Here is a 56,909-nt window from a genome sequence, read left to right as displayed (position 1 = left end):
GGCCCGCAGTGCCCGACTCACACGGCGCACCCGCGGCGGGGTGGGGTCGACCCGGCCGCCTGTCGCCTTCGGCGCTCCCGCGGGCGTGCGGACAGCAGAAGTGGTCTGCGTCGAGGACGTCATGCCGGGGCCCCTTTCAGGGACGTCGGGCGGAGCAGCAGGACGAGGGCCAGGAGGAGCACGACCGACAGGTCCCCCACCCCGCTGGCCGCGTAGTAGTTCGCGAGCTGCTGGACCAGGCCCACGACCACAGCGGCCACTGCTGTTCCGGGCAGCGAGCCCATGCCACCGATGACGACGACGATGAAGGCGAAGATCAGCAGCGAGCCGCCCTGGCCCGGTGAGACCGCCCCCGCGTACTGCGAGTAGAGGACTCCGGCCAGGCCCGCGGCGGCTCCGCCGATCGCGAAGACCACGGTGAAGGTGCGCCGGACGTTGAGGCCGAGGGCTTCGACCATGGTGCGGTTCTCGACTCCCGCGCGGATGACGAGGCCGAGCCGGGTCAGGTGGAGCAGGGCCATCAAGCCGGCGAACAGGGCCACCGCCACAACGACATAGACGAGGCGGTCGTTGGGCAGCCGCGCACCCAGGACGTCACTCGTCGCGCTCATCCACGAGGGCTTCTCCACGGGGCGGGGATCAGATCCCCAGATGCCCTGTGCCGCAGCGACGCCCGCAAGGGAGAGGCCGACGGTGACGAGTACCTGCTGGATGTGGTGGCGGTAGAGGGGCCGGATCAGCACGACCTCGACGCCCAGGCCGATCACGGCTCCGACGGCCACTGCCGCGAGCAGGGCCAGCCCGAGCCGCGACACCGTGGGCCAGGCGGCCGGGAGCGCGTCCATCGTGGTCCAGCCTGCGTAGGCACCCGCCGTCATGAACGCGCCGTGCGCGAAGTTGAGCACACCCATCAGCCCGTAGATGAGGCTGAGGCCGCTCGCTGCGATGAAGTAGAGGGCCCCGAGGCCGAGGCCGGTGACGAGAAGTAGGACGAGGTCGCTCATGCCGCCCCCTCGCGTCGCATCGAGACGCCGAGCAGCTCACGGGTGAGGTCGACGTCCGCGACGAGATCGGCTGCGGGTCCTCGGTGTACGACGCGGCCGGCATCAAGGACCACGACCCGGTCGGCGATGCGCCGCACGAGCGGGAGGTTCTGCTCGACGAGCAGTAGCGGGGTCGTGCGCGCCACCTCGGCGAGAACGTCGGCGACCTCGGTGACGAGCTTCGGCGCGAGACCCTTCGTGGGCTCGTCGACGAGGAGCAGCACATTGTCCCGAAGGAGCACCCGCGCGAGCGAGACCATCTGCTGCTGGCCGCCGGAAAGGGTGCCGGCACGTTGCCCGCGCCGCCTCACGAGGTCGGGGAACAGCCTGCCGACCACGGGGGCGTCGACGCCGAGGTCGGGGTCGACCAGGCGGAGGTTCTCGTCGACGGTCAGGCCGGCGAAGACCTCGCGGTCCTCGGGCACGTAACCGACACCGCCGCGCACGATCCGTGAGGTCGACTGCTGCTGGATCTCTCTGCCGTGCAGCAGGATCCGCCCCGACGTCGGTGCCAGACCGATGACCGACTTGAGCGTCGTCGTCTTGCCGACCCCGTTGCGTCCGAGCAATGCCGTGACCCCTGTCGCGGGCACCGCGAACGACACGCCCTGCAGCACGTGCGACCCGCCGTAGCGGACGTGCACGTCGTCGAGCTCCAGCACCGGCGGTGCGTCGGCGCCCGGCGCCCGGTCGGTCATGTCTCTCTCGTCGGTCACAGTGCTTCTCCCAGGTAGGCCTGCTGGACCCGCTCGTCGGACGTAACGTCCGTCGGTGCTCCCACGGCCAACAGCTCCCCGTGGTGCAGCACCGCCACCCGGTCGGCGAGCCCGAGCACCACGTGCATGTGGTGCTCGACCATGGCGACCGCCACCCCCGCGTCACGCACCCCACCGATGATCTCCGTCAGCCCGTCGACGTCCTCGGCGGAGACCCCGGCCATCGGCTCGTCGAGCAGGAGCACGGTCGGCTCTGACGCGAGCGACATCGCGAGCTCGAGCTTGCGACGTTCGCCGTGCGAGAGGTCGCGGGCCAAGGTGCGCCCGCGCCCCGGCATACGGACTCGGGCCAGGAGCGCATCGATGACGTCGCTCGACGCCGATCCCGCGCCACGCAGGGGCGAGAACGGTGCCGGTCCCGCTGCCTGGATGGCGAGGCGGACGTTCTCGCCCGCCGTGAGCCCGTCGAAGAGCGCGGAGGTCTGGAACGACCGGGCCAGACCGAGCCGGGCCCGGCGAGTGGCACTGGCCCGGGTGACGTCGTTGTCGCCCAGGGTGATCCGACCGGTCGTCGGTCTCGTCACGCCGCTCAGGACGTTGACGAACGACGACTTGCCTGCCCCGTTGGGGCCGATGATGCCGAGCAGCTCACCGGCCCCAACGGACAGCGACACGTCGTCGAGGATCTGGGCACCGCCGACCTTCCAGCCGACCGCTTCAGCACTGATCACGACGGAAGAGGTCCGATCACTTGAAGGGCGTGACGGGCGGGGCGACCGCCGCGGCGTCGAGCGTGTCGACGAGCTGCGGCACGACGTTGCTGCCGTCCTTCTTCAGCGTGGCGGTGAACATCGGCTGCAGCAGCGCGTGGTCGTCGGCGCGGATCTCGAGCTTGCCCTTGGGGCCCTCGAACGACCATCCCTCCAGAGAGGTCACCATCTTCTCGACGTCGTCCCCACCACCCTCGAGGGCGTGCACGATCATCTGCCCGGCGACGAAGCCGTCGTTGGTGAACAGGTCGACGGTGGCGCCCAGCTTCTTCATCCCGGCGTCGAGGGCCTGGTAGGCCGGGTTCTGGGCGGCACCCTCGAAGAAGTGCGACAGGAAGTTGATCTTGGTCGCCGCCTCGCCGAACAGGGGGTGCGTCGGCTTGATGTCGAGGCCAGTGACGACCTTGGTCTGGTCGAAGACGCCCTGCTGGCCGAGGGTGGTCCACATGAACGTGGCGTTCGCGCCGGCCCAGGCGACGAAGAGCAGGTCGGGCGCCGCACCCTTGACCTTGGTGGCGAACGGCGTGAGGTCGGTCGCGGCGGCCGGTACCTCGACGGATCCGACCGTCGCTCCCTTGGCCCCGAGGATGGCCGTGACCGCAGCCACGTTCGCCTTGCCGAACGCGCTGTCCTGCGCCAGCACGGTCACCTTCTTGCCCTTGACGTCACCGAGCATGCTGCCCGCCGTGGCAACGTCCTGGTAGGTCTGCCGGCCGGAGCGGAAGGTGTAGCGGTTGGCGCCGGTGACGGCGTCCACCGCGGCGGGGCCCGACACGAAGAGGATCTTGTTGTCCTTGGCGAGCGGTGCCACCTGGAGGGCCACGCCACTCGACGTCGAACCTGCGATGATCTTGTTGCCCTTCCCGATGAGGTCGGTCGCGGAGGCCACGGCCTTTGCGGGATCTCCGGCGTCGTCCTGCTCCGAGAGCTCGATGGAGCGGCCGGCCACCTTGCCAGTCCCCTTCGTGGCGTAGTCGATCCCGGCGGTTAGGCCTTGGCGGTACTGCGCGCCGTAGCTGGCGAGCGGACCCGACTTCGAGTAGACGAGACCGACCTTGAACGGCGCGCCACCGCCAGCGGCGGCGCCGCCCGACGCGTCGCCGGCGGCAGGGGCGCCTGGCTGACCCGGCGACCCGCAGGCCGCGACCGACAGGGTGATCATGGCGCTCGCGAGCGCGAGACTCCACCGCTTGGACACCGACGTCCTCCACCTCTGGCGGGCGCTCGCGCCTTTGCTGCAACGAGATCCGTTGACGCCCAACCGTTTCGGCGAACCTAGGTCAGGCAGAACCCGGCGGCGGTGGGACCCGCCCCCACAAACGGGTGAGACGCATGTGGCATCCCGCCACCTCTGTCATGTCGGGAACAGGACACTCGACTCGTGCGGCGCCCGGCTCACCCCATCGAGTGCGCACTTCCCGACGCGAGTACCCGTCGGAAAGTGAGCACTCGACCCATCCCCACCAACGAGTGCTCACTTCCCGACGCGAGTACCCGTCGGAAAGTGAGCACTCGACCCATCCCCACCAACGAGTGCTCACTTCCCGACGCGAGTGCCCGTCGGGAGGTGAGCACTCGACTGGGTCGGGCCGTCGCTGCTCGGGGTGGGTCAGTGCAGTCGTGGCTCGAGGTCGGCGACGACCTGGTCGGCGGTCAGGCCGAGCTCCTCGAGGATCTGCCCGCGTGACGCGTGCTCGAGGAACTGCTTCGGGACGCCGTAGGCGTGCACCGGCACGTCGACCCCGGCCGCACGAAGCGCGAGGGTGACGGCAGAGCCCACCCCGCCGCTGACGAGGTTGTCCTCGATGACGGTGACCGCCTTGGCTTGACGGGCGAGCTCGACGAGGTTGTCGCTCACGGGCACGACCCAGCGGGGGTCGACGACGCGCACGGCGCGACCGTGGGCCGCGATCTTCTCGCCGGCCTCGATCGCGAGGCCGGCGAAGGCACCGACCCCGACGACGAGCAGGTCGACGTCCGTGCCGGAGTTCTCGAAGAGCACGTCGACGTCGCCGCTCGTGCGCACAGCGGTGAGCGGGTCGGCGACGTCACCCTTGGGAAAGCGGATGACCGTCGGCCCGTCGGAGACGTCGAGGGCCTCGCGGAGCTGTCGCTTGACCTGCTCGCCGTCGCGGGGGGCCGCGAGGCGCAGGCCGGGGACGATCGAGGTGAGCGTCATGTCCCACATGCCGTTGTGCGAGGCGCCGTCGCTGCCCGTGACGCCCGCCCGGTCGAGGATGAAGGTCACCCCGGCCTTGTGGAGCGCGCAGTCCATGAGCAACTGGTCGAAGGCGCGGTTGAGGAACGTCGCGTAGACGGCGACGACCGGGTGCAGGCCCGAGTATGCGAGCCCGGACGCCATGGTGACTGCGTGCTGCTCCGCGATGCCGACGTCGAAGACGCGGTCGGGATGGGCCGCGGCGAAGCCGTCGAGGCCGACGGGGATGAGCATCGCTGCCGTGAGGGCGACGACGTCGGGACGCTCGGCCCCGATCGCCACCATCTCCTCGTTGAACTCGTCGGTCCAGATGCGGCCTGACACCTCGAACGGCAGGCCGGTCTCGGGGTTGAACTTGCCGACGCCGTGGAACTGGTCGGCCTCGTCGTCGATCGCCGGCTGGTAGCCACGGCCCTTCTGGGTGATGACGTGGACGATGACCGGGCCGCCGAAGTCCTTGGCCTTGCGAAGGGCCCGCTCGACGGCCGGCTCGTCGTGGCCGTCGACGGGGCCGATGTACTTCAGGCCGAGGTCCTCGAACATGCCCTGCGGCGCGATGATGTCCTTGATGCCCTTCTTGACCCCGTGGAGGGTCTCGAACATCGCGCCACCGACGACCGGTGTGCGGGCAAGGGAGCGCTTGCCCCAGTCGAGGAACCGCTCGTAGCCACGGGTCGTGCGCAGGGTCGCCAGGTGGTCGGCGAGTCCCCCGATGGTCGGTGCGTAGGAGCGCTCGTTGTCGTTGACGACGATGGTGAGCGGGAGCGTCTTGTCGACGGCGATGTTGTTGATCGCCTCCCAGGCCATGCCACCGGTGAGGGCGCCGTCGCCGATGAGTGCGACCGTGTGTCGGTCGGTCTCGCCACGGAGCCGGCGCCCCTTGGCGATGCCGTCGGCCCACGACAGCGCGGTGGACGCGTGGGAGTTCTCCACGACGTCGTGCTCGGACTCAGCCCGGCTCGGGTAGCCGGAGAGGCCCCCCTGCTTCTTCAGCTTGCTGAAGTCGTGGCGCCCCGTGAGCAGCTTGTGCACGTACGACTGGTGCCCGGTGTCGAAGATGAACGTGTCGCGCGGCGAGTCGAAGACCCGGTGCATGGCGATCGTCAGCTCGACGACACCGAGGTTCGGACCGAGGTGACCGCCGGTCTTGGACACCTCGGTGACGAGGAACGTGCGGATCTCCTCCGCGAGCTCCGGCAGCTGGTCAGCCCGCAGCGCCTTGAGCGCCGCAGGGCTCGTGATGGTCTCCAGCAGGGCCACGCTGCCTCGTCCTCTCGGGTGTTCGGTGAAGTCGATCGAGTCTACGGGTCGACGCGCGGGGTCTCCCGCACGCGCACGCACGCCACTGTCACGACCGTCACACCATCCTCACAACCGCGGGGCGAAGACCTTGCCCTGAAGTGCCTCCTGCAGCAGCTTGACCGACCGCGACGTGGCCATCAGGCGGATGCCTTCGGCCTCGATCTGCCCAAGGATCTCGGTGAGGGCCTCGGCAGGCACGTGCGGCCCGACCGCGACCCGAGCTTCGCGCCAGGCATCGCGCATCGCGACCGCCTGGCCGTCGACGTGCCGGCCGGCCAGCCAGGCGAGCGCGATGGGATGGCGCCGCCACCCGGCATACGCCCGGTAGTCGGGCGGGCACTGGTCGAGCAGCCACAGGACGGCGCGGTCCTCCCACCCGGGCGTGTGGGCCGGTGGGACGCCATGGGGCCACCCGGGCGGGGTGTGTCCGGTCGGCGTGGGCATGCCCCCAAGTGTGCCTCCCCTACTCTTCGGGCATGACGACGGTCAGCTGGATGACGGCTTTCCTCGACCTGCCGCCCGACGCCCACGAGACCGGAACCCGCTTCTGGACGGGTGTCACGGGGTATGCCGTCTCGCCGCCGCGAGGCGCAGACGCCGCGTTCACGACGTTCCTGCCACCTCAGGGCGACCCGTTCCTGAAGGTCCAGCGCACGGGTGCAGGAGGTAGCGCCCCGACGGGCCCCTCGGTCCACCTCGACGTCCACGTGGTCTCGGCGGAGGAGGCGTCGGCTCGCGCCCGGTCCTTCGGAGCCACGGTGACGCACTCCGAGCCGGACGGCTACATCGTGATGCGCTCCCCGGGCGGTTTCACGTTCTGCTTCGTCCACGAGCAGCTCGGAACCCGTCCGGGGCCCGCCCGGTGGTCGCAGCAGCACGAGAGCATCGTCGACCAGGTGTGCCTCGACATCCCGGCGCGCACGTACGAGGCCGAGTGCACGTTCTGGTCGGAGCTGACCCGCTGGCCTCAGCGGAACTCGCTCCGGCGCAGCGAGTTCCGCTACCTCGAGAGGCCGGACGGCATGCCGATCCGCCTGTTGCTCCAGCGCCTCGACGTCGACGTGCCGAGCGTGACCGGCCACCTCGACCTCGCTTGCGACGACCGGCAGGTCGAGGTGGCTCGGCACGAGCAGCTCGGGGCCTCCGTCGTCGCCGACCACGGCGGTGGCTGGACGACGTTGCGCGATCCGGCAGGCTCGCTCTACTGCGTCACCGACCGCACTCCCTGATCGGTCACCAGTTGGCCTCGGGGCGCGGCGCCCTGGGCAGCGGGTGCCGCTCGGGGTGGATGACGTAGACGATGCCGCCGCTGTGCGGCACCCAGACGTTCTCGAACTGCTCGCGGTCGTAGGTGACGCGCACCTCGGCGTTGTCGCGAATGAGGTGCGAGGCAGGGTCGTTGCACACGACGTCACCGTCGGGTGTGAAGCCGACGACGACCATGAGGTGGCCGTTCGTGCCGTAGCCGGCACCGTCGAGCTCGCCCTTCACGAACGACACAGACGTCACCAGCGGTATTCCGGCGGCGATGAACTCCTCGGCCTCGGTCAGCGATCGCAGGCGGGTGACGAAGCCCCGCATGCCCGGCCGCGTGGCCGCGTACGCAGCGTTGAACGGCCAGTTGCCGCCGCCGTCGTAGGTGTAGTCGTAGACGTTGCGGGCCGCGAAGTCGACCTGGGGATCGTGCTCGTCGGGCATCGCGTCCGTGACCCAGGCCGTCTCGTCGCTGCGCGGACCGGCGCCCCAGTACGCGAGCACCATCGACGTCGAGGTGGGCGAGCACCAGGCCTCACCGCCGTTGTCCCACTGCGGGAAGTGACCGATGTGGGTCTCCTGCGAGAACGTCGGGACGTCGAGGACGCGGCCGCAGGCCTGCCCGTTCGCGCTGCGAGGCACGCGCTCGACGTCGGGCAGCGCCGACGCCATGGCGCCGATGGAGCGCATCCGTGGTGCGTGCACGGTGCCCTCGGGACGCATGAGGCGCACGACGAGCTGCCACGCGACGAACGTCACGCCCGTGCGGGTGGCCAGGGTGTCGGTGTAGACCGTCGCGACGGGGTCGCCCTGGCCTTTGAGCGACGTGCGGTGGATGCCGCCGCCGTCTGCCGGGTCCCAGCGGGCCCAGCGCCCGAGGACGTACTCCTTGCTCCAGGTCCCGTCCACGCCGTGACCGCGCACGCAGACCTCGACCCACGAGCGGCCCGGGGTGTCGGCGTTCCACGACGCCACCAGCTCGGTCAGGCCGAAGCCCGGCCGGACGACGGGCGAGGTCCACGTCGCCACGTCGAAGCGCTGACTCACGGCGCCGGGCTCGTGCGGGTCGACGTAGTCGCGGGTGCCGGTGAAGCGGGCGACGCCGAGCTGCTCACCGCTCCACTCGCGATAGGAGACGTGGCGCGCCGGGTCGACGCCGGTCGGCACCGTCCCAGCCGCACCCGCCGGCCGGGCTTCGACGACGCCGAGCAGCGCTGCGCCGGCAGCGGACCCGATGACGGCGCGACGTCCGGGCGCTCCTGCGTGGACGATCCGGGAGCTGGTGGTGGGACGCGACATGGGGACACCTTCCGACGGAGGGACGGCCGGCCCGACCGGCACGCCGAAACGCGGTCAGTCAACACCGCGTGGAGCCGCCACGGGGCCTAGTGCGACTAGTTTTTCGCGCTGAAGCCCCAGATTCCGCAGGAAATTTACGTCCCGTTGACCCTGGGGCCCTTGTCCCCGCCGGTCAGGCCCAGTTGGCCTCGGCTGGTGGCGTCGGCAGCCGCACGCCTCGCGGGTGCACGACGTAGGCGAGCCCGCCGTTGTCGCCGAGCCAGACGCGCTCGAACTGGTCGCGCCGGTAGACCCGCCGCACCTCGTCGTTGCTCGCGATCCGGCCGGAGTTGGGGTCGTTGGACACGACGTCGCCGCCGGGAGTGAAGCCGACGATCGTCAGCAGGTGGCCGTTCGTGTCGTAGCCAGCCCCCTCGAGCTCGTGCTCGTCGAACGCCACGGAGACGACGAGGGGCACTCCAGCGGCGACGAAGGCCTCCGCCTCGGTGAGGTCACGCAGGCGCGTGACGTAGGCCCGCAGTCCGCGGGCGCCCGCGTATGCCGCGTTGAAGGCCCAGTTGCCCGCGCCACCGTAGGCGCGGTCGAAGACGCGCCGCACCCCGTGCACGACCTGGGGGTCCGTCCCGTGGCCGACCCACGCGAACTCCTCGGCGCCGGGCGCGACGCCCCAGTGCTCGAGCAGCATGGTCACCGACGTCGGCGAGCACCACGACTGGCCGCCGCGGTCCCAGTCGGGGAAGGTGTCGAGGTGCAGCCGCTGCGAGTGTGGCGGCACGGGGATCTCGTGGCCTCGCCCGACCCCGGGCTCACTCGTCGGCGCGTCCTCGGCGATGGTCATGCGCTGCGCGGCCCCTGCCACCAGCGACAGCGCCACCTGGTCGGGAGTCGTGGCGCCTCCGAGCGAGGTGAGGCGCAGCTGCCAGCGCTCGAACCCGCGCCCGGGCGCGGAGAGCCACGTGTCGGTGGACACGCGGCCGGCCGCGAGCTCCTGGCCACGCACCGTCGTGCGGGTGATCGGCGACTCCCCCGCCGGGTCGTCCTCGGCCCATCGGGCGAAGGTGAACCATGGGGTCCAGCCACCGGCGTCGCCCACCCGGCCCTCGACGTGGAGCCAGGTGCCCTGCGGGGTGCGGGCGTTCCACGACGGGATGAGCTCCGTTGCCGCAAAAGGCAGTTCGACGACAGGCGACTCCCATGTCCGGGCCGAGTACGTGATCTCCCCGGCGTCGTCGACGTGGGCGTCGGCGTAGGTCAGGTCGGCGGCCGGCCTCCAGTCGAACCCGGATTCCCAGACCGTCAGGACGGCGTGTCGCTCGCTCACCGGACGAGCATGCCACCCGGAACATCTGCCCGCCGACCCGGGTGGTGGGCGATCCACACGGCATACGTCGACGGGCGCTGTGGCGCCGGCACGCCGACGGGCCCGGCCCCCGCGAGTGCGGTGACCGGGCCCGGCGTACGGCAGTGCGTCAGCTCGCGACGAGCGAGCGCAGGACGTACTGGAGGATGCCGCCGTTGCGGTAGTAGTCGGCCTCACCCGGGGTGTCGATGCGCACGACCGCATCGAAGGTGACAGCACCCGACTCCTGGCCTTCCTTGGTGGCGACGACCTTGACGGTCTTCGGCGTCGTGCCCTCGTTGAGGGCGGTGATGCCGGTGATCGAGAAGGTCTCGGTGCCGTCGAGGCCGAGCGAGTCGGCGTTCTGGCCTGCAGGGTACTGCAGCGGGATGACGCCCATGCCGATGAGGTTGGAGCGGTGGATGCGCTCGTAGCTCTCGGCGATGACGGCCTTGACCCCGAGCAGGCTCGTGCCCTTGGCGGCCCAGTCGCGCGAGCTGCCGGAGCCGTACTCCTTGCCCGACAGGATGACGAGCGGCGTGCCGGCCTCTGCGTAGCTCTGCGCGGCGTCGTAGATGGTGGTCTGCTCGCCGTCCTTGGTGAAGTCGCGCGTGAAGCCGCCCTCGACGCCGTCGAGGAGGAGGTTCTTCAGCCGGATGTTGGCGAACGTGCCACGGATCATGACCTCGTGGTTGCCGCGGCGCGAGCCGTAGGAGTTGAAGTCCTTGCGCTCGATGCCGTGCTCGGCGAGGTACTTGCCGGCCGGGCTGTCGTTCTTGATCGCACCGGCCGGGCTGATGTGGTCGGTCGTCACCGAGTCGCCCAGCTTGGCGAGCACGCGGGCGCCCTCGATGTCGGCGACCGGCGTCGTCTCCATCGACATGCCGTCGAAGTACGGGGGCTTGCGCACGTAGGTCGACTCGCCGTCCCACGCGAACGTGTCGCCCTCGGGGGTCGGCAGCGACTGCCACCGCTGGTCGCCGGCGAAGACGTCGGCGTAGTCCTCGGTGAACATGTCCTGGTTGATGCTCGCGGCGATCGTCGACTCGACGTCCTCCGGGGCCGGCCAGATCTCCTTGAGGAAGACGTCGTTGCCGTCGGAGTCCTTGCCGAGCGGCTCGGACTCGAAGTCGAAGTCCATCGTGCCGGCGAGGGCGTACGCGATGACGAGCGGCGGGCTCGCCAGGTAGTTCATCTTGACGTCGGGGTTGATGCGGCCCTCGAAGTTGCGGTTGCCCGACAGCACCGAGGTGACGGCGAGGTCGGCGTCGTTGATCGCCTGCGAGATCTCCTCGTTGAGCGGGCCCGAGTTGCCGATGCACGTCGTGCAGCCGTAGCCCACGAGGTGGAAGCCGAGCTTCTCGAGGTAGGGCCACATGCCGGCCTTGTCGTAGTAGCCCGTGACGACCTTGGAGCCCGGCGCCATCGAGGTCTTGACCCACGGGGCGACCGAGAGGCCCTTCTCGACGGCGTTCTTCGCCAACATCGCGGCGGCCATCATGACCGACGGGTTCGACGTGTTGGTGCAGCTGGTGATCGAGGCGATCGAGACGATGCCGTGGTCGATGTCGAAGGTGCGGCCCTCGGCGTCGGTCACGGAGACCTTCTTCGAGGGGCGGCCGTTGGTGGCCCCGTCGGCGGGCTTGTCGCCGCCGTCGTCGACACCCGGGTCGCTCGCCGGGAACGACTCGGCCTCGCCGGCGTCGCCCTCGTCGTGCGCGACGTAGGTCGGCAGCACCTTGCGGAACGACTCCTTGGCAGCGGACAGCTCGATGCGGTCCTGGGGGCGCTTCGGGCCGGCGATCGAGGGGACGACGGTCGACAGGTCGAGCTCGAGGTACTCGCTGTAGCGGGCCTGGGCCGTGTCGGTGCCGAGCCACATGCCCTGCTCCTTGGCGTACGCCTCGACGAGCGCGACGCTCTCGTCGGAGCGGCCCGTCAGGCGCAGATAGTCGAGCGTGACGTCGTCGATCGGGAAGATCGCGCAGGTGGAGCCGAACTCGGGGCTCATGTTGCCGATGGTCGCGCGGTTCGCGAGCGGCACCTGGGCGACGCCCTCGCCGTAGAACTCGACGAACTTGCCGACGACGCCGTGCTTGCGCAGCATCTCGGTGATCGTGAGGACGACGTCGGTGGCCGTGGCGCCCGAGGGGATCGAACCCTTGAGCTTGAAGCCGACGACGCGCGGGATGAGCATCGAGACGGGCTGGCCGAGCATGGCCGCCTCGGCCTCGATGCCACCGACGCCCCAGCCGAGCACGCCGAGGCCGTTGACCATCGTCGTGTGCGAGTCGGTGCCGACGCAGGTGTCGGGGTAGGCCACGCGCTCGCCGTCGATCTCGCGGACCATGACGGTGCGGGCGAGGTGCTCGATGTTGACCTGGTGGACGATGCCGGTGCCCGGCGGGACGACCTTGAAGTCGTCGAACGCGGTCTGGCCCCAGCGCAGGAACTGGTAGCGCTCACGGTTGCGCTGGTACTCGATCTCGACGTTGCGCTCGAAGGCGTCGGCGCGGCCGAAGACGTCGATGATGACGGAGTGGTCGATGACGAGCTCGGCCGGGGCGAGCGGGTTGATCTTGGCCGGGTCGCCGCCGAGGTCGGCGACGGCCTCACGCATCGTGGCGAGGTCGACGACGCAGGGCACGCCGGTGAAGTCCTGCATGATCACGCGTGCGGGCGTGAACTGGATCTCGGTGTCGGGCTCGGCGTTCTCGTCCCACGAGCCGACCGCGTTGATGTGGTCGGCGGTGATGTTCGCGCCGTCCTCGGTGCGCAGGAGGTTCTCGAGGAGGACCTTGAGGCTGTACGGCAGGGTCTCCTGCCCCTCGACGCCTGCGAGGCGGTAGATCTCGTAGGACTGGCCACCGACCTCGAGGGTCCCCTTGGCCTTGAAGCTGTCAACACTGCCCACGACGGGCTCCTTCCAGCAACTGAAGATGTCACGGTGCTCGATTTATCTTGACGTCAAGATATATCTAACCACACGGGGTGGTCGTTGTCAGTCCACCCCTACCCGCCCATCCTGTCCCGAGCGCGGGACGTTGTCTGCCCGTGGAGCGCCCCGTCCCGTATGCCGGGTGCGGGGGTGGGTGCGGTCCCCTCAGTCGGCGACGGGCTCGAGCACGGCGATGCACTCGACGTGATGGGTCATCGGGAACGCGTCCCACGCCTCCAGCGACACGAGGCCGTAGCCGTGCTCGCCGGCCGTCTTGACGTCGCGGGCCAGCGCGGACGGGTCGCACGCGACGTAGACGACGCGGCGTGGAGAGAGCAGGGCGAGCTGGGCCATGACGTCCTTGCCGGCGCCCGTGCGGGGCGGGTCCAGGACGGCGAGGTCGGCCGAGATGCCCTGTGAGACCAGCGACCTCAGCTCGCGGTCGACCCGGTTGGCGCGCCACTCGACGTTCTCGAGGTGCTCGGTGTTGCCGATGCCGTTCTCGACCGCACGTGCGTCGCCCTCGACACCCAGCACGAAGCCGTCCGGAGCCACCACCTCGCCCAGGCGCATGGTGAACAGCCCCGCGCCGGCATACAGGTCGAGCACGCGGTCGCCCGGCTCGGCACCGAGGAGCGCCACGACCCGCGAGAGGAAGGTGGAGGCGGCCCCGGGGTGCACCTGCCAGAAGCCGCGCGCGTCCACGACGTACTCGCCCTCCCAGTCGCCGTCACGGGCCCGCTCACCGACCAGGCCGCCCGTGCTCTCGCGGTCGGGCTTGCCCTTGGTGGCGGGCGAAGGGACCGACGAACGGACCGACGCGGGGACCGGCACGAGGACAGGCTCGTCGGGGTGGGCCGCGTCGACGACGTCGACCGACTCGACGTCGGGCCACTCGGTGTCGAGCACTCCCGAGTCGATGACGCCGCGCGTGGCGATGAGGCAGTCGTCGACAGGGACGATGTCGCGCGACCGGTGACCGCGCAGCCCGGCGCGGCCGGACGCGTCGACCGCGAACTCGACCCGGGTGCGCCAGCGCAGCCCCTCGTCGTCGCCGGGGACCGGGCGGACCTCGACGGCCACGTCGGTCTTCGCGATGCGCGCGAACTGCTCGCGGACCACATCGGCCTTGAGCGCCCTCTGGGTCTCGAGGGTGGCGTGCTGGAAGTCGCAGCCGCCGCACAGGCCGGGGGCGGCATACGGGCACGGGGGCGTGACCCGTCCGGGGGGAGCCTCGAGCACCTCGACGGCGTCGGCACGCACGAAGCTGTCGCCGACCCGTCCCTCGGTGACCCGGGCGACGACGCGCTCGCCGGGGAGGGTGTGCCGAACGAAGACGACCTGCCCCTCATGGCGCGCGACGCAGTGGCCGCCGTGGGCGACGGGCCCGACGTCGACGGTCCACTGCTGCCCGACGAGCGACTCTCCGCCCGCGGCGCGCTCGCGGTTTTGGCGAGCGCTCACAGCGCTCCGCCACGCACCGAGCCGCTGATGGGCGGCTCGTCGATCCAGTCACGCTCGGCGCCCTCGGACGACTGCAACTGCCACGGGACGCTCACGACCATGACCCCAGGAGTGAAGAGCAGGCGCGCCTTGAGCCGCAACGCGCTCTGGTTGTGGAGCACCTGCTCCCACCACTTCCCGAGGACGTACTCGGGCAGGTAGACGGTCACGATGTCGCGGGGGTTGCCGCTGCGGATCGACCGGACGTAGTCGAGGATCGGCTTGGTGATCTGGCGGTAGGGCGAGGCCAGCACCTTGAGCGGGACGGGGATGTCACGCTTGTCCCACTCGCCGAGCAGCGCCTGGGTCTCGTCGGGGTCGACGTCGACCGTGACCGCCTCGAGGATCGAGGGCCGGCTGGCCCGGGCATAGGCCAAAGCCCGCATCGTCGGCTTGTGGATCTTCGAGATGCACACGATCGCGTGCACGTGGCTGGGCAGCATCGGCCGGTCGACGTCCCAGTCGATCGCGAGCTCGTCGCGCACCCGGTTGTAGTGCTTGCGGATGCCGAGCATGAGGGCGAAGAGCAGCACCATGGCGAGGATGGCGTACTTGGCGCCGGCCTGGAACTTCGTCGCGAGCACGACGGCGAGGACGGTCGCCGACATGGCCGCACCGATCGCGTTGATGACCCGCGAGCGCTGCATCCGGCTGCGCTCCTTGGCGTTCCGCTCGAGCCGCAGGTGCCGGGTCCAGTGCCGCACCATGCCGACCTGGCTCGTCGTGAACGACACGAAGACGCCCACGATGTAGAGCTGGATGAGCGCGGTGACCTCGGCCTTGAAGACGATGACGAGCAGGATCGCCGCGCCGGCCAGCATCAGGATGCCGTTGGAGAACGCGAGCCGGTCGCCGCGGGTGTGCATCTGCCGTGGCAGGTAGCCGTCGCGGGCGAGGATCGAGCCGAGCACCGGGAACCCGTTGAAGGCCGTGTTGGCGGCGAGTACGAGGATCAGGCCCGTGACGATCGAGACGAAGATGACGCCGACGTGGAAGTTGGCGAAGACCGCCTCGGCCAGCTGCCCGATCGCGGTGTGCTGCACGTAGCCGTCGCCGACCGGCTGGCCGTTGCGCAGCAGCTGGTTCGCGGGGTCCTCGGCGATCTTGACGCCGGTCCACTGGCCGAGCGCGATGATCGAGCTCAGCATCACGATGGAGAGCGTGCCCATCAGCAGGAGGGTGCTCGCMGCGTTGTCGCTCTTGGGCTTGCGGAAGGCCGGCACCCCGTTGCTGATCGCCTCGACACCCGTGAGGGCCGCGCAACCCGAGGAGAAGGCCCGCAGCAGCAGGAAGGCGGCCGCGATCCCCGTCATCTCGTCGCCGTGCTGCGACACGAGGGTCAGGGACGAGCTCTCCGCCGGGGTGAGGGTGCCGGTGAAGTGCTGGATGAACCCGTAGAGGCCCATGCCGATGATGGCCACCATGAAGGCGTAGACGGGCACCGCGAAGGCCTTGCCCGACTCGCGCACGCCGCGCAGGTTCATCGCCGTGAGGAAGAGGATCAGCGCGACCGCGACCAGCACCTCCCGCCCGCGCACGAAGCCGAGCACCGTGGCGGCGTTCTGGACACCCGACGAGATCGAGACGGCGACGGTGAGCACGTAGTCGACGAGCAGCGCGCTGGCCACGGTGAGGCCGGCCTTCGGCCCGAGGTTCACGGTCGCGACCTCGTAGTCGCCACCGCCGGAGGGGTAGGCGTGGACGTTCTGGCGGTACGAGGCGACGACGACGACCATGACGAGCACGACGGCGACGGTCACCTGCCAGCTGTGCGTGACCGCGAAGGCGCCGCCGGCGAGGCCGAGCATGAGCAGGATCTCGTCGGGCGCGTAGGCCACCGACGACAGCGCGTCGCTCGCGAAGATGGGCAGCGCCAGGCGCTTGGGCAACAGCGTCTCGCCCAGCTTGTCGCTGCGCATCGCGCGACCGAGGAGAAGGCGCTTGAACAGCGAACCGGTACCGGGCACGACGCAACTGTATGACGGATCGCCGAGCCGCACTCACCGCTCGCGGCCGGCCTGTTCCACAGGCTGGGCGACGCGTCACGCCTGCCGGGTGAGCGGCCTCGTCACGGTGTAGCGTCGCGTCCGTGCACTTCGTCATCATGGGATGTGGCCGCGTCGGGTCGACCCTCGCCCGCACCCTCGGCCGCGGCGGTCATGACGTCGCGATCATCGACGTCGACGCCTCGGCATTCCGCCGGCTCGGCACCTCCTTCGAGGGCCAGACCGTGACCGGTGTCGGCTTCGACCGCGACACCCTCGTCGCCGCCGGCATCCGTGACGCGTACGCCTTCGCGGCGGTCAGCAGCGGCGACAACTCCAACATCCTCGCGGCCCGCGTGGCGCGCGAGACCTTCGGCGTCGAGCACGTCGCGGCACGCATCTACGACCCCCAGCGCGCCATGGTCTACCAGCGCCTCGGCATCCCGACGGTGGCCACCGTGCGCTGGACCGCCGACCAGATGATCCAGCGGCTGCTCCCCCAGGGGTCCGTGCCCGAGCTCACCGACCCGAGCGGCAAGATCGTCATCGCCGAGGTGCCGCTCGCCGAGACCTGGGTCGGTCGCCCGCTCACCGACGTCGAGCAGCAGACCGGCGCACGCGTCGCCTACGTCACCCGGCTCGGCGAGGGCACCCTCCCCCGCCCCGAGATGGTCGTGCAGCAGGGCGACCTCGTGCACCTCGCCGTGCAGCGTGAAGAGCTCGCGCGCGTCGAGAGACTCTGCGACTCGGCCCCCGTCGCCCACTGAACGGCCCAGGAGAAGAGAGAGCATGCGCGTCGTCATCGCCGGGGCCGGGAGCGTCGGCCGGTCCATCGCCCGTGAGCTGCTCGGCAACGGGCACCAGGTGCTGCTCATCGACAAGGACGCCGACGACGTCCAGGCCTCCCGCGTGCCCGAGGCGTCCTGGCTGCTGGCCGACGCCTGCGAGCTCGCCGCGCTCGAGGAGGCCCGGCTCGAGGAGTCCGACGTGTGCGTGGCCGCCACCGGTGACGACAAGGCCAACCTCGTGCTGTCACTGCTGGCCAAGACCGAGTTCGGCGTGCCGCGCACGGTGGCGCGCGTCAACAACCCGAAGAACGAGTGGATGTTCGACGAGTCGTGGGGGGTCGACGTCGCGGTGTCGACGCCGCGCCTCATGACGGCCCTCATCGAGGAGGCCGTCAGCATCGGCGACCTCGTGCGCATCTTCGAGTTCCAGCAGGGTCGCGCCTCGATGGTCGAGATCACCCTCCCGGAGGGCAGCCGCTTCGCCGGTCGCCGCGTCGGCGACGTCGAGTGGCCCGTCGACACCGTGCTCGTCGCCATCATCCGTGACGAGCGCCCCCTGGCCCCGACGCCCGACGACGCGATCGAGGCCGGCGACGAGCTGCTCTTCATCACCACGCCCGAGCAGGAGGACCGCCTGCAGGACCTCGTCGCCCCCGACGAGCGCCACCGCAGCATCGACGCGCGCTGAGCCTCAGGCGGTCGCGCGGTTCGGGTCGATCGGCGTGTGACCGCGCAGCAGGATCGCACCCATCGCAGTCACCGCGAGCAGGTATGCCGGCCAGCCGAGCACCACCTTCGCGACGCCGAGCGCTGCGACCTGCTCGGCGAGGTAGAGCGGCACCATGATCGCCAGGCGGACGACGTTGAGGGCGATGAGCACCCACGCGAGGCGTGCCGCGACGGTCACGATGCCGGCGTGACGCCGCCACCACGTGGGGTTCTCGGCGAAGGCCTCAGGCTCTGCCACCCCGACGACGAAGCCGAAGAGGGGCCACCGCGTCAGGTTCGTGACGAGCAGCAGCACGAGCAGGCCGGCGTTCTGGAGCATGCCGGGCAGGAACGCGTCTTCCGCACGCCCCGACCGGAGCGCGAAGAACGCCGAGATGCCCACTCCCACAGCGGCATACATGATGAAGCGAGGGTCTTGACGCTGGACGAGGCGGACCAGCAGCAAGGCGGCCACGCAGGCGCCGGCGACGATGAGCGCGGTCCGGAGGTCCTGCGTGCGCGACCACGTGAGCGCGAAGGCGAGAGTCGGCACGGCCGACTCGACGGCCCCGCGCCAGCCCCCGATGGCCTCTGACAGCTTGTCGCGGAGCAGCTCCTCCACCGTCTCGTAGCGGCGCAGGTCTGCCTCGGATCGGGTGACGCCGTCGCCCTCCCGTTGGCCCGACATCGCGGCCTCGCGCTCGGCCTCAGCCATGCTGCTGCCCCGCGCGGGCGACTATCTCGTAGGCCGGGTTGAACATCGTCGTGACCTTCCGGCGGGTGGTGATGCGGCCCGTGGCCTGGATCTTGATGCCCGGCACGATGCCGGCGATGCGGCGACGGCCCAGCCAGACGAGGTGCAGCGACTCGGTGCCGTCCCAGACCTCGACGTCGAGGGCGGGCGTCTCGTCGCGCGGGCGCAGCGTCACCGAGCGGACCTCGCCGAGCACGGTGACCTTGGTGCGCTGGCGAGCGTCGCTGATGTGCACCACCCCGAGGTCGATCGACTCACGGCGCAGCTCGTCCGCCTCGATCTCGTGCGACGAACGGGTGAGGCGGTGGCTGAGGCGGCGCAGCGCGCCCGGCTGGCCCGTGCTCACTAGGGGGTCCCGGTGGGACACTGCGCGGGAGGGCACGGGCCCGACATCAACGGACCTCGGTGATCTCGGGGCCGCGCTCGAACGGATTGAGGTCGCTGTCGTCGGAACCCTGCGTGGGCTCCTCGGCCTGGGTCGCACCGTCGGCGTCGGGAAGACGCAGCGGCAGCAGCTCGCGAGGCGGCATCGCCTCGTCGCCGCGGTCGATGACGGCGGTCCGGATGACCGCGTGGACCGCCTCGGCGGCAGCCGGCTCGATCGCCGCGCGCCCGGACACCACGGCGCGCAGGAACCACCGAGGGCCGTCGACGCCGACGAAACGAGCGGGCATGAAGACGGTGCGACCGTCGGGGCCCGCCTGCGGCATACGGGTCAACAGCTCCTCGCCGAACTCACCCGTCAGCACCTCGGCGGTGCCGCCCGAGTCGACGATGCTCGCGGCGATCTCGTTGCGGATGTCGATCCAGACACCCTCGGTGCGCGGCGCGGCGAAGGCCTGCAGCTGCACGGCGGACTCGCCGATGACGGCCGTCACGCCGGTGATCTGCTGCTCCTGCTCGTTGATCTCGAGGCGCAGCTCCATGCCCTGCTGGCCACGCAGCCAGATGGCACCGAGGTTGAGGTAGTCGCTGTCATCGTCGACCACGGCACGATCGAGCGGACCGGTGGTGCCGTCACGACTCACGTCGCCCGAGGCGCCGTCGAGCTCGTCCTGACCGTCCTGGTCGTCGGGAAGGTCGTCGACCTCGGTGTCCAGCGCGTCGGTGTCCACGGCATCGGTGTCCGGGCGGTCCTTCGACTTGCCCCGGCTGAAGAGTCCCACGTCATTCCGTCCTTTGAAGTCCTGCGGCCCCGCGGGGCGTCGTGCCCGGCCGTGTCGTCGCGGCGCTGACGCAGCGCCCGGCGAACCGTATCCGATGATCACGCCCCGGTGGGCGACTCCCCCGCCTTCGGCGAGGTGGCGGCCCCCGGACCGAACCCACCGGTGGATCCGTGTCCAGTGTCCCCCCGACTGGTGCGGTCGAGCGAATCGACCTCGACGAAACGCACGCGCTCGACACGCTGCACGACGAGCTGGGCGATGCGGTCGCCCCGTCGCACGGTGAACGCGAGGCGCGGGTCGAGGTTGACGAGGTTGACGAGGATCTCGCCGCGGTAGCCCTCGTCGACCGTGCCCGGCGCATTGACGATCGAGATGCCGTGTCGGGCAGCGAGCCCCGACCGAGGGTGCACGAACCCGGCGTGGCCGGGCGGCAGGGCGAGGGCGACCCCCGTGGGCACGATGACCCGCTCCCCCGGCTCGATGGTCACGTCGACCCGCGCGCAGAGGTCTGCGCCGGCGTCACCGGGATGCGCGTAGCCGGGCAGCGGCAGGTCTGCGTCGAGGCGCCGGACGGCCACGTCGGTGAGGGACTCGGACGGGGCGACGGCCGGGACGGCCGGGGTCTCGGGGGAGCCCGGGACAGCACAAGGGTCGGTCACGAGGACCGACCCTACTTGCCCGACGTGATGCGGACGCTGCTGCCCGGTGGGCTCGGAGACGCTCAGGCGGCGCACTCCGTGCAGATCATCATGCCGTTGCTCTCCGTGGCGAGCTGGCTGCGGTGGTGGACCAGGAAACAGCGGCCACACGTGAACTCGTCGGCCTGCTTCGGCAGGACCCGCACCGACAGCTCCTCGCCGGAGAGGTCGGCACCCGGGAGCTCGAAGCCCTCGGCCTGCTCGGTCTCGTCGACGTCCACACTCGACGACGTCTTGTCGACCCGACGCGACTTCAGCTCCTCGATGGAGTCCTCGTTCAGGTCGTCGTCAGTTTTGCGTGGCGCGTCGTAATCGGTTGCCATGTGTCGTCTCGCTTCTACTCGTGCTGCGCCTTGCGGTCTTGTGAGGCGGTGAACGCTCGTGGTCCCGTGCTTGTTCCCGAGGGAAAGGGGGTCGTCAACGCCGTTGTCACAACCACGAAACATGTCCGCGTGCGCGTATGGTGCCCGATCCCCGCGGCAATGTCACGTCGGGGCCGCCACCGGCTGAGACGAGCCCCTCCCGACCTCGGACACACCTACCCTTTCCGGACCAACCATTCACCTGCGCTTTGCCATCCGCCTACGCGGTCGGGTGCACATTGGTGGTCCTACGGCGCGGTAGGGTCTCCGGACCCGACCGATCGACTACCAGGCCCGGAGGTGGCACCATGACCGAGTTCGTCGACCAGATCAGGCAACGTGTCAACGACGCGCTGGGCGACCTCGCCGACGCCCGCACAGCGGGCGACGACTACCGCATCCAGGTGCACACCGGAGAGCTCGAGTCGTTCGCGCGGCTCGCAGCCGAGAACGGCATTCGCGTCCCCGAGCTCGAGCCGTTCCGCGCGGCCTGAGCCCGTCGCCCCGCGGGCGTATGCCGGCCGCTGCGTCACACGACGAACGCCCCGCCCGGTCCTCCCGGGTGGGGCGTTCGTCATGCGGGGACGGCTGGTCGGGTCAGTCGCCTTGGTCGGGACCCGCGAGGAACAGCTCGCGCACCTGCTCGACGAGCGCCGGGCCGGCCGCGACGGTCAGGGCCTTGCCGGGGTGCTCGCCCACTCCGCACACGACCGCCCCCGCCTCCTCGGCGATGAGCCAGCCGGCGGCGAGGTCCCAGGCGTTGAGCCCGCTCTCGGCGTACGCGTCGACGGAGCCGTCGGCGACCCGCACGAGGTCGAGGGCGGCGCTGCCGATGCGACGGATGTCGCGCACCAGGGGGAGCACCCGACGCAGCACCTCGGCCTGCCTGGCCCGCACCTCGGGTGCGTAGCCGAAGCCGGTGGCGAGGAGGGTGCGGCCGAGCCGGTCCTCCCCCGACGCGGCGAGGCGCCTGACCTCCGCCGGGCTGGCCCCGGGTGCCCGGTCCGGCGTCGCGGTTGCGGCCTCGGGGCGGGTCCATGCGCCGGTGCCGAGGCCGGCGTGGTGGACGAGCCGCAGGCACGGGTCGGCGACGGCGCCGGCCACCGGCGTCCAACCATCCTGGGAACGGGCGTCGCCCACGACGACGGCGACCGAGACGGCATACGCGGGCACCTCGTAGAGGTAGTTGACGGTGCCATCGATGGGGTCGATGACCCACGTGAGGCCCGACGTGCCGTGGACGTCGGCGCCCTCCTCGCCGAGGATGCCGTCGTCGGGGCGTGCCTGCTGGATGAGCCGGTGCAACAGCTCCTCGGAGCGGCGGTCCATGACGGTGACGACGTCGGTGTCGGTGGACTTCGTGGCGGCGACCCCGATGCGCGCCGGACGCTCGTCGCGGATGAAGCGGGCCGCCTCGGTCGCGACCTCGATGGAGAGCCGCTCGAGCTCCGCGACGGTGACGCCGTCGGGCAGGGTGGGGACGGTGCGAGTGGTGCTCATCTGGACCTCTCAGTCGCTGCCGCACAGGGCGGGTCGGGCCTGCCGGAGGTTGGGGCAGCACCCCGGTTCGCAGACCGACGGCCGACGGCCCTCGAAGTGCGGGACGGCCTCGCCACGGGCCTCCGCGGCCCGCTCGAGCAGGGCGTCGGCGAGGTCGCTGACGAAGGTCGGCGACGTGCCGACGGTGGGGACGCGCACGAGGCGGAGCCCGAGCTCGTCGGCCGTCTGCTGGGCCTCCGTGTCGAGGTCGTAGACGACCTCCATGTGGTCGCTGACGAAGCCGATCGGCGCGACCACTGCGGTGCGCACACCCTCGGCGGCGAGCTCGCGCAGCCGGTCGTTGACGTCGGGTTCGAGCCACGGGTGCGTGGGCGGCCCGGAGCGCGAGCAGAAGACGAGCTCGCCGGTGAGCTCGCGGCCGAGCAGCCGGCCCGCCTCCTCCGCCAGTCGTGACGCGACGGCGAGGTGCTGGCGCTGGTAGAGGTTGCCCTCGCCGTCGCCCGGCCCGGACGTGTCGTCCATCGCATCCGGGATCGAGTGCGTGACGAAGAGCAGCGCGATCTCGTGGTCGGGGGCCCCGTCGAGGGCCCGCAGCGAACGAACCAGCTCGTCGAGGTTCGCGGCTGCGAAGCCGGGGCGGGGCGCGTACTGGGCGACCTTGTCGATCGACAGCTCGATGCCCTCGTCGGCGACGCTCGCGGCGGCGTCGGCGAGGTTCTCGCGGTACTGGCGGCACGACGAGTAGCAGGAGTACGCGCTCGTCGTCAGCACCACGACCCGACGGTGCCCGGCGGCGTGGATCTCGCGGAAGGCGTCGTCGATGAAGGGCGCGCTGTTGCGGTTCCCCCAGACGATCGGAGTCTCGATGCTGCGGCTGTCGAGCTCGCCGCGCAGCGCCGCGATGAGGGCACGGTTCTGGTCGTTGATCGGGCTGCGGCCGCCGAAGTGGTCGTAGTGCGCCCCCACCTGGGCGAGACGCTCGTCGGGGATGCCTCGCCCGGCGGTGACGCGCCGCAGGAACGGCATGACCTCGTCGGGGCCCTCAGGGCCGCCGAACCCGAGCAGCAGCACTGCGTCGTAGGGGGCAAGGCCCTGCTCCTCGGCGGTGGCCGACTGCGGTTCAGCGGGCGTTGGTTCAGCCGGCGTGGGTTCGGTGGGCTGGCCGGGGGTCCGGGGTGTCTCTGTCATGTCTCCGCCATCGAAGGGCTCTGGTTCGTACGGGTCTGTGGGGCGCTGTGTGCGTCACGTCGGCGTGGAGCGCAGCGGCGTGGGCGCGTTGAGGTCGAGGCGCACGGCGACCATTCTCACCGCGAACACGAGGGCCGCCGACGCCCACAGCACCCAGTCCTGGAGGGAGCCGAGCTGGGCGGCGACGACCACGATGACGGCCCCGAGCATGGCTGGGAGGGCATAGAGCTCACGACGGAGCACCTCGGGCACCTGCCCGGCGAGCAGGTCGCGGACGATGCCCCCGCCGATGGCCGTGATCACCCCGACCAGCACCGAGGCGACCGGCGAGACGCCGCTGGTCGTGATCGCCTTGAGGCTTCCGGAGACGGCGAAGGCCGCGAGCCCGGCAGCGTCGAGCACGCGTACGAAACGGGTCACGCGCTCGACGCCGGGATGGAACAGGAAGGTGACGAGGCCGCCGAGGGCTGCGGCGGTGAGGAGCCGCCAGTCGCTGATGCCGACCGGTGGCACGCTGCCGATCAACAGGTCGCGCATGATGCCGCCGCCGAGCGCGGCCGCACACGCGAGCACGAGCACGCCGAAGAGGTCGAAGCGCTTCTTCACCGCCACCAGGCCGCCCGAGAGCGCGAAGACGAACACGCCGACGAGGTCGAGGGCGAGCTGGGCGGACGCGAAGGTGGTTGGCATGCCAGAGCAAACGGTACCCGTGCGGCGTGGTCGCTTTGGTGGGCACCCGCGCCGGTGGCATGCTCGACTGCACAGCAGGACCCGCACCACCCCGCAGACTCGCTACCGGGAGACCCACCCATGCAGCACCTCAGGCTCGTCGGCGTCCACGAGGACGGAATGCACCTGCTGCTGGCCGACGACGACGGCAACCGTTTCGCCCTCCCCCTCGACGAAGGAGTCCGGGCCGCGGCACGCCGCGACCGTCCCCGGAGCGGGCAGCTGAAGGTCGAGGTTCCCGGTGGCCTCCGCCCCAAGGACGTCCAGTCGATGATCCGGGCCGGCATGACGGCCGAGGAGGTCGCCGAGCGCGCCGGCTGGTCGGTCGAGAAGGTCCACCGCTACGAGGGCCCGATCCTCGCCGAGCGCGAGCACGTCGCCGGCATGGCCCGTCAGACCAGGCTGCGCCCGCGCGGCGGCTCCCACGGAGCCGCGCCCACCCTCGATGCCCGAGTCAGCGAGCGCCTGCGCAGTCGTGAGATCGACGGCGGGTCGGCGCGCTGGGACTCCAGGCGCACCGACAAGGGCGCGTGGACCGTGCTCCTCTTCTTCAACGCCGGCGGACGCGAGCGAGAGGCGGTCTGGCAGTTCGACGCGCTGGCGCGAACCCTCTCCGCGGTCGACGACGAGGCCCGCTGGCTCAGCGAGGACGAAGACGTCCAGACACCCGGGCCGATCCCGGCGCCGCACCTGAGCGCTCCTGCCCGGCCCAGCCGCGTCTACGACCTCGAGGCCGAGGGCGGAATCACCGCCCCCACCCCGCGTCGTCGCGAGGGTGAGACGGTCGACCTGATGGCGGCCATGCGTGAGCGCAGCGCACAGCGGGGCCGTCGGCGCCGACCGAAGTCCGCCGAGGTGCCCGGTCTCGACTCCGTGCCCGAGGAGGCCCTGCCGCTCGAGGAGCTCGCCGGCGACCTTCGCGACCAGCTGCCGCCCGCGGCCCACACGCACCCCGAGGACGACCCCGACGTCGTCAAGAGCGGTTCGGCCGAGGACCGCGTCGGCGAGGAGGCCGCCTCACGTCGCACCCGGGCTGCCGACCGCACGCGGCCGTTGCAGCAGGTGCGGGGCGACGAGGTTCCCGCCGAACCCGAACCCGAACCCGAAGACGTCGCTGACGACGACGTTCAGGACGCCAGCGCCGAGACCGAGGCCACCGAGCAGGTCGACGCCACCCATGGGGGCGCAGCCGACGATCTCTCCGACCCGGACGACTCGCTCGCTGTGGCCGACGAGGGGGCCGCAGCCGCGCGCGGGCGGATGACCGAGCCCACCGATCATGGCGAGCCCGACGAGCAGGAGTACGCCGACGTCCTGGAGCAGCGCGCCGCCGCGCCCGCGGCTCGGCCGACCCCGAAGCCGGCACCGCCCGCCCGCAAGTCGGGCCGGCCGAGCGTCCCGAGCTGGGACGACATCATGTTCGGCCGCAAGACCGACTGACGCGACGGAGAACCTGCGTCGAGAACTGAGCACTCGACACTCGAGTGCCCACTTCCCGACACCAGGCCCGCGTAGGGAACTGGGCACTCGATGGGACTGGATGGTCGAGTGCCCACTTTCCGACACCAGGCCCGCGTAGGGAACTGGGCACTCGATGGGACGCGATGGTCGAGTGCCCACTTCCAGATGGGAAGGCGCCCTACTCGGCCTGGGTGATCGGCAGCGGCGGGAGGGGGCACACGTCGAGGTCGAACGGCAGCACCTCGGGCGAGATGGCCGCGGCCTTGGCGGCGTGCGAGGTCATCCGCCGCATGTAGTGACGACGGCAGAGCACCTCGTATTCGACGAGTCCCGTGGTGCCCGGCTTGGTGTCGCCGACGACGACCTGCTCACCCTCGACGACCATGACACCGTCGAGCACGCGCGCGTTCGTGGTGGCCCGGCGACCGCACCAGCAGAGCGCCTCGACCTGCAGCACCTGCACCTTGTCGGCGAGCTCGATGAGCCGCTTGCTGCCCGGGAAGAGCTCCGTGCGGAAGTCGGCGGTGATCCCGAACGCGAACACGTCGACCTCCATCTCGTCGACGATGCGGGCGAGCTGCTCGACCTGGTCGCTCGTGTAGAACTGGGCCTCGTCGCAGATGAGGTAGTCGATCCGGGTGCCGGCGGTCGCGCGCCCGACGATCTCCTCCCAGAAGTCGAGGTCGTCGCCGACCTCGAGGGCCCCGGTCGACAGACCCAGGCGGGAGCTGAGCACGTTGGTGCCGGCGCGGTCCATCTTGGTGAAGATGAGGCCGATGCGACCCCGCGCACCGTGGTTGTGGTCCATCTGCAGGGCGAGGGTCGACTTGCCGCAGTCCATGGTTCCGGAGAAGAAGACGAGCTCAGCCACGAGGCACCACCCTAGGTGTCACGACGGGGTGGCACCACGACCACGGGCACGGCGAGTTCCGCGTCGCTCGTCGACCCGTGCAGGCCGAGCAGGGCCACGAGCTCCTTGCGCATCAGACCCGAGTGCACGACGGCGAACGACCCCCGGGTCACGACCACCAGGTCGCCGATGCGTCCCTCGACGCCGGTGCGCACCGGCCCGAACCACCCGTCGTCGACGGCCTGCTCACGCGTCAGGATCTGCACGCGGCCGCCGAGGCGGTCGGTCCACGCCTGCCGGACGTCCTCGGCGGCGCCCGGCTCGGCGTACAGCTGGAGGTTGCGCGGCTCCCCGCCGAGGTGGCGGAGCCCGATCATCAGAGCCGGCTCGTTCACGAGGTCGATGCGGTCGCCGAACGGGATGTCGACCATGCCGTGGTCAGCCGTCACGACGACCGACGTGTCGTCGGGCACCCGGGCGGCGAGCTGCCGAAGGGCGGCGTCGACGGCCTCGACCTCGTCTCCCCACTGCCACGACTGGCAGCCGTGCACGTGGCCGATCTTGTCGACCTCGCCCCAGTAGAGGTAGACGAGCGAGCGGGGCGCAGCGCGAACCGCTGCCACCGTTGCGTCGACGCGCTCGTCGAGCGTGCGTGCCGCCCGGAACTGGCCCCCGCGAAGGGTGGCGAGGGTGAGCCCGGAGCCGTCGAAGTAGTAGGGCCCAACCATGGTCACCGAGACGCCGGCGTTCTCGGCGGCCTCGAAGACGGTCTCGTTGGGCTGCCACGCGCGCGGGTCGGGGCCGTCCTCCCACGACAGCTCGTTGAGCAGCTTGTCGGTGGCAGGGTCGAGCACCTGCATGCCGACGAGGCCGTGAGAGCCCGGCGGGAGGCCCGTGCCGAAGGTGCCCATCGAGGTCGCCGTCGTGGTCGGGAAGCCGCACGGCACCCGGTGAGCGGTGCCCAGGTGGCTGCGCAGGAACGGGGCGTGGCCGCTGCGCTGGCGCAGCAGGTCGTGGCCGAGGCCGTCGACCAGCACGACCACGGTGCGGGGCGCGGCCGGCAGGTCGAAGACGTCGCGGCCGGCATACCTCGGGACGCCCAGTCGGTCGGCCACCGAGGGGAGCACGGAAGCGAGGGTGCCGCGCGACCAGTCGGTGGGGCCAGGTGCGTCGGACGTCACGCGAGTGGACGAGGTGTCGTCAGGGGCACCGGAGAGCGTCATCGCCAGTGTCAGTGCGCCGTGCCGCCGCCGATGCTGGCGGACAGCACCCGCGCGAAGCCCATCGCGTTGCCCACCGCGTCCTCGCCGTCGGCAGCCGAGCTGATGCGCAGCGAGATGTCGTCGGACGCGATGGTGCCCTCGAAGCCGTGGTCGGCGGTGCAGTCGGGGTCGCCGCACTGGGCCGGGATCATGTCGAGGCGGCTGACCGCGCCCCAGCCGAGGGTCAACGTGAGGTCACGACCGTGGGTGCCCGGGGTGAAGGTGTCGGGCTGGGCCACGACGTGGGTGAGCATGACGCCCCGGACAGCCGCCAGGGGCACCGTCTCGGTGGTGGCGGTGGCCATCAGCTTGTCCTCGGACTCGGCGTGGTCGTCGGCGTGCGCGATGACGAGGCGCAGCGGTGTGACGACGAGGACGGTGACGTGCCGCCGCACCGTCTCGTGGTCGAAGGTCGTCTCCTGGTGCACCAGGTGCGACACGACCTCGTCGTCGGCGATGGCCGACTCGACGACGTCGCAGACGAGGGAGGGGTAGTAGCCGGCTCGGGTGATCGCCTCGGTGAGGTCCTGGGGAAGGGCTCGGCCGGTGCCCTGGGTGGCGCGTCGCATGCCCCCATCCTTGCACCCGCGGGACCCTGCACCCTCCGCACAGCCCACAGGCAGCCCGGGCAGGGGCTCGACCGGCGCCCACCCGAGTCAGGTCATTCGCCGTCGTCCGGGGTCCTTGCGCACGAGGGCCGGCCGCACGACGACCTCGGCGCCGAGCACGTCGACCCCACCGGTCCACGCGTTGACCGGGTTGAGTTCGACCGACGAGAGCTCCGGGTGGTCGTCGGCCAGGACAGACAGGCGGGCCACCAGGTCGGCGAGCGCGGCGCGGTGCACCGGGGCGGCCCCACGGTGGCCGCTCAGCAGAGGCGCTGCCTTGACGCCGTCGATGAGGTCGGTGACGTCGACGTCGGTGAGCGGCGGGATGCGGTGGGCCACGTCATCGAGCAGCTCGGTGGGCGGGCCCGCGACCGAGAAGCTCACGACCGGACCGAAGAGCGGGTCCTCGGTGGCACGGATGACGGTCGAGACGCCGGGCACGGCCATCCGCTGGACGACGAAGCGGTCGGCGACGAGGGGGCCGAGCCGCTGGCTGAGGGACGAGTAGGCGTTGCGGACGGCGTCGGCGTCGACGAGGTCCCCTCGCACCCCGACCAGCCCTGGCTGGTGGCGCACGACGGGTGAGGTCGACTTGAGGATGACCGGGTAGGTGAGCTCGTCGGCGGCGGCCACGGCCGCGTCGACCCCGGTCACCTCGACGGCCGGCCACACGCGTATGCCGTAGGCCCCGAGCAGCTCGCGCGCCTCCTCGCGCGTCAGCGCGCGTCCCTCGACCGCGCCCGCGAGGTAGCCGTCGATGAGCCCCTCGGCGCGCAGCCGGTCGATGCCGACGGGGGCCACCGGGCTGCCGCGGTCGCGCTGGCGCCACAACGCGTACCTCGTGACCGCGTTGAGCGCGCGGATGCCGTCCTCGGGCATGGCGTACGACGGCACGGACCGACGTATGCCGTCCTGGTCGTAGGAGAGACCGTCACCGACGCCGCGCATGCCGAGGAACGTTGCGACGCAAGGCTTCTCGTAGTCGGCGACGATGTTGCGCACTGCGGTGTGGACCTCTTCGTCCGGGGTGACGAGCGGCGGGATGAACGCTGCGACGACGCTGTCGACCTCCGGGTCGGCGAAGGCGGCGTCCAAGGCGGCCGCGAACTCCTCGGCGGACGCCTGCGGCGCGAGCGAGACCGGGCCGTGCGTCACCCGGAGGCCCCAGCTGACGCAGGCGCTCGCGCTGAGGGCACCCAGGGCGTCGGAGTTGCCCACGATCGCCACCCGGTCGCCCTTCGGCAGGGGCTGGTGCAGGGTCAGCTGCGCGACGTCGAAGAGCTGGTGCACGTTCTCGACCCGGATGACACCGGCCTGCCGGAGCAGTGCGTCGAAGGCCTGCGGCGGCACGTTGGTGACCCGGGTGCGGTGCCCGGGTGGTGCGGCGAAGCTCGAGACGCCCGAGCTGACGACCACGACCGGCTTGACGGCCGCGAGCGCCCGCGCGATGCGCGAGAACTTGCGCGGGTTTCCCATCGACTCGAGGTAGAGGCCGACGGTGTCGGTCTCCTGGTCGTCGATCCAGTACTGCATGAGGTCGTTGCCCGACACGTCGACCCGGTTGCCCGCCGAGGCGAACACCGAGATGCCGAGCCCTCGTCTCGCGGCCGACGCGAGCACGGCGACGCCGAGGGCGCCGCTCTGCGCGAAGAGGCCGAGGCGTCCGGAGGCGGGGATCACGGTCGCCAGGGTGGCGTTGAGGCGAACGGCCGGGTCGTTGTTGATCAGGCCGAAGCTGTTGGGCCCGACGATGCGCATGCCGGCGCGGCGCACGCGGCGACGGAGCTTCTCCTGCAGCAGGATCCCGTCATCACCGGCCTCGGCGAACCCGGCGGACAGGACGAGGAGGGCCTTGACGCCCGCCTTGCCGCAGTCCTTGACGATGTCGATCGCCTGGGCGGCCGGCACCACGACGATGGCGAGGTCGACCGGCTCAGGGGTCTCGAGGATGCTGGGGTAGGCCTTGAGCCCCTGGATCTGCTCGGCCACCCGGTGGATCGGGTAGAGCTGGCCCTGGTAGCCGGCGTCGAGGATGTTGCGCATGACGAGCGCCCCGATCGACTCGTCGCGGCGGCTCGCCCCGATGATGGCGACACGCTCCGGGAAGAGGATGGTGCGCATGCTGCGCGACTCGGCGCGGTGCTCGCGAGAGAGCTGCACGGCCTTGCTCTGCTCGGTCGGCTTGATGTCGAAGGCGACCTCGACGACGCCGTCCTCGATGTGGTGCGTGACCTCGTAGCCGGCGTCCTTGAAGACGGTCAGCATCTTGCGGTTCTGGGGCAGCACCTCGGCGACGAACCGCGTGATCCCCATCTCCTGGGCGATGGCTGCGAGGTGCTCGAGCATCACCGAGCCGATTCCCTTGCCCTGGAAGTGGTCCGAGATGTTGAACGCCACCTCGGCTGACGTCGGGTTGATGCGGTCGTAGCGGCCGATGCCCGTGATCTCACCGTCGAGGGTCGCGACGAGCGCGACCCGGTCGTGGTGGTCGACGTGCGTGAAGCGGTGGACGTCGCGTTCGCTCAGCTCGCGCAGGGGCGCGAAGAAGCGCAGGTAGATCGACTCCGCCGACTGGCGGCTGTGGAAGGCACGGATGCCGTCGGCATCGTCGGGCGTGATCGGACGGATGTGCGCGACCGTGCCGTCGCGCAGCACCACGTCGGCCTCCCACTCGACGGGCGCTCCCGCCGCCAGGGCCGAGACCCGCTCCATCGCCGCGGTGTCGTCGAGCTCGCCACCCTCCATGGCCCACATCCTGTCACCTCGTCCCAGCCCCGCCACGGACCTGTGCGCACCTGACGGGACGCGAGCCGGACGGATGGCACGCTGTTCGCATGGAGTTCACCGAGGTCGTCCGCGCCAGACGCATGGTCCGCCGCTACGACCCCGATCGGGCCGTGCCCAGAGAGGTGGTCGAGCGGTGCCTCGCGAACGCTGTGCGCTCCCCCAGCGCCGGCACCAGCCAGGGCTGGGACTTCGTCGTCCTGTCCATCGCGGAGGAGCGCGACGCGTTCTGGGCGGCCACGACGGAGGCCGGCGCGCCGAGCGACCGCTGGCTCGACGGCATACGCAAGGCTCCCGTCCTGGTGCTGTGCCTGTCGCACAAGGAGGCCTACCTCGACCGCTACGCGGCGCCCGACAAGGGCTGGACCGACCGTGACGAGTCGCGCTGGCCGGTGCCCTACTGGGACGTCGACACCGGCATGGCGTCGCTGCTCATCCTGCTGACGGCCACCGACGAGGGCCTCGGGAGCCTGTTCTTCGGGGTGCCTCCGGAGCGACACCCCGCGGTGCACGAGGCGTTCGGGATCCCCGGGTCGCGCACGCTCGTCGGCGTCGTGTCGATCGGGTATGCCGTCCCGGGGCCCAGGAGTCCCAGCCTCCGACGCCACCGGCGAAGCGGTCGCGAAGTCGCCCACTGGGGCCGTTTCGGCGTGGCAGGTGAGGACGCGTGAGCGGCCTGCGCGAAGATGGGGTGTTGACCCGCTAGCGGCAAGGAGCACCACCCGGCATGGCCCGTCGAACGACCACCCCGCCTCCGCCCGAGGACTTCGAGGAGAAGATCGTCGGGATCGACGTCGAGGAGGAGATGCAGAACGCCTTCCTCGAGTACTCCTACAGCGTCATCTACAGCCGGGCGCTGCCCGACGCGCGCGACGGCCTGAAGCCGGTCCAGCGACGCATCCTCTACGGCGCGAACGAGCTCGGCCTGCGCCCCGACCGTGGCCACGTCAAGAGCCAGCGTGTCGTCGGTGAGGTGATGGGCAAGTACCACCCGCACGGCGACCAGGCCATCTACGACGCCCTCGTGCGCATGGCCCAGCCGTTCACGCTGCGCCTGCCCCTCATCGACGGGCACGGCAACTTCGGCTCGCTCGACGACGGCCCCGCGGCCGCCCGCTATACCGAGGCGCGGATGGCGAGCGCCGCCCTGCTGATGGTCGGCTCCCTCGACGAGGACACCGTCGACTTCGTCCCGAACTACGACGACACGCAGTACCAACCCGGCGTCATGCCGGCCGCCTACCCGAACCTGCTCGTCAACGGCGCCGCCGGCATCGCCGTGGGCATGGCCACGAACATGCCGCCGCACAACCTCGTGGAGGTGATCGGCGCCGCCCGGCACCTCATCACCAACCCGACGTGCTCGCTCGAGGACCTGATGAAGTTCGTCCCGGGGCCCGACCTGCCCTGCGGCGGCAAGATCGTCGGCCTCGAGGGCATCCGCGACGCCTACCTCACCGGCCGCGGTAGCTTCCGCACGCGGGCGACCGCCCGCATCGAGTCGATCACCCCTCGGCGCAAGGGCATCGTCGTCACCGAGCTGCCCTACCTCGTCGGCCCGGAGAAGGTCATCGACAAGGTCAAGGACCTCGTCCAGGGCAAGAAGCTGCAGGGCATCGCCGACCTCAAGGACCTCTCCGACCGCCAGCACGGGCTGCGCCTCGTCATCGAGATCAAGAACGGCTTCAACCCCGACGCCGTGCTCGAGCAGCTCTACAAGCTGACGCCGATGGAGGAGAACTTCGGCATCAACAACGTCGCCCTCGTCGACGGCCAGCCCCGCACGATGGGCCTGAAGGACCTGCTCAAGGTCTACGTGGACTTCCGCACCGACGTCGTGCGGCGCCGCACCGCGCACCGCCTCGCCAAGCGCGAGGAGCGCCTGCACCTCGTCGAGGGCCTGCTCATCGCCATCGTCGACATCGACGAGGTCATCCAGGTCATCCGCAGCTCCGACGACGCCGCCACGGCCCGGGCGCGGCTGATGGAGGTCTTCGACCTGTCCGAGGCGCAGGCGACCTACATCCTCGACCTCCAGCTGCGCCGGCTGACGAAGTTCTCGCGCATCGAGCTCGAGACCGAGAAGTCCGAGCTCGAGCGGGCCATCGAAGAGCTGCGTGCGCTGCTCGAGAACGAGAAGCTGCTGCTCAAGCTCGTGTCCACCGAGCTGGCCGACGTCGCCAAGGCGCACGGCACCCCGCGACGCACCGTGCTGCTCGAGAGCTCGGGCGCCAGCGCTGCAGCGACGGCCAGCTCGCCCCTCGAGATCGCCGACGACCCCTGCTGGGTGCTGCTCTCGTCGACCGGGCTGCTCGCGCGCACCGGCTCCGCCGAGCCTGTGCTGGCCGACGGGTCCCGGTCGAAGCACGACGTCGTCATCGGGGCGGTGCCGACCACGGCCCGCGGCGAGTTCGGCCTCGTCACGAGCGCCGGACGCATGGTGCGCCTCTCGGCGCTCGAGCTGCCGACGCTGCCCCCGACCAACGGCGCACCGAGCCTGTCGGGCGGAGCTCCCTTGGCGGCATACGTCGACCTCGCCAAGGACGAGGAGCCGGTGACGATCGTGCCGATCGGCGCCGACGCCCCCGTCGTCGCACTCGGCACGGCCTCGGGCGTCGTCAAGCGCGTGACCCCCGACTCCCCCAAGGGCAACGACTGGGACGTCATCAGCCTCAAGGACGGCGACCGGGTGGTCGGCGCCGGCGTCGCAGGTCGTGACGACCTCGACCTCGTCTTCGTCACGACCGACGCCCAGCTGCTCCGCTTCGTCGCCAGGTCGGTGCGTCCGCAGGGCCGTTCGGCCGGCGGCATGGCCGGCATCAAGCTCACCGCCGGGGCCCGCGCCGCCTTCTTCGGCGTCGTCGACCCAGCGCGCGAGGGCGTCGTCGTCACCTCGGCCGGGTCGTCGGGCGCCCTCCCCGGCACCGAGGGCGGGTCGCTCAAGGTCACGCCGTATGCCGAGTACCCCGCCAAGGGACGCGCGACCGGCGGAGTGAGGTGCCACCGCTTCCTCAAGGGCGAGGACACCCTCGTGCTGGCATTCGCCGGCAACCTCCCCGCGCGCGCCGCCGCCGCCAACGGCGTCGCGATCGACCTGCCGGTGGCAGACGGCCGACGAGACGGCTCGGGCATCCCCACGACCGCCGTCATCGCCCATGTCGCCGCGCCCCCGGCCACGGAGCGGACGGGCGGGACCGACGGTCAGGGCGCCGGATCGGGCAACGCTCCTGATGTCGAGGCATCGACGACGGACGGAGAGCAGGAATGAGCGACGCGCCGTCAGCACCCACCCAGGCCGACAGCAGTGGGGTGGGCGAGGTCAGCTCGGTCAGCGTGGTGTCTCCGGCCGAGGACTTCGACGAGCACCCGGCTACCAGCGGGCACGGACGTCCGGCCTCCGACGCCTGCTCGGTCCAGTGGGACCGCGACGGCACGAGCGCCTACGGCACCGCTGCGACGGCCCGGTTCTTCGTCGTCATCGAGCAGCCCGGGCCGTGGGGCCGTGACGCCGCCCGCGAGTCGCACCTCGACCACGATCTCGGGGCCGAGCTCGACGCCCGCACGAGCCGTGCCGGCGGACGGTTCATGCTGATCCGCCGACCCGGTGGACACCCTGCGCACGATGGCCCGAGACGGGTCCTGCTCGCCCATGCCGGCGCGCGGGCCGAGGACGCCTGGCTGCTCTCGGCGGATCTCGACGACATCGGCAGCCTGCTCGGCCTCGACTGGGGGGCTCTCGCCCGCGGCAGCCGCGCCCTCGTGCAGGCGTCCCTGCCCGGCTCGAGGCCGGCCGAGCCCACGCTGCTCGTCTGCACGAACGGTCGCCGCGACGTGTGCTGCGCGGTCAGGGGACGCCCGCTCGCGGCCCATGCGGCGCGGCTCGCGCCGGGTCGCGTCTGGGAGGTGTCGCACACGGGCGGCCACCGCTTCGCGCCGACAGCTGTACTCCTGCCGTGGGGCCAGACCCTGGCGCGCCTCGACGACGCCGGCGCCGAGCGCGCGCTGGCGTCGAGCGACACCGGTCACCTGCCGGCCGAGCTGCTCGGGCCGCTGCACGACCGTGGCCGGTCGGGTGCGACCGGTCCGGCCCAGTGCGCCGAGTCCCACATCCGGCTCGAGACCGGCGAGACGCGCCTGGCCGCACTGTGGGCCGACGAGCCCGTGCCGGTCGACGGGACCGCGACGCCAGGCCCGAACGGCCCCGGCTGGGACGTCATCGTCAACCACGTCGACGGGCGGCGCTGGCGGGTGGCGGTCACGCGCGTGCCGGCCGAACGCACGCGTCCGGAGTCATGTGGCAAGAAGGCCATCGACGTGATGGAGCACCGTGCCTCGACCGTCGAGGCCTGGTTCTAGCCGAGATGCATCGCGTCGGGAACTGAGCACTCGACGGGTGAGGGCCACGCCACGGCCGTCGGGAACTGAGCTCTCGACCGGTGAGGTTCGGTCACCTCAGCCAAGGTCGAGTGCCCACTTTCCGGCGTTCGAGGGCCCATGGATCACCAGGGCTTGGGATAGGGCGCCGAGCCGTCGCCCGGCACGGACTGGTCGCCCTGCTGTTGCTGCTGGTTGCGCTCGATGGTGTTCTGGCGCTGCTGCTCCTTGAGGTAGTCCTGCTCCTCCTGGCTCGGGGTGTTGCCGGGGTCGGGCGTCGGCTGCGGGGGCTGGCTCGGCCCGGGCTGGGGCTGCTGGTCGTTCTGCTGCTGCGGGGGTTGGGACGGAGCGCCGGAGCGCTTCTGCTCCATCCGCTGCTGAGCCTGCTGGAGCTGGTCGCCCGTCTGGCCTCCCTCGGGCGCCTCACAGAGCGGCGGGCGCTCCTTGGTGATCTTGATCCCCTTGTCGTAGAACTGCTTCCACTCGTCGGTGCGCTCGCGGGCCTTGGCGGCATCGCCCAACGCCTCATAGGTCAGCCCGAGGTTGACCCGCACCTTGCAGTCGTCGATGCCGCCCTTGGGCACCTCCTCGAAGGCCTGCTCGAACCAGGGCCTGGCCAGCTCGTAGTGGCCCGACAGCACGTGGGCGTCACCGATGGCGAACGGTGACCTGAACTGCTCGACGACATTGACCCAGCCCTGACGCTCGCCCCAGACCAGGGTTCGCGGCTTGTCGCCGGCCTCGTAGGCGGAAAGCGTCTGGGCGTGGACGAGGTTGAGCGACAGCAGCCGTGCCGCGACGAGGACGAGGAGCACGACCACGGGTGCCGAGGCGAGCAGCAGTCGCCGCCTGCGACGTCGCAGATGGGGCGGCAGCGGTCGGCGCTCCGGGCGGAGCAGGCCGAACCACCTCCGGCGACGGGCCGACCCGTCGAGCGTGGCGACAGCCGAGTCGTGGGAGTTGCCTGCTTCTGGTCCCGCAGGTCGTTCGTCGAGGATCGTCACGGGCCCGGCTCCTTGCGTCGGCGGGTCTGGAGCAGCGCGGTGGCGGCAGCGCCGATCTCCCAGGCTGCGATCCCGGCGACACCGATGAGCAGCGGCCAGTAGAGCTCACGCCGGGCAAGCACCTTCTGCTTCTCGATCTCCTCGCTCGTGCCGAAGCGCTCGAGGTCGACGCCGGCGACGGCGGGGTCGATCGAGTCTCCCGACGTGCGGTGCAGGTAGGGCAGCCCGAGCTGCCCGGCGATGGCGCGCAGGGTGTCCTCGCTGATGACCGACCGGGCATCCTCCCCCGTTGTGGGGTCCTTGATGTAGTCGCGGCTGGAGTCGAACCGCGAGCGGGTCGCCTTCATGCGGCCGCCTTCGGTGGTGCCGTAGCCGAGCACGGCTCCCCCGTTGACCAGGCCCTTGGCGATGTCGAAGGGCGCCGGCGGGTCGGAGGCGGTCTGCTCGCCGTCACCGAGGTAGTAGACGACGCGTCCTCGTTCGGGCGCACGCGCGGCCGCCTGCTCGAGCAGGGACTTGAGGCGGTCCTTGGCCTGGGTCACCGACGAGCCGCGCGACACCTCGTAGGACTCCGGCAGCAGCGTCTCGACAGCGGCGTCGAGCGCGGTGGTATCGGTGGTCAGCGGCAGGCGTACGCGGGCGTCCTGGTCGAACGTGACGACCGAGTAGCGAGCGCCGGGCAACGCCTCTGCGATGGCCGCGATGTCGGCCGCGACCCCCTCGATGCGCGGGCGCTCGTCGGCGTAGTCCTCGGCGATGATGCTGCTCGTGGTGTCGACGACGAAGTACACGTTCAGGTTGGCCGCCGTCGTGTCGACCTGCTCCCCCGGCACGGCCGGACGAACGGCGGCGAGCCCGAGCAGCAGCGCGGCCGCCGTGAGCCGCCAGTGCGTCGCCCGGGACTCCCCCGGCACGGTGCGGGAGGTCGGGTTCCACCAGACGGCGGCCAGCGCGGCCACGAGCAGCACGAGCAGCACCGGCCACGGCGCGACGGGCAGGAAGGTCACGAGGCCCACCTCCGGCTCGCACCGACCACCCCGAGCAGGCCGATGCCGGCGAGCGCGATGGGGAGGGTCGGGTTGTCGGAGTAGAGGGAGCGAGAGGCTGCGTCGATGAGCGTGGCCTCCTGGGCCTGCACCGAGTCGACGATCCCCTTGATGGCGGACGGGTCGCCCATCGCGTAGTACTGCCCACCGGTCCCGGTCACGATCTGACGCATCTCGACCGCCTCGTCGTCGGGCCCGTCCTCCTCCGGGTTCAGGCCGTAGACGCGTACGCCCTTGGCCTTGGCCAGCTCACCGGCCTCGTCGACGTCGATGATCGGGCGGCCGGCGACGTGGTTGTCGGTGGCGAAGACGACCGAGCGCGCACGCTGGAGGTCGACCTTGTCGAAGCTCGACACGCAGGTGGCGAGCCCGTCACCGATGAGCGAGGTGCCGCGGCCGTTGAACGTGCCGGCGAAGAACGAGTCGAGCTCCGGGTCGCCGCTCAGCGCCTTGGTGGCGGTGTCGAGCTCGTCGTTGATGAAGTCGTAGTCGTCGGTGAGCGGGAAGACGGTGGCCGCCGACGAGTTGAAGATGACCAGGCCGATGCGCTCGCCCTGGAAGCTCTTGACGAGCGACGTGAAGGTGGCCACGAGCGTCGCGTCGTAGGCCGCCATGGAGCCGGAGATGTCGAGGCACAGCATGATGTCGCGGCTGCGGGTCTGCGGCTTGTCGACGGTCGTGTCGAGAGGGCGGGCGGYCCCCACGAGAGCGGCCCCACCGAGCAGCACGGCGCTCAGGGCGAGGACCGCCATGCGGATGCGGTGGAGCCGCAGGGCCCGGCGGTACGCGGGCAGCTCGGTCAGAGCGGTCGAGTTGGCCACGGCCGCGGCAGCCCGCGCGGAACGCCGCGACATCCTCCGGTGCACGAGGAACGCCACCGCCAACGAGAGCAGCACGCCGAGGGAGAGGACGGCGGGGTACTTGAGGTCGAGTCCGCTCAGCTCCACCGCGCCACCACCTGCTTCGCCACGTCGCCGGCACCGACCAGCGTGGCCGTCTCGCGGGGGCCGAACTCGCCGGGGTAGAGCGTGCCGACGACCTCCGAGACCGGGGTGAGCCGCGCACCTCTGGCGTTGAGCTCGGTGAGCGTCATCGTCGGGGCGTGGATGCCGGAGACCTCCTGGACGAAGTGGCGCACGAGCACGCTGAGCTGCTGGTGGGCCCGGCGCTGGGTGATCTCACCGGCGGCGGCGCGGCCGAGCACGAGGTCGATCTGGCGCGTGTAGTCGGCCCGGAGCCTGGTGAGGCGGTCGGTGGTGACCCGCGGCGGCACGACGACCTTCGGCTCCCGGGTCGACCACCACACCCAGGCGTACCAGGCGGCCACGAGCGCGAGGACCGCGATGCCGATCCACAGCCACCGGGCGGCATACGGGTCGGGGGCGTAGAAGCCCGGCGGGGGCGCGTCAGCGGCGCGCACGGCGCTGCCTCTCGAGAAGCGCGAACATCGTCTCGACGACCTCGTCGGAGGACCCGAGACGCGCGTGGTTGATGCCCCGCCGGTCGAGCAGCTCGGTGGTGCGGCGGACGCGTTCGGCCACCGAGGCGGCATACGCCGCGCGCACCTTCGGGTCGAGGCGCACCAGGGTGGGCAGCGTGTAGGTGTCGGCGACGTCATATGCCGTGCGGTCGCCACCGATGGCGGTCGGGTCGGCGTCCTCGACCGTGATCCACAGGATCTCGTGCTGCACGTGCAGGCGCCGCAGGAGGTCGTCGAGGGCCGGGTCGAGCTCCTTGTCGTCGGCGACGACGAGCAGCACGAGGCGGCGCCGCACGTTACGCACGATCCAGCGCAGCTGGGTCGCGAGGTTGCTCTGCTCACCGTCGACGACCGTGGCCGAGTCGACTGCCCGAAGGAGCAGCTCGAGGTGCGCCTCGCTGCCCCGCAGGTCGTGCGCGACGGTGCTGCTCGCCGTTCCCCGCACGAGGCCGACGAGGTCGCCGTGCCCCTGGGCGAGGTAGCCGACGAGCCCGGCCGCCGCGACCGCGACGGCCTTCTTGGACTCACCGCTGCGCGTCGTGGCTGCCATGCCGCGCCCGGTGTCGATGACCAGCATGAGGTTCTGCTTGCGGGTGGCGACGTAGCGCTTCACGAGCGGCGCCTGGTGGCGGGCGGTGGCGCGCCAGTCGATGTCGCGCACCTCGTCGCCGGGCACGTAGTCGCGCAGGTCGTCGTAGTCGAGGCTGCGTCCGTGGAACACCGAGGCGTACTCGCCCTCGAGCAGGCTCCGCGACTTGCGGCGTGCGTGGACGAAGAGCTTGCTCTTCACCCTCGTCAGCAGCGTCGTCGTCATCTCGCGTCCTCGTGAGTCCGGTCCGGCTCGTTCTCGGCCCGGCCCTCAGGGGGTCCGGATGCCGCCGACCATCGCATCGATGATGCCCTCGACGGCCACCTCGTCGGCGGCCGCCTCGAAGCCCAGGGTGACCCGGTGGCGCAGCACCCGGTGCGTCAGTGCCTTGACGTCGTCGGGCACCACGTGGTTGCGCCCGTCGATGAGCGCACGGGCTCGGGCCGCGCTCGTGAAGGCGATGCTCGCGCGCGGACTCGCCCCGAAGTCGACGTAGCCGGCGAGGCGTGGCTCGATGTAGTCGCGCGGGTGGCGCGTGACGTAGCCGATGCCGACGATGTAGTTGATGATCGCCGGGTCGACGTAGACCCGGGTGACGAGGCCCTGCAGGCGCTTGACGTCGGCGACGGAGACGACCGGCTCGGCCGCCGTGGCGAAGATGCCGGAGTCGATGCGCCGCAGCACCTCGGCCTCCTCGGCGGGCGACGGGTAGTCGAGGACGTCCTTGAGCATGAACCGGTCCATCTGCGCCTCGGGCAGCGGGTAGGTCCCCTCCTGCTCGATGGGGTTCTGCGTGGCGAGCACGAGGAACGGGTCGGGCAGCGCGTAGCTCTTGTCACCGATCGAGGTCTGGCGCTCCTGCATCGCCTCGAGCATCGCGGACTGGGTCTTGGCGCTGCTGCGGTTGATCTCGTCGAGCAGCACGAAGTTGGCGTGGACCGGGCCCAGCTGGGTCTCGAAGGTGCCTGCGTGCTGGTTGTAGACCTGCGTGCCGACGATGTCGCTCGGCAGCAGGTCGGGCGTGCACTGGATGCGGTGGAAACGGCCACCCACGGCCTGGGCGATGGTGTGCGCCGCCGTCGTCTTGGCCAGCCCGGGCACGCTCTCGAGCAGGACGTGCCCACCGGTCAGCAGGGCGATCAGGAGGGTCTCCTGCAGGCGGGCCTGACCGACGACCCTCGAGGCGAACGCCGTCGAGATGGCCTCCACGGTCTGGCCGGCCCAGTGCAGCTCGTCGGGGGTGAGGTAACGGGGAGCCGTGGGCGCGGTGCGGTCGGGGGCGGTGTCGATGCCGGCGACCGCCACGTCGTCGTCCGGGTCCTCGGGCGCGCCGGCCAGCTGCTCGGGCTCAGCCGGGGCCACCGGGTCATCCTGCTGCGCGCCGGCGGTGGGCAGCGCGACGGTGAAGGTCTCGCCGTGCCCGTCGAGCCGGCTCTCGGGCAGGTCTGATCGCTCGTCGGCGACCGACTCCTCGGCATTGACGTTGCCCACCATCGATTCCCCTTCTCGACGTGTACCGGCGGAGGGAGTCGCGCCGGCAGGGACACATCGTAAGCACGGCATGCTGTGCCGCGTCGTGAGTCCCCTCAACCTCGGCACACCGCAGGGGGCCGAGAGTGCTCTGTGTCGTGCCGTCAGGCGTCGATGCGCTCGCGGTCGATCTCGGCCGCGGACCCGATGATGAAGTCCTTGCGCGGAGCCACCTCGTTGCCCATGAGCAGCTCGAAGACGCGCTCGGCGGCCTCGAGGTCTCGCATCGTCACCTTGCGCAGGGTGCGGTGGCGCGGGTCCATCGTCGTGTCGGCGAGCTGGTCCGCGTCCATCTCGCCGAGGCCCTTGTAGCGCTGCATCGGCTGCTTGATCTTCTTGCCCGACTTCTCGAGCCGTGCCACGGTGCGCCGCATCTCGTTCTCGTTGTAGGTGTAGATCAGCTCGTTCTTCTTCGCGCCGGCGTTGATCACCTCGAGACGGTGCAGCGGCGGCATCGCGGCGTAGACGCGTCCGGCGTCGACCAGTGGGCGCATGTAGCGGAAGAAGAGCGTGAGCAGCAGGGTGCGGATGTGGGCGCCGTCGACGTCGGCGTCGGTCATGATGATGACCTTGCCGTAGCGGGCCGAGGAGAGGTCGAAGCTGCGGCCCGAGCCGGCGCCGATCACCTGGATGATCGAGGCGCACTCGGCGTTCTTGAGCATGTCGGAGACCGACGCCTTCTGGACGTTGAGGATCTTGCCGCGGATGGGCAGCAGCGCCTGGAACTCGGAGCTGCGAGCCTCCTTGGCGGTGCCCATGGCCGAGTCACCCTCAACGATGAACAGCTCGGAGCGCTCGACCTCGGTGGTGCGGCAGTCGCGCAGCTTCGAGGGCAGTGTCGAGCTCTCGAGGGCGTTCTTGCGGCGCTGCGTCTCCTTGTGCAGCCGCGCGCTGATGCGCGACTTCATCTCCGACACGACCTTCTCGAGCAGCAGCGCGGACTGCTGCTTGTCGCCGCGCTTGGTCGAGGTGAGCTGGGCCGTCAGCTCCTTCTCGACGACGCGCGCCACGATGGCGCGCACGGCGTTGGTGCCGAGGACCTCCTTGGTCTGGCCCTCGAACTGGGGTTCGGCCAGACGCACCGTGACGACGGCGGTCATGCCGGCGAGGATGTCGTCCTTCTCCGGTTTGTCGTTGCCGACCTTGAGCCGCCGGGCGTTGACCTCGAGCTGCTTGCGGAAGACCTTGAGGACCGACTGCTCGAAGCCGGCGACGTGGGTGCCCCCCTTGGGCGTCGTGATGATGTTGACGAAGGACTGGAGCTTCGTGTCGTATCCCTGGCCCCAGCGCAGCGCCACCTCGACCACGCACTCCCGCTCGAGCTCGGTGGGGGTCATGTGGCCGTTGACGTCGAGCACGGGCACCGTCTCGGTGAAGGTGCCGGAACCCTCGAGACGCCACACGTCGGTGATCGGGGTGTCGGGTGCGAGGAACTCGACGAAGTCGGTGATGCCGCCGTGGTGCTGGAAGATCTCCTCGACGGGGCCCTCCTCGCCGGGCGTGCCCGCAAGCCGCCGCTCGTCGCGGATGACGAGCCTCAGTCCCGGCACGAGGAACGACGTCTGGCGCGCACGCCCGAGGATGGCGGCGTAGTCGAGCTCGGCGTCCTTGAGGAAGATCTGGCGGTCGGGCCAGAAGCGCACTCGAGAGCCGGTGACCCCACGCTTGGCCTTGCCGACGACGGGGAGCGCGCTCTTGCGCTCGTACGGCGTGAAGGCGGACTCCGGGGAGTGCGGCGCACCCTGGACGTCGGTGAACGTGCCGGGCTCGCCCCGTCGGAAGCTCATGCCGTACGTCTTGCCCGCCCGGTCGACCTCCACGTCGAGCCGCGCGGACAGCGCGTTGACCACGGACGCGCCGACGCCGTGCAGGCCTCCGGTCGCGGCGTAGGAGGCGCCACCGAACTTGCCACCCGCGTGCAGCTTCGTGAAGACGACCTCCACGCCGGACAGGCCCGTGCGTGGCTCGATGTCGACGGGGATGCCGCGACCGTTGTCGCGCACCTCGATAGACCCGTCGGCGGCGAGGATGACCCGGATGTCGTCGCAGACGCCCGTGAGCGCCTCGTCGACGGCGTTGTCGATGATCTCCCACAGGCAGTGCATGAGGCCGCGCTGGTCGGTCGAGCCGATGTACATGCCGGGACGCTTGCGCACGGCCTCGAGGCCCTCGAGAACCTGGAGGTGGCGGGCGGTGTAGTCGCCGTTGCCGGAGGGTGCGGGACGGGAGGCGGAGGCCACGGGTGTTGATCTCTTTCGGTCGGTGTGCGGCCAGCGGTCGGGCTGTGGAGAGGCTGGCAAGGGCAGCCTAGTCACCGGTGCTGACGGCCCCGTGGAGGCTCGCTGAGCCCGACCGGGCGCCCACGGTCGGGGGTCGCCGGGTATGGAGAAGGGTGACGGACAATCCGTATCGCGGGCCCTCCACGAATCTCTGACACGTAACGATGTTGGTCCGAAGGTGTCTCACTCACCGAGCCTCACCATCGGGAAGCATTCAGCGTGATTCACTGTTGGAACGTCCGCGAGGCGAGAGTGGTACACCGACAGGACCACCCGAGCGTCGTAGGTACATGGCAGGGTTGCCCTCCGGGGAACCCCCTGAGGGAGGAAAGAGGCGAATACAAATGACGACAGCACTGGCACCCGAACTGACTGCTGCTGACCGCTGCGACCGATGTGGGGCACAGGCCTACATCCGCGCCCGCCTCGTTTCCGGCGGAGAGCTGCTCTTCTGCGCGCACCACGGTCGGGAGCACCTCCCGGCCCTGAAGGACAAGGCACTCGACATCCGCGACGAGACGGACCGGCTCAACGAGATCCCGGGCTCCGCTCCGGTCGACGAGCGCTGACCAGCAGAGACACCAGACCCGGCCCTTCCTGACCCCATCCTGACCCGAACGCCGCCGACGGCGCACCCGTGATCACCGCGACGAACGTCATCGTCCTGCTCGCGATGCTCGTGGGCACCGTCGGCATCGTCGTCCCGGTGCTCCCGGGCCTGTTCCTGGTCTGGGGGGCGACGCTCGTGTGGGCGTTCGAGCGTCAGGACGGGCCGGGTTGGCTCGTCTTCGGCATCGCCACCGTCGCGTATGCCGCGGGGGTGGTCAGCCAGTACCTCCTGCCCGGGCGTCGGATGAAGTCGGCAGGCGTGGACGGCTGGATCGTGGCCGCCGCGCTGGCCGTGGCCGTGGTCGGGTTCTTCGTCGTGCCCGTGATCGGGGCACCGCTGGGGTTCGTCGTCGCGATCTACCTGCTCGAGCGCGTCAAGCACCGTGAGCACGCCGCCGCCTGGCGGGCCACGACGCAGGCGATCCGCGCGGTGGCGCTCAACATCGGCATCGAGCTGGCCACGGCCTTCGCGATCATCACGACGTGGGCCGTCGCGGTCTTCGTCACCCGCCCCTCGTGAGGCCTCTCCAAAGGGTCTTGCCCGGCTGAGAACGCAAGAGGACCCCGACATTGCGTCGGGGCCTCTGACGTTCTGGTGGCGGACGGCGTGCGCGCCGTCACTGCCTCGTCACCACTGGTCGCGGCGACGCTTCTCCCATCGCTCCTCGAGCCGTTCCATGAAGCTGGCCTGCTTGGCAGCCCCCGCCTTGCTCTTGCCGGGACGCGGCTTCGGCGTGCCGTCGGCAGCGACCGCGGCGAGCTTGGTCTTGGAGGGCGTGATGGCGTAGACGATGCCGGCGACCATGATCGCGAAGCCCACGGCACCGAGCCAGATGGCACTGCTCATCGCCGAGAACACGACGAGACCCAGCCCGGCCACCCCGGCGATGACACCGGCGATGACACGACCCCGCCCGAGACCTCGAGACTTCGTCTTCTCGATGCGCGACGCAAAGCGCGGGTCTTCGGCGTAGAGGGCTTCCTCCATCTGCTGAAGGAGTGCTTCCTCGTGTTCCGAGAGTGCCACTCGGCACCTCCCTGGTGCGAAATCGACTGTGCCCGAATCGTATGTCGGAAACGGCCGACGCGGACTTCTTTACCTCAGGATAGGTCTCGCCGCTCGCGATTGGAACCCGAGGGTCGGTCAGGCATGAGGCTCGCCGGCCGCACGGATCCGGCACCGAAGCGCGCGCTCGCCCGGTCGACCGCCCGGTCGGCCTCGCGCCACCCGTGCTCCGGCTCGTCGAGGGTGGCCTGGATGGGTGCAACGGCGGTCGGGACGAGGCCTTCGAGGCGCACTCCGACGAGGCGGATGCGGGCCCGCTGGAGGCCGAGCCGGTCGTAGAGCTCGCGCGCCGTCGCGAAGATGTCGCGCGAGACGTCGGTGTGGTGGCGCAGCGTCTTGGCGCGGGTGATCGTCGTGAAGTCGGCGAACCGCACCTTGATGCTGACGGTGCGGCCCGTCATGCCGGCCGACCTGGCGCGGGCGGCGGTGCGGTCGGCCAGCCGCAGCAGCTCGCGGTGGATGCGGACGGGATCGTCGATGTCGTGCGCGAACGTCTCGTCTGCACCGATCGACTTCTCGCGTCGCTCGGGGACGACCGAGCGGGGGTCACGTCCCCAGGCGAGGTCGTGCAGGCTACGGCCGGCGACGTCGCCGAGGGCACGTTGGAGGGTCTCGACAGGTGTGTGCGCGAGGTCGGCGACCGTGCGCAGCCCGAGCCGGTGCAGGTGCTCCTCGGTCTTGTCACCGACGCCCCAGATGGCGCCGACGGGCAGCTGGTGCAGGAACGAGACCACCTCGTCGCGGGGCACGACGATGAGTCCGTCGGGCTTGGCGAGGTTGGAGGCGAGCTTGGCGACGAACTTCGTGGCGGCCACGCCGACCGAGCACGTGATGCCCTGCTCGTCGGCGATGGTGTCGCGCAGCTGCTCGGCGATCTGCGTGGGACGCCCGAGACGGCGTACGGCCCCCGAGACGTCGAGGAAGGCCTCGTCGAGCGAGAGCGGCTCGACGCTGTCGGTGATCGTCGCGAACGTCGCCATGACGGCCTCGGAGATCGCGGCGTAGCGGCGGTGGTCGGGCTCGATGATGACGGCTTGCGGGCACAGTCGCTGGGCCCGGGCCATCGGCATGGCGGACGTGACCCCGAAGGCTCGGGCCTCGTAGGTGGCCGAGAGCACGACCGAGCGACCGCTCGCGCCGCCGATGATGACCGGCTTGCCGCGCAGGTCAGGGCGCGAGATGAGCGACGCGGACGCGTAGAAGGCGTCCATGTCGACGTGCAGCACGGTGCAGCCGGTGTCGTCGGGCGGCTCGGAGCTGCCCCTCGTCGGCGCGGTGAACTGGCGGCGGCTCATGCCGCACCTGCCCACCGACCGGGCCGGGGGCGCACGACCGCCTGGTCAGTCGCGGCGGGCGACGACGTGCAGGGCATTGCCGAGGGTCCGGAGGAAGTCGCGCCCGGGGCCGGAGACGAGCAGGTCGTCGAGCTCGGCGAGGGCGGCGCGGTCGGCCTCGGAGTCGATGAGCGAGGCCGGCACGAGGTGGCCGAGGATGTTGGTGCCGCGCACCACCACGTCGGTGAAGCCGGCGTCGGCGAGCAGGGTCTCGAGCTGCTCGACGTCGAAGCGGCGCGGGAGCGGGTCGGTGCTGCCCCAGCGGCCGGACGGGTCGACGAGGGCTGCGCGCGCCTGGGCGAACTCACCCGAGATGGCCTTGGCGAAGACGACGGCCAGGCGTCCGGAGACCAGCAGCGAGAGCACGCCACCCTGGCCGAGGGCCTGGGCGATGGCGCGCAGCGTGGCCGCGGGGTCGTCGACGAACTCGAGCGTGCCGTGGCAGCAGGCGAGGTCGACGTGCCGGCCAGCGAGGATGCCGTCGAGGGAGTCGCCGTCACCCTGGACGCCGGTGACGCGGTCGACGATGCCGGCCTCACGGGCCCGGCGGGCAAGTGAGGCGAGTGCGTCGGGACTGGGGTCGACGACGGTGACCCGGTGACCGGCCTCGGCCAGCGGGACGGCGACACCGCCGGTGCCGCCACCCAGGTCGAGCACCTCGAGCGGACGACCGAGTCGGGCCCCGCGCTCGTCGGCGATGCGGCCCACCGCCGAGACGACGGCCGACGGTCGGGCCGCTCCGCGTCGCTGGCGGGGCTGGTCGTCGGGCACGGGATCCTCCGTCGGGGAACGTGGTTCGCGCCGTCTCGCATGTGGAGGCGCGTGCGGTTCGTGGGCATGCTCACCCTAGTGCCCCGAGCTTCCCGGACTGGCGTGCCACAGCTTGCGTGGCGGCCCTCCGACCGTGTCTGCGGGCACGAGACCGCTGGTGCCGCGGGCGCCCCTGACGTCGTCGCCAGCCGGCTTGATGTCGGCGTACGGCGACTGCTTGAACCCTGACGCGTGGACGAGCACGCGGCGACCGTCGGGCCCCTCCCCAACACCGGCAGGTGTGCCGTCGTGGCCGGCCAGGGCCCCTGCACGCTCCCATGCTGTCCGGTCGGCGGCGTCGAGCGCGTCGCGCACCGCGGTGATACCCCCGTCGGTCCAAGCCTCCTGGAGGCCAGAGAGCTCCCACGCGCCGGTGGCTCGGATCGAGACGCCCTTGGGGCCGGTGCGCCGCACCAGCCCGCGGCAGAGCAGCAGCCACGAGTGGAAGACGGTGGCGGCATACGGGCCTTGGACGTCCTCGAAGAAGGTGAGGTCGGCGGGGCCGGTGGCGTCGTCGAGCGTGAGGAAGACGACGCGGCGACCGGTGCGGATGGGCGGGGTCTGGGTGGCGACCTTGACCCCGGCGACCCACACCTCGCGGCCGCTGCGGCCCGTGAGCAGGTCACGCGCTCGCGTGACACCCAGCGCGTCGAGCATCGGGCCGTAGAAGTCGACGACGTGCCCGCTCGCGTCGAGGCCGAGCACCTCGAGCTCGGCGCGGACCCGCTCGGGGCCGGTCATCTCGGGCAGCCCGCTCGTCGCCGTGAGGCGGGGCGCGTCGCCGAGGTCGAGCGTCAGCTGGGTGGCGACGTGCTCGGGCGCCCCGGCGGAGGCCTGCGACTGGGCGGCGGCCAGGGCCCGGATGTCGCCGGTGGCCGAGACCGACGAGACCCTCCCCCGTGACGAGCGTGACCGGCTCGCGGCCGAGACCCTGGCCCGCGACGAGCGCTGCGAGGCCGACCAGCGGTCGAGCTCGGCGACGTGGAGCAGCAGGTCTCGCCTGGTGACCCGTCCGCGTCGGCCGAGCCCGCTGCGGGAGCGCCCCACCACCTCCGGACCGTTCTCGCCGCGGCGTGGTGGGCTGCCGAGGTCGATGTCGTGCAGGGAGTCGAAACCGCCTGCCAGCACGAGCTTCTCGGCGACGGGACGCGACACGTGGGCGCGCTGCCAGAAGTCGGAGAGGCTGGAGTACGGCTGCCCGGCGACGATCTGGGCCACCTCGGCCTCGCTGATGCCGTGGACGTCGGCGAGCGAGAGCCGGATCGCCTCGCCGCCGTCGTCGGTGCGCTCGAAGCGGTAGCTGCCGGTGGAGACGTTGACGTCGAGCCCGAGGACCGCGATGCCGAAGGTGCGGGCGTCGTCGAGGATGAGCCGTTTGGGGTACATGCCGGGGTCGTGGGTCAGCACCCCAGCGAGGAAGGCGGCCGGGTGGTGGGTCTTGAGCCAGGCCGACTGGTAGGTCGGCAGCGCGAAGGCGGCCGCGTGCGCCTTGCAGAACCCGAATGACGCGAAGGCCTTGAGGACCTCCCAGATCTTGTCGGCGACCTCAGGCGGGTAGCCGCGGGCCAGGGCGGCCGGGCGCCACCAGTGCTCGATCTGCCGCTGGCCGTCGGGGGTCCCGAGCGCACGGCGTACCTCGTCGGCCTGCGCGAGGGGCACGCCGGTGGTCTCGGCGACGATCATGAGGACCTGCTCGTGGAAGACGACGACGCCCTCGGTCTCCTCGAGCGCGGGGATGAGCGTCGGGTGCAGGAAGGAGGGGTCCTTCCAGCCCTGCCGCGCGTTGAGGAACGGGATGATCATGTCGCTCTTGACCGGACCGGGCCGGAACAGCGAGATGTCGATGATGAGGTCGTCGAAGGTCTGCGGCCCGAACTTGCCGATGAGCTCGCGCTGGCCGGGGCTCTCGATCTGGAAGCAGCCGAGGGTCTTGGTCGAGCGGACGAGCTCGAAGGTCGGCTCGTCGTCGAAGGGCACCTGGGTCTCGTCGTCGAGGTCGATGGTCGTGCCGTCGACGCGCTCGACCTCGTCGATGGCGTGAGCCATCGCCGACTGCATGCGGATGCCGAGGACGTCGAGCTTGAGCAGGCCCATCTCCTCGACGTCGTCCTTGTCGAACTGGCTCATCGGGAAGCCGAGCCAGCTCGCCTCGACGGGGGTGCGGTCGAGCAGGACCGAGTCGGAGAGCACGACCCCGCACGGGTGCAGCGCGATGTGCCGTGGCAGTCCGTCGAGACGCTCGACGATGTCGAACATCAGCTGCAGGCGCGGCACGTCGAGCCCACTCGCCCGCAGCTCGGGCAGCTCGGCCAGGGCGTTGCGCACGTTGCGGGCGGCGATGTGCGGGAACGCCTTGGCCATCGCGTCGACCTCGGGCGGGGGCAGCCCGAGCGCGGCGCCGGCGTCGCGGATCGCGTGACGCACCCGGTAGGTGTCCATCATCGAGACGCAGGTGACCCGCTCGCCGCCGAAGTGGTCGAGGATGCGCTCGTAGATCTCGGTGCGGCGGGCCGACTCGACGTCGATGTCGATGTCGGGCAGCTCGGCTCGAAGCGGTGAGCAGAAGCGCTCCATGAGCAGGCCGTGACGCATCGGGTCGACCCCGGAGATGCCGAGGAGGTAGTTGACGAGGGACCCGGCCCCGGAACCGCGGGCGGCGACCCGCACCCCCATCTCGCGGATGAGGTCGCAGACCTGGGCGACGGTGAGGAAGTAGGTCGCGTAGCCGAGCGTCTCGATGACGCCGAGCTCGTCCTCGAGCCGGTCGCTGACGGCACCGAGCTCGCTCGCGGAGCGACCGGGGTAGCGGGTCGCGATGGACTCGCGGCACCGGCGGGCCAGGACATGGTGCGGGTTGGTGCCGGGACGGATGCCGAGCACGCCGGGCTCGGGCAGGTGCACCGAGCCGATGCCGAGGTCGGAACGGGGATCCTGGACGCACTCGGTGGCGAGCGCCGTGGTGCGGGCGAGCAGCTCGCTCGCCTGCTCGCGGGCGAGCGAACCGCCGCCGACGAGCCCGGGGCCCGAGACCTGCACGACGTCGAGGGCGAGGGCGTGCATGAGCGGCGTCGGGGACAGGTGCCCCGCCGTGGTGACGCGGTCGAGGTGGCGCGCGTCGAGGGCGACGAGCCGACGGGCGGCGTCGAGGACGTCGACGATGGCGGCGTCCTGCGGGTCGGCGTGGCGCACCGCCGCCGTGATGACGCTGGGCACGCCCATCTCGCAGGCGAGGGCGAGCATGCGGCCGGCCTGGCCGAGGCTGCCGGGCTGGTGCTCGGGTCCGCCGTGGCAGACGACCTCGACGGCGACGCCGCCACGCGGCAGCAGTGCGACCCAGCGCTCCAGCGCCGCCCGGGCCCGGTCGCGTCGCTTGGCGAGCACCTCTCGGCCGACGTCGGAGTCGGGCCCCAGGAGCACGACGAGCGGGCTGGGGCCGCCGGCCACCGACGAGGTATGCCGTCCGCTGCGTCGGGCGGACAGGTCCCGATCGGGAGCGGCCGGGCCGGCCGGGCCGAGGTCGGGGTCAGGCCCCGGACGCGCGTGCTCGGCCACGAGGCTCGCGGTGGTGACCGGGTTGCCGCGCTCGCCGCGCAGGTGGGTCGCGGTGACGAGACGACAGAGGGCCGCCCAGCCCTCGCCCGGCGCGAGGCCGGTGGCGCTGCCGCGGGCCAGCACCGTGACGCGCGGCAGCCTGGGGTCGACGAGCGCCCCACCGCGGACCGGGGTGCGCACGGGTCGTCGCCGCTCGGGATGCTCCGGCCCGAGGGCGAGGTCGACACCGAGGATCGGTGCGACGTCGTGCTCCATGCAGGAACGGACGAACTTCACTGCGCCGTAGAGCCCGTCGCGGTCGGTCAGCGCGAGGGCCGGTTGGCCGAAGGCTGCGGCTCGCTCGACGAGCTGGTGCGGCTTGGCCGTGCCGTAACGCATGGAGTAGCCGGACGCGACGTGCAGGTGGACGAAGGCTGGAGTGGTGGTGGTCATGCTGCTCACGCGCTGTTCGCCCGGCTCCTCGTGGCGGGGGCGGCCGAGACGGGGGTGATCGACTGCGGCAGCGGCATCGTCGCCGGGATCCCGAGAAGGTCCTGGACGATCTCGAGGAACATCTCGGCCTGACGCAGCAGGTCGTCGGCCTCGCGGGAGCTGATGTGACCGCCGCGGTCGATGATCGACCGGTGGGCCGAGCACGCGGAGAAGAAGGCAGCCCACTCCCCCAGCTCGGGGGCCACCCCCGGCAGCACCTGCCAGACGCTGCGTGGCCGGGAGCGCGGCGACGGGACGGTGCGGGCGGCGACGAGGGCCGCCGCGGCCCGCAGGGCCCCGAGGTGGGAGTCGCGGTAGCGCTCGGACGCGTCACTCGTGCGGCACGCGGACTCGAGGGTCGCGCGGCCCCGTTCGAGCAGGTCGAGCACGGCGACCGAGATGGGTGGGCGTCGCACGTCGTGGGCGGCGGTCATGGTGGCTGTTCTCCTCTCTCGTCTCATGTCGGTCTCAGTCGGAGACCCGGACGAGCGACCATTGGTCGCCCCTCGGGGACTCGTCGTGGGCGAGGTCGTAGACCCCGGGCGCGAAGGACCACCCCGGGCTCGCCTCGACCCGCCAGACGTGCTGCTCGGCCGCTGCTGCGACCAGCGTCTCGCCGGGGCGCACCTGTGCCTCGTCGGCCTCGAGCGCGTCGCGCCACCAGGCGCGGCGCTCGCGCCACTGGGAGAGGACGCTGCGCACGACGTAGAGGCGACCGCGCCAGATGAACGCCTCCGGAGCCGGTCCTGCCGACGACACGGATGACACGGATGGCTCCGGCACACCTGACGGCTCTGGCGAAACGGACGCATCCAGCGACGCCGACGATCCGCCTTCCCGGCTCTTCTCCCGGCCTCTCTCCCACTCCTGCTCTCTTCTCTGCACCCTCACCTGGACGGAGTCACTGAACCTACGCACCACGACACGTCTCCCTCGGACACGTCGGGCCGGACATCACGACCCGGACCACTTGCGCCCCACACGAGCAGCCCGACAACCAACCGACGACTGACTGACAAACCGACAAAAGTTCGAACACTTGTTCGATGTGAAGAGCGTAACCCCCGGCGCCGACACCGTGTCAAGAACGGCCGGACCGCCCGCTGCGCATCCGGCATACGGCACGAAACGGGCGAACCTGAGTAATCGTGCTCAGGTCCGCCCGTCCGTTCCTCGGAAGGGTTGGGACCGCGGGTTCGGTCCGCGAACGGAGAGGCGCAGGGGTCCTGTCCGCTCACGGATCGGACCCGTTCCGCTGCCCGCCGGCCACCTCGTGCCAGCGCGTCCCGTTGCGCGCCCCCCGGGAATACGGGAGCGTCAGTGGCGTTGGACCTGGGCTCGGCCGACCGGACGGGCATGGACGCACCGGCGCACCGCGACCGGCGCACGACCGAAGGAGCGTCGTGGGCGCCGAGCTCATCCCCATGGCCTTCACCACCGGGTGGGGCAGCGGGGTCAACGCGTACGCCGTCGTGCTCGTCCTCGGACTGGCCGACAAGATCTTCAACCTCAGCCAGATCCCCAACGCCCTGGCACGCACCGACGTGCTCGTCGGCGCAGGGATCCTCTTCGCCGTCGAGATGCTCGCCGACAAGATCCCCTACGTCGACTCCGTCTGGGACTCGGTGCACACGGTCGTCAGACCGGCCGTGGGCGCGACGATCGGCTACCTCATCGGCCACGAGACCGCCGGCCTCGACGCGGCGATCGGCGCGGCCACCGGCGGCGTCACGGCGCTGATCTCGCACGGCATCAAGGCCGGACTGCGCGCCGCCGTCAACACCTCCCCCGAGCCGGCGAGCAACATCGTCGTCAGCACCACCGAGGACGTCACGGTCACAGGGGTCACCGCACTCGCCATCGCGCACCCCTGGTGGGCGGCCGCGATCGCGTTCCTCTTCCTCGCCATCGGGGCGTTCCTCGTCTACAAGCTCGCCGGCCGCATCCGGCGCTACAAGCGGCGCTACGACGCCTGGGGCGAACGGGTGGGCATCTCCGCCCCGTCGGCCGGTGCCGTCGACTCGCGTCACGACCCTGGTCGCCGACCCGGATGGGGCCTGGGTCGCGACCGTGGGTCCGGGCCGCCTCGCCCGGTGCCACCGGCCGAGGCCCGACCCGAGCGCCCCTTCGACCAGGAGACCTGACCGCCGCGTCACGGCAACCTCACGGCGACTCCCGACGACGTCACGGTGACCCAGCGGCGAGCAAGGCTGACACCTCACAAGAAGGCGCACCGACTCACAGGACGTGCCCACGAGGGCAAGGGCCCTGCCACAGGGCCGTCTCCGACGGTGGATCCAGCTGGCACGAGGCCAGCCCATCGAAGGAGTGGAACGCATGAAGAACAAGACCATCGCGCTGGCCGGCGCCGGCATCGTGGCCGCGTCGGCGCTCGCGCTCGGCGGGGCCGCCCTCGCAAGCGCGGACGAGTCCGCGGGAACGACCAGCCTCACCGCGAACGGGGCTGTCTACGGCCAGCTCGGCGAGGGAACGGGCGGCGCGGCCGGCAACGGCAACACCGACCCGAGCAAGCCGATGCGGTCCGACGAGACGCTGCTCACCGGCGACACGGCCGCCAAGGTGACGGCCGCCGCCAAGGCCAAGGAGCCGACCGCGACGATCGAGCGCGTCGAGACAGACTCCGACGGCGTGTACGAGGCGCACATGGTGCGCACGGACGGCACGCACATCATCGTCCAGGTCGACGCCTCGTTCGCGGTCACCGCCGTGCAGGAGGTCGGCCCGGGCGGCGGTCCGGGCGGCGGTCGCGGAGACCACGACGGCGACGGCCCGCAGGGCCAGACGGGCCAGGGCGGCACGTCGACCTCCCCGAACGGCTCGGCGACGTCGTCGAGCACCACCTGAGCCTGCAGCGCGCAGATCCAGACTGATCCGCCGCGAGAACGCGCTGAGCGTCACGCGGCGGGTCAGTCCGCATCGGAGGTCGTCAGGACGACACCGGGTGCCGACCGATCGGCAGGCAGAAAGGCCCGTCGCCAGCGCGTCGCCGGCCCGGACGCCCCGTCGCCGTCCCGTCGCCGGCCCGTCGCCGGCCCGGACGGCTCAGAGGTTCCCGAAGACCCCGAGCGTCGCCGACGAGCGGTTCATGGTGATGAAGTGGATGCCCGGGGCGCCCTCGTCGAGCAGTCGCTGCGACGACTCGGTAGCGATGGCCATGCCCTCGGCCCGCATCGCGGCCGCGTCGTCGCCGTGCCGGTCTAGCCGGTCGGTGACGGCGGTCGGCATGGGCTGACCGGCGAGCTGGGCCATGCGCACCACCTGGCGGGCGTTGGTGATCGGCATGATCGCCGGGACCACGGGCAGGGCCGACCCGCGCCGCACGAGCTCGTCGCGCAGCCGCAGGTAGTTGTCGACGTCGAAGACCATCTGGGTGATCGCGAACTGTGCCCCGGCCTGCTCCTTGCGGATCAGCGTTTGGGCGTCCTCCTCGATCGTGCCGGACTCGGGGTGGCCGTCAGGGAAGGCCGCGACACCGACGGTGAAGTCGCCGAGGCCCTTGACGAGGGAGACGAGCTCGTCGGCGTGGTCGAGCCCCTCGGGGTGGGCCACCCACGGCTGGCCGAGGCCGCCCTGGGGGTCACCTCGGAGGGCCAGGATGTTGCGGACTCCTGCGGCGGCATACGACCCGACGATGCCGCGCAGCTCGGTGACGGAGTGGCCGACGCACGTGAGGTGCGCCATCGGCGTCAGCGAGGTTGCCTCGAGCACCCGCTGGGTGAGGCGCACCGTGCGGTCGCGTGTGCCGCCCCCGGCGCCGTAGGTGATCGACACGAAGCTGGGTGAGACCTTCTCGAGCCGGCGGATCGCGTCCCACAGCTGCGCCTCGGCCGCGTCGTCCTTGGGCGGGAAGAACTCGAAGCTGAAGGTCGGGGTGTCGGCCTCGATCATCGCCGGGATGGATCGGGTGAACCGTTCTGCCCGCGCCATGGAGGATGCCGTGCCGTGTGCCATGCCGCACACCTTAGGCCGAGCGTGCGCGCGGTGCGTGGGCTGTTCACCCGGCGACCGGCGCGCCGCGTAGGCTGACGTCGATTCCCGCGACTCGATGGAGGACCTCGTGCAGACCCCCACCGACCTCGACGTGCTGCGCCGTCGGGTCCAGCAGGCGATCGACGGGCAGATCGCCGGGGCCACCCGGTCGCTCGCCGCGATCGGCGACGAGACGGCGCCGCTCGTCTCTGCGGTGTCCGGGCTGCTCTCCGGTGGCAAGAGCCTGCGCGCGGGCTTCCTCTACTGGGGCTACCGCGCGGCCGGCGGCGACGACTCCGACGCCCTCGTCCGCCTCGCGGCGAGCATGGAGTTCTTCCAGGGCGCCGCCCTGCTCCACGACGACGTCATGGACCGCAGTGACACCAGACGAGGTATGCCGTCCGCCCACCGTGCCGTGGCCGGCCTGCACCAGGAGCGTGGCTGGGCAGGCGACCCCGACCGCTTCGGCGAGGGCACCGCCATCCTGGCCGGAGACCTGTGCCTCACGTGGTGCGACGAGCTCTACGCCACGTGCGGGCTGCCCGGCGACGAGCTCGTCCGCGGGCGCCGTCTCTTCGACCTGATGCGCACGCAGCTGATGGGCGGCCAGTTCCTCGACCTGCTCGAGTCGGCCCGCGGCTGGGACGGCCTCGACCTCGAGGGCCGGGTGGCCTCGGCCCGGAAGGTGATCCGGTTCAAGAGCGCGAAGTACACCATCGAGCACCCCCTGCTCATCGGTGCGCTCGTCGGGGGCGCGCCCGAGGAGTCCCTGACCCCGTTGTCCGACTACGGCCTGGCCCTCGGCGAGGCGTTCCAGCTGCGCGACGACCTGCTCGGCGTCTTCGGCGACCCGGAGGCGACCGGAAAGCCCGCCGGCGACGACCTGCGCGAGGGCAAGCGCACGGTGCTCGTGGCGTACGCCCTCGACGCGGCGTCAGCCACCGACCGTGCCACCGTCGAGTCGCTGCTCGGCCGCGACGACCTCGAGCTCGCCGGCGTCGAGGCGATCCGCCAGGTGCTCGTCGGAACGGGTGCCGTCGACCGGGTGGAGGGCCTCATCACCACCCTGGCCGAGGACGCCCGCAAGGCGGTCGAGCGCGCCCGCGAGACCGGCCACTACGACTCGCCCGCACTCGACGTGCTCGAGGCGCTGGTCGCGGTCTCGACGGCCCGCCACTCCTAGCGGCTGCCGCGCGATCGGCGCGATCGGCGCGGTCGGCGCCGTCGGCGCGGTCGGCTCAGAACGCGAGCTCTTGCGCCCGCCGGCGGACCTCGGTCTTGTGCCCCGCGCACAGGGCATCGATGGGGGCACCTTCGACCGGCAGGGTCGCGTCGGGCGTGTGCAGCCACTCGATGATCTCGGTGTCGTCCATGCCACCGTCGGCGAGGACCGTGAAAGTGCCGCGGAGGTCGGGCCTCGGGCCGTTCTCGTCGACGAACTTGGCGGGGATCGCGGTGACCTTGCGCTCGCCGATGCGAGCGGCGAGCACCTCGCGGTCGGCCACCATCTGACGCACGCGCGACAACGGCACGCCGAGCCGCTCGGCGAC

The 56,909-nt window shown here is 71.3% G+C and carries 52 protein-coding genes (2 of these 52 running past the window's edge); 13 read left to right on the top strand and 39 right to left on the bottom strand.

Features of this window, described 5'->3' with window-relative positions:
* From AC1DE0_RS10225 to AC1DE0_RS10195, 7 genes are all read right to left on the bottom strand, one after another.
* Positions 1–123, bottom strand: the 5' end (the start) of a protein-coding gene (locus AC1DE0_RS10225; protein ID WP_478099976.1) for a branched-chain amino acid ABC transporter permease. It extends 1,011 nt beyond the left edge of the window; the window shows 123 of its 1,134 coding nt (coding positions 1–123); it begins with the start codon at positions 121–123; its stop codon lies beyond the left edge, outside the window.
* On the bottom strand, positions 120–1,004 hold the full coding sequence (locus AC1DE0_RS10220) for a branched-chain amino acid ABC transporter permease (protein WP_478099974.1): 885 nt from the start codon (positions 1,002–1,004) through the stop codon (positions 120–122). Before AC1DE0_RS10220 ends, AC1DE0_RS10225 begins: the two co-directional genes overlap by 4 nt.
* Positions 1,001–1,741, bottom strand: a complete 741-nt coding sequence (locus AC1DE0_RS10215) for an ABC transporter ATP-binding protein (protein WP_478100131.1) — start codon at positions 1,739–1,741, stop codon at positions 1,001–1,003. The genes AC1DE0_RS10220 and AC1DE0_RS10215 overlap by 4 nt, the downstream gene beginning before the upstream one ends.
* A 14-nt stretch (positions 1,742–1,755) precedes the next feature.
* Positions 1,756–2,490 (bottom strand): ABC transporter ATP-binding protein, encoded by a 735-nt coding sequence (locus AC1DE0_RS10210; RefSeq protein ID WP_478099972.1) that lies wholly within the window; start codon positions 2,488–2,490, stop codon positions 1,756–1,758.
* Positions 2,491–2,506: 16 nt separating this feature from the next.
* Positions 2,507–3,727 carry a substrate-binding domain-containing protein gene (locus tag AC1DE0_RS10205; RefSeq protein WP_478099970.1) on the bottom strand — a complete coding sequence of 407 codons (1,221 nt, stop codon included), beginning with the start codon at positions 3,725–3,727 and terminating at the stop codon, positions 2,507–2,509.
* Positions 3,728–4,138: 411 nt separating this feature from the next.
* Positions 4,139–6,007, bottom strand: coding sequence for a 1-deoxy-D-xylulose-5-phosphate synthase (gene dxs / locus AC1DE0_RS10200; protein WP_478099968.1), 1,869 nt, complete (start codon positions 6,005–6,007; stop codon positions 4,139–4,141).
* A 108-nt stretch (positions 6,008–6,115) separates the two neighbouring features.
* Positions 6,116–6,493: a hypothetical protein gene (locus AC1DE0_RS10195; RefSeq protein WP_478099966.1), complete on the bottom strand. Its 378-nt coding sequence runs from the start codon at positions 6,491–6,493 to the stop codon at positions 6,116–6,118.
* Positions 6,494–6,525: 32 nt separating this feature from the next.
* Between AC1DE0_RS10195 and AC1DE0_RS10190 the strand changes: the two genes are divergently transcribed.
* The gene (locus AC1DE0_RS10190) at positions 6,526–7,278 is read left to right on the top strand and encodes a VOC family protein (protein ID WP_478099964.1); all 753 of its coding nucleotides are present in this window, start codon (positions 6,526–6,528) and stop codon (positions 7,276–7,278) included.
* Positions 7,279–7,282: 4 nt separating this feature from the next.
* On the opposite strand, the gene AC1DE0_RS10185 is transcribed toward AC1DE0_RS10190, so the two are convergent.
* From AC1DE0_RS10185 to AC1DE0_RS10165, 5 genes are all read right to left on the bottom strand, one after another.
* The gene (locus AC1DE0_RS10185) at positions 7,283–8,602 is read right to left on the bottom strand and encodes a peptidase C39 family protein (RefSeq protein ID WP_478099962.1); all 1,320 of its coding nucleotides are present in this window, start codon (positions 8,600–8,602) and stop codon (positions 7,283–7,285) included.
* A 172-nt stretch (positions 8,603–8,774) separates the two neighbouring features.
* Complete coding sequence (locus tag AC1DE0_RS10180) at positions 8,775–9,923, bottom strand: peptidase C39 family protein (RefSeq protein WP_478099960.1); 1,149 nt, start codon at positions 9,921–9,923, stop codon at positions 8,775–8,777.
* A gap of 148 nt (positions 9,924–10,071) precedes the next feature.
* Positions 10,072–12,855: an aconitate hydratase AcnA gene (gene acnA, locus AC1DE0_RS10175; RefSeq protein ID WP_478099958.1), complete on the bottom strand. Its 2,784-nt coding sequence runs from the start codon at positions 12,853–12,855 to the stop codon at positions 10,072–10,074.
* A 189-nt stretch (positions 12,856–13,044) separates the two neighbouring features.
* Positions 13,045–14,343 carry a class I SAM-dependent RNA methyltransferase gene (locus AC1DE0_RS10170; protein WP_478099956.1) on the bottom strand — a complete coding sequence of 433 codons (1,299 nt, stop codon included), beginning with the start codon at positions 14,341–14,343 and terminating at the stop codon, positions 13,045–13,047.
* Positions 14,340–16,301 carry an APC family permease gene (locus AC1DE0_RS10165; protein WP_478100129.1) on the bottom strand — a complete coding sequence of 654 codons (1,962 nt, stop codon included), beginning with the start codon at positions 16,299–16,301 and terminating at the stop codon, positions 14,340–14,342. The genes AC1DE0_RS10170 and AC1DE0_RS10165 overlap by 4 nt, the downstream gene beginning before the upstream one ends.
* Before the next feature lie 170 nt (positions 16,302–16,471).
* Here AC1DE0_RS10165 and AC1DE0_RS10160 point away from each other — a divergent pair, with 170 nt between their 5' ends.
* Together AC1DE0_RS10160 and AC1DE0_RS10155 are read left to right on the top strand one after the other, a co-directional pair.
* The gene (locus tag AC1DE0_RS10160) at positions 16,472–17,134 is read left to right on the top strand and encodes a potassium channel family protein (protein WP_478099953.1); all 663 of its coding nucleotides are present in this window, start codon (positions 16,472–16,474) and stop codon (positions 17,132–17,134) included.
* Positions 17,135–17,156: 22 nt separating this feature from the next.
* Positions 17,157–17,843 (top strand): potassium channel family protein, encoded by a 687-nt coding sequence (locus tag AC1DE0_RS10155; RefSeq protein ID WP_478099951.1) that lies wholly within the window; start codon positions 17,157–17,159, stop codon positions 17,841–17,843.
* Positions 17,844–17,846: 3 nt separating this feature from the next.
* On the opposite strand, the gene AC1DE0_RS10150 is transcribed toward AC1DE0_RS10155, so the two are convergent.
* From AC1DE0_RS10150 to AC1DE0_RS10130, 5 genes are all read right to left on the bottom strand, one after another.
* Entirely contained in the window at positions 17,847–18,578 is a 732-nt protein-coding gene (locus AC1DE0_RS10150; RefSeq protein ID WP_478099949.1) for a DUF3159 domain-containing protein, read from the bottom strand.
* The gene (locus AC1DE0_RS10145) at positions 18,571–18,963 is read right to left on the bottom strand and encodes an OB-fold nucleic acid binding domain-containing protein (RefSeq protein WP_478099947.1); all 393 of its coding nucleotides are present in this window, start codon (positions 18,961–18,963) and stop codon (positions 18,571–18,573) included. Before AC1DE0_RS10145 ends, AC1DE0_RS10150 begins: the two co-directional genes overlap by 8 nt.
* A 46-nt stretch (positions 18,964–19,009) precedes the next feature.
* Positions 19,010–19,783, bottom strand: coding sequence for a DUF3710 domain-containing protein (locus AC1DE0_RS10140; RefSeq protein WP_478099945.1), 774 nt, complete (start codon positions 19,781–19,783; stop codon positions 19,010–19,012).
* A 98-nt stretch (positions 19,784–19,881) separates the two neighbouring features.
* Positions 19,882–20,442 carry a dUTP diphosphatase gene (gene dut, locus AC1DE0_RS10135; RefSeq protein WP_478099943.1) on the bottom strand — a complete coding sequence of 187 codons (561 nt, stop codon included), beginning with the start codon at positions 20,440–20,442 and terminating at the stop codon, positions 19,882–19,884.
* Between the two features lie 62 nt (positions 20,443–20,504).
* Positions 20,505–20,804, bottom strand: coding sequence for a DUF4193 domain-containing protein (locus AC1DE0_RS10130; protein WP_478099941.1), 300 nt, complete (start codon positions 20,802–20,804; stop codon positions 20,505–20,507).
* Between the two features lie 347 nt (positions 20,805–21,151).
* Here AC1DE0_RS10130 and AC1DE0_RS10125 point away from each other — a divergent pair, with 347 nt between their 5' ends.
* Positions 21,152–21,337 (top strand): hypothetical protein, encoded by a 186-nt coding sequence (locus tag AC1DE0_RS10125; protein ID WP_442292391.1) that lies wholly within the window; start codon positions 21,152–21,154, stop codon positions 21,335–21,337.
* A 103-nt stretch (positions 21,338–21,440) separates the two neighbouring features.
* On the opposite strand, the gene AC1DE0_RS10120 is transcribed toward AC1DE0_RS10125, so the two are convergent.
* The 3 genes from AC1DE0_RS10120 to AC1DE0_RS10110 are packed head-to-tail and all read right to left on the bottom strand — an operon-like array spanning position 21,441 to position 24,221.
* A complete protein-coding gene (locus AC1DE0_RS10120) occupies positions 21,441–22,343 on the bottom strand; it encodes an inositol monophosphatase family protein (protein WP_478099939.1) in 903 nt (300 codons plus the stop codon).
* 9 nt (positions 22,344–22,352) lie between these two features.
* A complete protein-coding gene (locus tag AC1DE0_RS10115) occupies positions 22,353–23,531 on the bottom strand; it encodes a ferrochelatase (RefSeq protein WP_478099937.1) in 1,179 nt (392 codons plus the stop codon).
* Between the two features lie 54 nt (positions 23,532–23,585).
* A complete protein-coding gene (locus tag AC1DE0_RS10110) occupies positions 23,586–24,221 on the bottom strand; it encodes a trimeric intracellular cation channel family protein (RefSeq protein WP_478099935.1) in 636 nt (211 codons plus the stop codon).
* A 120-nt stretch (positions 24,222–24,341) separates the two neighbouring features.
* Between AC1DE0_RS10110 and sepH the strand changes: the two genes are divergently transcribed.
* Entirely contained in the window at positions 24,342–25,700 is a 1,359-nt protein-coding gene (sepH, locus tag AC1DE0_RS10105; protein WP_478099933.1) for a septation protein SepH, read from the top strand.
* A 199-nt stretch (positions 25,701–25,899) separates the two neighbouring features.
* Here sepH and AC1DE0_RS10100 read toward each other — a convergent pair whose 3' ends face one another.
* The 4 genes from AC1DE0_RS10100 to AC1DE0_RS10085 form a co-directional block, all read right to left on the bottom strand.
* Positions 25,900–26,592: a thymidine kinase gene (locus tag AC1DE0_RS10100; protein WP_478099931.1), complete on the bottom strand. Its 693-nt coding sequence runs from the start codon at positions 26,590–26,592 to the stop codon at positions 25,900–25,902.
* Between the two features lie 11 nt (positions 26,593–26,603).
* Positions 26,604–27,794, bottom strand: coding sequence for an alkaline phosphatase family protein (locus tag AC1DE0_RS10095; RefSeq protein WP_478099929.1), 1,191 nt, complete (start codon positions 27,792–27,794; stop codon positions 26,604–26,606).
* Between the two features lie 8 nt (positions 27,795–27,802).
* Entirely contained in the window at positions 27,803–28,402 is a 600-nt protein-coding gene (locus tag AC1DE0_RS10090) for a DUF5998 family protein (RefSeq protein WP_442292398.1), read from the bottom strand.
* Positions 28,403–28,489: 87 nt separating this feature from the next.
* On the bottom strand, positions 28,490–31,186 hold the full coding sequence (locus AC1DE0_RS10085) for a bifunctional acetate--CoA ligase family protein/GNAT family N-acetyltransferase (RefSeq protein ID WP_478099926.1): 2,697 nt from the start codon (positions 31,184–31,186) through the stop codon (positions 28,490–28,492).
* 89 nt (positions 31,187–31,275) lie between these two features.
* Here AC1DE0_RS10085 and AC1DE0_RS10080 point away from each other — a divergent pair, with 89 nt between their 5' ends.
* Genes AC1DE0_RS10080 through AC1DE0_RS10070 form a run of 3 tightly spaced genes read left to right on the top strand, consistent with a single transcriptional unit; the run spans position 31,276 to position 35,581 of the window.
* Complete coding sequence (locus AC1DE0_RS10080) at positions 31,276–31,896, top strand: nitroreductase family protein (RefSeq protein ID WP_478099924.1); 621 nt, start codon at positions 31,276–31,278, stop codon at positions 31,894–31,896.
* Between the two features lie 56 nt (positions 31,897–31,952).
* The gene (locus tag AC1DE0_RS10075; RefSeq protein ID WP_478099922.1) at positions 31,953–34,493 is read left to right on the top strand and encodes a DNA gyrase/topoisomerase IV subunit A; all 2,541 of its coding nucleotides are present in this window, start codon (positions 31,953–31,955) and stop codon (positions 34,491–34,493) included.
* A complete protein-coding gene (locus AC1DE0_RS10070) occupies positions 34,490–35,581 on the top strand; it encodes a sucrase ferredoxin (protein ID WP_478099920.1) in 1,092 nt (363 codons plus the stop codon). The genes AC1DE0_RS10075 and AC1DE0_RS10070 overlap by 4 nt, the downstream gene beginning before the upstream one ends.
* A gap of 143 nt (positions 35,582–35,724) precedes the next feature.
* Here AC1DE0_RS10070 and AC1DE0_RS10065 read toward each other — a convergent pair whose 3' ends face one another.
* From AC1DE0_RS10065 to AC1DE0_RS10035, 7 genes are all read right to left on the bottom strand, one after another.
* Complete coding sequence (locus AC1DE0_RS10065) at positions 35,725–36,603, bottom strand: tetratricopeptide repeat protein (RefSeq protein ID WP_478099918.1); 879 nt, start codon at positions 36,601–36,603, stop codon at positions 35,725–35,727.
* The gene (locus AC1DE0_RS10060; protein ID WP_478099916.1) at positions 36,600–37,610 is read right to left on the bottom strand and encodes a VWA domain-containing protein; all 1,011 of its coding nucleotides are present in this window, start codon (positions 37,608–37,610) and stop codon (positions 36,600–36,602) included. Before AC1DE0_RS10060 ends, AC1DE0_RS10065 begins: the two co-directional genes overlap by 4 nt.
* On the bottom strand, positions 37,607–38,596 hold the full coding sequence (locus tag AC1DE0_RS10055) for a VWA domain-containing protein (protein ID WP_478099914.1): 990 nt from the start codon (positions 38,594–38,596) through the stop codon (positions 37,607–37,609). The genes AC1DE0_RS10060 and AC1DE0_RS10055 overlap by 4 nt, the downstream gene beginning before the upstream one ends.
* Positions 38,587–39,069, bottom strand: a complete 483-nt coding sequence (locus AC1DE0_RS10050; RefSeq protein WP_478099912.1) for a hypothetical protein — start codon at positions 39,067–39,069, stop codon at positions 38,587–38,589. The genes AC1DE0_RS10055 and AC1DE0_RS10050 overlap by 10 nt, the downstream gene beginning before the upstream one ends.
* Entirely contained in the window at positions 39,056–39,943 is an 888-nt protein-coding gene (locus AC1DE0_RS10045; protein WP_478099910.1) for a DUF58 domain-containing protein, read from the bottom strand. Before AC1DE0_RS10045 ends, AC1DE0_RS10050 begins: the two co-directional genes overlap by 14 nt.
* Before the next feature lie 45 nt (positions 39,944–39,988).
* Positions 39,989–41,212, bottom strand: a complete 1,224-nt coding sequence (locus AC1DE0_RS10040; RefSeq protein ID WP_478099908.1) for an AAA family ATPase — start codon at positions 41,210–41,212, stop codon at positions 39,989–39,991.
* 140 nt (positions 41,213–41,352) lie between these two features.
* On the bottom strand, positions 41,353–43,488 hold the full coding sequence (locus AC1DE0_RS10035; protein ID WP_478099906.1) for a DNA gyrase/topoisomerase IV subunit B: 2,136 nt from the start codon (positions 43,486–43,488) through the stop codon (positions 41,353–41,355).
* Positions 43,489–43,871: 383 nt separating this feature from the next.
* Here AC1DE0_RS10035 and AC1DE0_RS10030 point away from each other — a divergent pair, with 383 nt between their 5' ends.
* Complete coding sequence (locus tag AC1DE0_RS10030; protein WP_442292409.1) at positions 43,872–44,096, top strand: DUF7455 domain-containing protein; 225 nt, start codon at positions 43,872–43,874, stop codon at positions 44,094–44,096.
* Positions 44,097–44,164: 68 nt separating this feature from the next.
* A complete protein-coding gene (locus AC1DE0_RS10025) occupies positions 44,165–44,656 on the top strand; it encodes a DUF456 domain-containing protein (protein WP_478099903.1) in 492 nt (163 codons plus the stop codon).
* Positions 44,657–44,764: 108 nt separating this feature from the next.
* Here the strand turns inward: AC1DE0_RS10025 and AC1DE0_RS10020 are convergent, their stop codons facing one another.
* The 6 genes from AC1DE0_RS10020 to AC1DE0_RS09995 all read right to left on the bottom strand — a co-directional run bounded on the left by AC1DE0_RS10020 (position 44,765) and on the right by AC1DE0_RS09995 (position 52,137).
* Positions 44,765–45,163, bottom strand: coding sequence for a DUF3040 domain-containing protein (locus tag AC1DE0_RS10020; RefSeq protein WP_478099901.1), 399 nt, complete (start codon positions 45,161–45,163; stop codon positions 44,765–44,767).
* 74 nt (positions 45,164–45,237) lie between these two features.
* Positions 45,238–46,497: a DNA polymerase IV gene (gene dinB / locus AC1DE0_RS10015; RefSeq protein ID WP_478099899.1), complete on the bottom strand. Its 1,260-nt coding sequence runs from the start codon at positions 46,495–46,497 to the stop codon at positions 45,238–45,240.
* Between the two features lie 45 nt (positions 46,498–46,542).
* Entirely contained in the window at positions 46,543–47,307 is a 765-nt protein-coding gene (locus AC1DE0_RS10010) for a class I SAM-dependent methyltransferase (protein WP_478099897.1), read from the bottom strand.
* A gap of 75 nt (positions 47,308–47,382) precedes the next feature.
* Positions 47,383–51,330: a DNA polymerase III subunit alpha gene (locus AC1DE0_RS10005; protein ID WP_478099895.1), complete on the bottom strand. Its 3,948-nt coding sequence runs from the start codon at positions 51,328–51,330 to the stop codon at positions 47,383–47,385.
* Positions 51,331–51,335: 5 nt separating this feature from the next.
* Positions 51,336–51,803 carry an SAV_6107 family HEPN domain-containing protein gene (locus tag AC1DE0_RS10000; RefSeq protein WP_478099893.1) on the bottom strand — a complete coding sequence of 156 codons (468 nt, stop codon included), beginning with the start codon at positions 51,801–51,803 and terminating at the stop codon, positions 51,336–51,338.
* Between the two features lie 34 nt (positions 51,804–51,837).
* Positions 51,838–52,137 (bottom strand): DUF6504 family protein, encoded by a 300-nt coding sequence (locus AC1DE0_RS09995; RefSeq protein WP_478099891.1) that lies wholly within the window; start codon positions 52,135–52,137, stop codon positions 51,838–51,840.
* Positions 52,138–52,772: 635 nt separating this feature from the next.
* On the opposite strand from AC1DE0_RS09995, the gene AC1DE0_RS09990 reads away from it, so the two are divergent.
* A complete protein-coding gene (locus AC1DE0_RS09990) occupies positions 52,773–53,513 on the top strand; it encodes a DUF4126 domain-containing protein (RefSeq protein ID WP_478099889.1) in 741 nt (246 codons plus the stop codon).
* Between the two features lie 193 nt (positions 53,514–53,706).
* A complete protein-coding gene (locus AC1DE0_RS09985; protein ID WP_478099887.1) occupies positions 53,707–54,234 on the top strand; it encodes a hypothetical protein in 528 nt (175 codons plus the stop codon).
* A 198-nt stretch (positions 54,235–54,432) separates the two neighbouring features.
* Here AC1DE0_RS09985 and AC1DE0_RS09980 read toward each other — a convergent pair whose 3' ends face one another.
* Positions 54,433–55,341: a methylenetetrahydrofolate reductase gene (locus AC1DE0_RS09980; RefSeq protein ID WP_478099885.1), complete on the bottom strand. Its 909-nt coding sequence runs from the start codon at positions 55,339–55,341 to the stop codon at positions 54,433–54,435.
* 94 nt (positions 55,342–55,435) lie between these two features.
* On the opposite strand from AC1DE0_RS09980, the gene AC1DE0_RS09975 reads away from it, so the two are divergent.
* Complete coding sequence (locus AC1DE0_RS09975) at positions 55,436–56,542, top strand: polyprenyl synthetase family protein (RefSeq protein ID WP_478099883.1); 1,107 nt, start codon at positions 55,436–55,438, stop codon at positions 56,540–56,542.
* A gap of 55 nt (positions 56,543–56,597) precedes the next feature.
* On the opposite strand, the gene AC1DE0_RS09970 is transcribed toward AC1DE0_RS09975, so the two are convergent.
* On the bottom strand, positions 56,598–56,909 hold the 3' portion of the coding sequence (locus AC1DE0_RS09970) for an Rv2175c family DNA-binding protein (RefSeq protein WP_478099881.1). 90 nt of this gene lie beyond the right edge of the window; the window shows 312 of its 402 coding nt (coding positions 91–402); the start codon falls outside the window, past its right edge; the stop codon is at positions 56,598–56,600.

The sequence above is a fragment of the Terrabacter sp. 05T424 genome (genome assembly GCF_056396225.1).
Note: the sequence above shows the minus strand (reverse complement) of the source record. Positions and strands in the feature narration are given on the sequence as shown.

Excerpts from the sequence above, each read along its gene's own strand:
- AC1DE0_RS10220 (WP_478099974.1), bottom strand. The coding sequence starts at position 1,004 with ATGAGCGACCTCGTCCTACTTCTCGTCACCGGCCTCGGCCTCGGGGCC.
- AC1DE0_RS10215 (WP_478100131.1), bottom strand. The coding sequence starts at position 1,741 with ATGACCGACCGGGCGCCGGGCGCCGACGCACCGCCGGTGCTGGAGCTC.
- AC1DE0_RS10195 (WP_478099966.1), bottom strand. The coding sequence starts at position 6,493 with ATGCCCACGCCGACCGGACACACCCCGCCCGGGTGGCCCCATGGCGTC.
- AC1DE0_RS10190 (WP_478099964.1), top strand. The coding sequence starts at position 6,526 with ATGACGACGGTCAGCTGGATGACGGCTTTCCTCGACCTGCCGCCCGAC.
- AC1DE0_RS10185 (WP_478099962.1), bottom strand. The coding sequence starts at position 8,602 with ATGTCGCGTCCCACCACCAGCTCCCGGATCGTCCACGCAGGAGCGCCC.
- AC1DE0_RS10155 (WP_478099951.1), top strand. The coding sequence starts at position 17,157 with ATGCGCGTCGTCATCGCCGGGGCCGGGAGCGTCGGCCGGTCCATCGCC.
- AC1DE0_RS10150 (WP_478099949.1), bottom strand. The coding sequence starts at position 18,578 with ATGGCTGAGGCCGAGCGCGAGGCCGCGATGTCGGGCCAACGGGAGGGC.
- AC1DE0_RS10130 (WP_478099941.1), bottom strand. The coding sequence starts at position 20,804 with ATGGCAACCGATTACGACGCGCCACGCAAAACTGACGACGACCTGAAC.
- AC1DE0_RS10125 (WP_442292391.1), top strand. The coding sequence starts at position 21,152 with ATGACCGAGTTCGTCGACCAGATCAGGCAACGTGTCAACGACGCGCTG.
- AC1DE0_RS10120 (WP_478099939.1), bottom strand. The coding sequence starts at position 22,343 with ATGAGCACCACTCGCACCGTCCCCACCCTGCCCGACGGCGTCACCGTC.
- AC1DE0_RS10115 (WP_478099937.1), bottom strand. The coding sequence starts at position 23,531 with ATGACAGAGACACCCCGGACCCCCGGCCAGCCCACCGAACCCACGCCG.
- AC1DE0_RS10110 (WP_478099935.1), bottom strand. The coding sequence starts at position 24,221 with ATGCCAACCACCTTCGCGTCCGCCCAGCTCGCCCTCGACCTCGTCGGC.
- sepH (WP_478099933.1), top strand. The coding sequence starts at position 24,342 with ATGCAGCACCTCAGGCTCGTCGGCGTCCACGAGGACGGAATGCACCTG.
- AC1DE0_RS10095 (WP_478099929.1), bottom strand. The coding sequence starts at position 27,794 with ATGACGCTCTCCGGTGCCCCTGACGACACCTCGTCCACTCGCGTGACG.
- AC1DE0_RS10090 (WP_442292398.1), bottom strand. The coding sequence starts at position 28,402 with ATGCGACGCGCCACCCAGGGCACCGGCCGAGCCCTTCCCCAGGACCTC.
- AC1DE0_RS10085 (WP_478099926.1), bottom strand. The coding sequence starts at position 31,186 with ATGGAGGGTGGCGAGCTCGACGACACCGCGGCGATGGAGCGGGTCTCG.
- AC1DE0_RS10080 (WP_478099924.1), top strand. The coding sequence starts at position 31,276 with ATGGAGTTCACCGAGGTCGTCCGCGCCAGACGCATGGTCCGCCGCTAC.
- AC1DE0_RS10075 (WP_478099922.1), top strand. The coding sequence starts at position 31,953 with ATGGCCCGTCGAACGACCACCCCGCCTCCGCCCGAGGACTTCGAGGAG.
- AC1DE0_RS10070 (WP_478099920.1), top strand. The coding sequence starts at position 34,490 with ATGAGCGACGCGCCGTCAGCACCCACCCAGGCCGACAGCAGTGGGGTG.
- AC1DE0_RS10045 (WP_478099910.1), bottom strand. The coding sequence starts at position 39,943 with ATGACGACGACGCTGCTGACGAGGGTGAAGAGCAAGCTCTTCGTCCAC.
- AC1DE0_RS10040 (WP_478099908.1), bottom strand. The coding sequence starts at position 41,212 with ATGGTGGGCAACGTCAATGCCGAGGAGTCGGTCGCCGACGAGCGATCA.
- AC1DE0_RS10030 (WP_442292409.1), top strand. The coding sequence starts at position 43,872 with ATGACGACAGCACTGGCACCCGAACTGACTGCTGCTGACCGCTGCGAC.
- dinB (WP_478099899.1), bottom strand. The coding sequence starts at position 46,497 with ATGAGCCGCCGCCAGTTCACCGCGCCGACGAGGGGCAGCTCCGAGCCG.
- AC1DE0_RS10005 (WP_478099895.1), bottom strand. The coding sequence starts at position 51,330 with ATGACCACCACCACTCCAGCCTTCGTCCACCTGCACGTCGCGTCCGGC.
- AC1DE0_RS10000 (WP_478099893.1), bottom strand. The coding sequence starts at position 51,803 with ATGACCGCCGCCCACGACGTGCGACGCCCACCCATCTCGGTCGCCGTG.
- AC1DE0_RS09985 (WP_478099887.1), top strand. The coding sequence starts at position 53,707 with ATGAAGAACAAGACCATCGCGCTGGCCGGCGCCGGCATCGTGGCCGCG.
- AC1DE0_RS09980 (WP_478099885.1), bottom strand. The coding sequence starts at position 55,341 with ATGGCACACGGCACGGCATCCTCCATGGCGCGGGCAGAACGGTTCACC.
- AC1DE0_RS09975 (WP_478099883.1), top strand. The coding sequence starts at position 55,436 with ATGGAGGACCTCGTGCAGACCCCCACCGACCTCGACGTGCTGCGCCGT.